Genomic DNA, 55945 nt, shown 5'->3' on the forward strand with positions numbered 1-55945 from the left:
CAGATGTATCTCGTTGGGGGGGCCGTCAGGGACGCGCTCCTGGGGCTGCCCGTGCAGGACCGTGATTGGGTCATGGTCGGAGCGACGCCCAAGTCCTTGATCGACAAGGGATTTCTGCCGGTCGGCAAGGATTTCCCGGTGTTCCTGGATCCCGTGACCCATGAAGAGGTGGCATTGGCCCGGACGGAGCGCAAGACGGCTGCCGGGTACCACGGCTTCCAGTTCCACACGTCCCCGGATGTCACTCTTGAAGAGGACCTCGTCCGCCGGGATCTGACGATCAATGCGATGGCCCAGGCGGCCGACGGGACGATCGTGGACCCGTACGGCGGCCGGCGCGACCTGGAAGCCCGGGTGCTGCGTCATGTCTCGGACGCCTTCGCGGAGGACCCGGTGCGCATCCTCCGCCTGGCGCGTTTCGCGGCGCGCTTCGGCGACTTCACGGTGGCGCCGGAGACGATGGCGCTGATGCACCACATGGTGGCCGCCGGCGAGGCCGATGCGCTGGTCGCCGAGCGCGTCTGGCAGGAGGTCTCGCGCGGCCTGATGGAAGGTCACCCGGCGCGGATGATCGAGATCCTGCGCGAGAGCGGCGCGCTGGCACGCATCGCCCCGGAGCTGGCACGCCTGTTCGGCGTGCCGCAGCCCGAGGCGCACCACCCGGAGATCGACACCGGCGTCCATGTCCTGCTGGTGCTCGAGGAATGCGCGCGCGTCGAGGCGCCGCTGCCGGTGCGTTACGCCTCGCTGTGCCACGACCTCGGCAAGGGCACGACCCCCGAGGAGGAATGGCCGCGCCACCTGAAGCACGAGTCACGAGGCGTCGAGCTGGCGGCGGCGCTGTCGCAGCGCTGGCGCGTGCCGTCGGACTGCAAGGAGCTGGCGGAGCTGGTCGCACGCGAGCACACGCATGTGCATCAGAGCCTGGACTTCAGCGCCGAGGCGCGCCTGCGCCTGATCGAGCGTTGCGACGCGCCGCGCCGGCCGGAGCGCTTCGCGCAACTGCTGCTGGCCTGCGAGTGCGACGCCCGCGGTCGCACGGGCTTGCGCGATCGCCCCTATCCGCAGCGCCAGGCCTTGCTGCACGACCTGCGCGCGGTGCAGTCGGTCGATCAGGCGGCGATCTCCGCGGCCGCGCTGGCAGCCGGCAAGAAGGGCCCGGCCATCGGCCAGGCGATCCACGAGGCCCGCAAGGCCGCGCTCAGAGCGTGTGAGAGCGATCGCCCGCGCTGAACCCCTGCGGCAGGCAAGGCTTCAGATGTCATGGCCGCCACCTGAGACAGGGGCGGACATCGTGTCGACCTCTGGCTCCACGGCATGGGTGTCGAGGACGCCCTCGAGATAGCTCGCGTAGCGCTCCTGCAGATGCTTCAGCGCTGCGCCCTTGTCGGCGTGGTATGCCAGCCGCTCCTGAAAGAATTGCATGCGGGCCCGGTTGTCGTCGAGCACCTGACCCCACGTCTTGATGTGGATGGACACGTTGTCGTTCTGATGAACAAGTCCGGTCGACGTATTTCGGCCAATCTTGAATTTCCCCATGGGACCGATGTCGTCGCTGATCACCCAGAACACCCAATTCACGTCGACGTTGCGGAAGCGTTCGTCAGCGGTAACGGAGGCGGCATAGCCCTCGATCTGAGAAATCTCCTTGCGGTCGATCCTGACGGCGGGCGCCTTGAGTTCCACAACGAGGTGCGTCAAGTCGTTGGCGCGATAGCGGCGAGTCTGCCTTGACAGCATCAGATCGACGATGCCACGCGTCTGAGAGACATGCTTGACTGGTGCGCCGATGACGATGTCCTCTCCCAATAGCGCCTTGTGCTTGCGAAGCACTTCGGTCAGCGACATGTCGTCGACGGAAAGATGGAACTCTTCACCGAAGATCCACGGGTTCTCGGCGAGGATCCGATGCAGTTGGGCCCGCTCCTTCAGCCGCTGCTTCGGTCCCTTGTCGAAGAGGATCGCTTCAAGGCCGTTCAGGAACTTGAGCCGTTCGGAGACGACCTTCGCCCCGTTGATGATTGAGGACAACGAGCCCTCACGCAACAGTTCGGCAAGTTCCTCCTGCTGGCGCACGGGGAGATTCAGGACCTCGGTCAAGATCAATTGAAGATCCTCGGGACCCTTCTCGATGGCCTGACGGAGCATCCGAAGGTGGAGGGCCTTGCTCCTCAGCGCTGCACCGTCGAAGTCCGGAAGATGGCGTGCGACATTGAGGGCGACGATGTCGAAGACCTGCCGCTCGATCAACTCGATCGGGGTCACGGGTCCGTCGTCCGGGAACGGATAGATCTTCTCCGCCTTCCATTCGGCGACGAAGCTGCGAGCTTCCTGCGCCGCGATCAAACGGGCGTGGTGCTTGTTCAAATCGATCGACTTTCGCCCGGCGATCCTCGACTGCACCTCGATTCGAAACTCTTCTGCCTGCATCACAACCCCTCGCTCCATCCGCTGCTTCGCGCCGATGCGGCGCCTTCGAATGGAGAGGTGATTGAACAGCACGCGCCAGGACTCGAACGCCTTCGAGACTCGCGGCTAACTGATGTCGGTCAGGCTCGCTTGAATTCCCATCAGCATGAGTCACTCTCGTTGTCGCGCCGCGCTCACAACGTATGCGACCGGTCCCCTGCGCTGAACCCCAGCGCATCGAATCCCTCACCCGGCGCGAAGCCGACGACCTTGAACAGCTCGCCCATCTCGTGCTCGGCGATCAGCCGGTGGGCCATGCCGCGCTGCGCGAGGTCGGCACCGCTCATCAGGTCGACCAGCCCGCAATTGATCAGGAAGTTGGCCTGGCTGGTGTAGCCCAGCACCATCAGCCCCGCGTCCTGCCCCGTCACCGCGATGCCGGTGAAGTTCACGTGCGCGGTGATGTCCTTCTGCCCCGGCAGGGCCAGCGGGTCGGGGTCCGAGCGGTGCAGGTGGTGGCACATCAAGGTGCCGCCGGTGCGCTGCGGATGGTAGTACTCCGACTCCGGGAATCCGTAGTCGATGAAGAACGCCGCGCCACGCTTCAGCCGTTCCGCCAGCGTGCGCACGAAGGCCTCGGCCTGCGGATGGATCTCCGTGACCGTGCCGGGCACGAAGCCCACGTCGTGCTCCGGCGGCGTCGGCGGCCGCGCCTCGCCCGGGCGGTCGACGAAGTGCAGCGCGCCCTGACCGTCCAGGCCCACGCCGCGCTGCAGCCAGTGCTGCCCGTCCCAACGCAGCAGCTCGACCGGGATCGCGTCCAGCAGCTCGTTGGCGACCAGCACGCCGTGGATCTCGTCGGGCCATCGGTCCAGCCACTCGACGCGCGGCGCGAATCGCGCCAGCCGCTCGGCCTGCCGCTCGCGCAAGGTGCCGGACAGGTCGACGATGAAATACCTGGCCACCGGCGTCCCGGCCGCGTCCAGCGTCTCCAGCAGCTGCGCCGCCAGCGCGCCGCTGCCGGCGCCGAACTCGATCACCGTGTCGGTGCCGCTGACGGCGAGCGCCTGCGCCACCTGCTTCGCCAGGGCGCGCCCGAACAGCGGCGACAGTTCCGGCGCCGTCACGAAGTCCGAGCCCTGCTGCGGCATCGTGCCGAACTTGCGCCGGGCGTTGGCGTAGTAGCCCACGCCCGGCGCGTACAGCGCCAGACTCATGTAGCGGTCGAAGGGCAACCAGCCGCCGGCGGCGGCGATCTCGTCACGCAGCAGCGCGGCCATGGCGGGATCCGTCGCATGGACCGGCGCACCCGGGGCCCCCGGCGCACCCTGACGGGAAGCGCCATGCGGCGCGGACGCCGCGCCGTTCAGGCGGGCGGAATCTGGTGTCTTTGAAGTCATGTGTCGATTCCGGGAAGCGTCGGCTTGCCACGCGCGGCCAGCCAGGCTTCGAATTCTTCGGCGGGCATCGCCGGTGCGACCACCTCGCCCTGCAGTTCGTCGCAGCCCCACTCGGCCAGCAGGTGCCATTGCCGCGCGTTGCGCACACCTTCGGCACCGACGCGCATGCCCAGGCCCTTGGCCATCTGCACCATGGCGCGCGTGATCGCGGCCGCGCCGCGATCGTCCGGCAGCACCGCGACGAAACTCTGGTCGATCTTGAGCTTGTCCAGCGGCAGCCGGATCAGCTGGTTCAGCGCCGTGTAGCCGGTGCCGAAGTCGTCGATCGAGATCGCCAGCCCCTGCGAGCGCAGCGTCTGCAGCAGCTCGGGCAGGCGGTCGATCTCCTCGGTGAGCATGCGTTCGGTCAGCTCGAGCTCCAGCCACTCGCCGGGCACGCCGGCCGTCTTCAGCACATGGGCCACCGACTTCGAGAAACTCGCCAGCCGGAACTGCATGCTGGACAGGTTCACCGCGATCGGGATCGCGGCGACACCGCGCTCGTGCCAGGCGCGCGTCTGCCGCGCGGCCTCGTACATCACCCACTCGCCCAGCGGCAGCATCAGCCGGTGGCGCTCGGCCACGACGATGAAGGCGTCCGGCGTCAGCAGGCCGCGCTCCGGGTGCCGCCAACGCAGCAGCGCCTCCGCGCCGACCAGCTCGCCGGTGCGCGCGTCCACCTGCGGTTGATAGAAGAGCACGAATTCGTCCGCCGTCAGCGCCTGCGCCAGCTCGGTCTCCAGCACCAGGTCCGCGTAGGCGTTCTCGGCCATCGCATGCTCGAAGAAGCGATAGGTCGCGCGGCCAGCGGTCTTCGCCAGGTACATCGCGGTATCGGCGTGCTGCAGCAGTTCCTCGGGCGATTCGCCGTGCTCCGGATACATCGCCACGCCGATCGACGGCGTCACCGACAGGTCGCGGCCGTCCGCCTGCACCGGCACCTCGACGACGCTCAGCAACGCGTTGAGCACCGTCTGCACGTCCTTGCGCTGGTGCACGTCCTCGAGCAGCACGACGAATTCGTCGCCGCCGAAACGCGCCACCAGGTCGCTGCCGCGCAGACCGCCGCGCAGCCGCTCTGAGACGGTCCGCAGCACGCGGTCGCCCTCGAGGTGGCCCAGCGAATCGTTGACCCGCTTGAAGTTGTCGAGGTCGATGAACAGCAGCGCGGCACGGCGCGCATTGCCCTGCGAGAGCCGCTCGCGCAGCCGTTCCATGAAGGTCGCGCGGTTCAGCAGGCCGGTCAGCGGATCGTGCTGCGCGAGGTGCTGGATGCGCGCCAGCGCCTCCAGGTGCGGACGCAGGTCGCGCACGATGGTCATGCGCAGCCGCTCGCCGTGGCGCCACAGCGTCCGCACGATGAATTCGACATCGATGCGTTCACCGCTGCGATGCAGGATCGCCGTCGGGTAGCGGGTCTCCTGCCCGGACATCATCACGTCGCGCACGGTGTCGACCTGGTCGGGGGCGATCATCGACAGGGCGGACCGTCCCACCAGCTCCTCGAGCGCGTAGCCCACCAGCTCGCACAGCGGCGGGTTCACGTCGGTCATGACGCCGTCGCGGTGGAAGACGATGCCCTCCATCGACGCCTGCATGAACTTGCCCAGCCGTTCCTCGGAGTCGCGCACCGCCAGCTCCGCTTCGCGGAAGCGGGTGATGTCGGAGATCAGCACGAAGCTCGACTGCACCTCGTCCATGCCGGGCGGCACGTAGGGGATCAGGTTGACCTCGATCCAGCGGGGGCTGCCGTCGCGACGCTCCAGGCGGCGCTCGTAGCTGACGCTGACGCGCTCGCGGAGCACGCGCTGCACGTGCGGCTCGATCTCCTGCGAGGCCTCCTCGCCGATGATCTGCGCGAAGGTGCGGCCCAGCACGCTGACCTCGTCCAGGCCGAAGCTGCGCGCGTACTGGCGGTTGGCGAAGCGGCAGGTGCGCGTGGCCGCGTCGAAGACGGCGATCAGCACCGGCACGTTGTCGGCGAGCAGCCGGAACTGCGCGGCCTGATCTTCGGCCGAGGGTGCCGGCGTGGCCGGCGGAGGCGGCACCGGCGCGTTCATTCAGTCCGTCCCGGCCGTCGTGGGCAGGACGGGCATGGCGCCCGCGATGCCGGTGGGCGTGGCCCCGTCGTCGCGCGGCGGCGACTCCTCCAGCGTCTTCAGCGCCAGACACAGGTCCTCCCACGCGCGGGCCTTGTCCGGCAGGTTGCGCAGCAGGTACGCCGGGTGGTACGTGACGACCAGAGGCACACCCTGGTAGCGGTGGACGCGGCCTCGCAGCCGGCCGATCGGCTCCTGGCTGCGCAGCAGCTGCTGCACCGCGAAGCGGCCCATCGCCAGGATGATGCGGGGCCGGATGAGGTCGATCTGGCGCTGCAGGAAGGGCTCGCACTGCGCGAGTTCCGACGGGTCCGGGTTGCGGTTGCGCGGCGGACGGCACTTCAGCGTGTTGGCGATGTAGACCTGGCGTTCGGGCGGGCCTTCGCCGCGACCCAGGCCGACCGCGCGCAGCATGCTGTCCAGCAGCTTGCCGGCCGCGCCGACGAACGGTTCGCCTTGCAGGTCCTCCTGCTCGCCCGGCGCTTCGCCAACGACCATCCAGTGCGCGCGCTCGTTGCCGACGCCGAACACCGTGTTCTTGCGCGATTCGCAGAGCCCGCAGGCACGGCAGGAGGCGACCTCGTCGCGCAGGCCGGGCCAGTCCAGACGGGCGATGGCCTCGCGCGCCAGGCCACGGGCCTGGACGAGCGCGGCATCGGCGGCGGCCGCCGCGGTCACGGGCGCCGCGACCGGCGCGGCAATGCGTGCGGCCGGCGCGGCGGACGGCGCCTTCGCCGCCGGCTCCGGCGCGCGGCGCGGTGCCGCGGGCTCGGCGATCGCGACGTCCGCATCGGCCATCGGCGCGCGCATCGCCGGCGCTGCAGGAGGCTCGACGGATCGTCCGGGCGTGACCGCGCGCGGTGCCGGGGCAGCGACGGGCGCTGTCTCGGTATCGGGCGATCCGGACGGCGGCGTCCACAGCTTGAGGCCCATCGCCTCCAGCATCGCGCGTTGACGATCGTTCCAGCTCATGCGGCGGGCTCCATCAGGCGCAGCGTCATCAGGATCGCGTCCTCCCGGCCATCCGTACCGGGGTAGTAGCCGCGCCGAAGGCCGCTCTGCACGAAGCCGTAGCGCTCATAGAGCCGGCGTGCGCGGACGTTGCTCTCGCGCACCTCCAGCCACACCTGGTGGCAGCCGCGCGCGCGCGACAGCAGGCCCAGCGCGTCGAGCATGCGGCGCGCCAGTCCCTGCCCCTGCCGCTCCGGCGTGACGGTGATGTTGAGCAGGTGCATCTCGTCGATCACCTGCATCGCCAGGAAGTAGCCGCAGAGCCTGGCCTGCTCGTCGCGCAGGACGAAGCCGGCATAGCCGGCGGCCATCGAATCGATGAAATTGCCGCGCGTCCACGGATGGGTGTAGGAGACGGCCTCGATGGCCATCACCTCGTCGAGGTCCAGCGCACGCAGCGGCTGCAGGGCCTGCAGCGACGGCGGCCACGTCAGGTCGCGGGGTTGGGCGCTCATCTCGTGATCGCTCCCTTGGCGGCTTCGCGCTCGGCCGTCGTGAGGGCGACCTTGTCGCGCACGTACAGCGGCAACGCATTCGCGGCATCTTCCGCGAGACCCGCATCGAAGGCCTGCCGCGCGAGCGCGCCCAGCGCGCGCGCGCAGAAGCGGTGACGGGGAAGCGCCGGGCCGTGCCGGTGTCGAGCGCAAAGGCGCTCAAGGCCGAGCCGGCGACGATCGTCGGCGGTGCTTCGCGCCACAGCGCCTGCAACGGGTCGAGGTCGGTCAGCAGCGGCTCGACGATCGCGGACCAGCGCGTGCCGTTCCAACGATAGCGGCCCAGGTAGATCTGGTTCATGCGGGCGTCCATGGCGACCCACACCTCGAGCGATGAGGCCGCGTCGCCCGCGGCGGCGAGTTGCTGTCGCGCGTCCTCCGCGACCAGCATCAGGCTGTCCAGCGCCAGCACCGGCTTGCCGGCGCCGAACGCCAGGCCCTGCGCCACCGAGCAGGCGGTCCGCAGACCCGTGAAGGCGCCAGGTCCACGGCCGAAACCGACGGCCTCCACGGCGGCCAGCGTCACGCCGGCCTGCTTCAGCAGCGCCATCACGTCGGGGACCAGCCGCTGCGAGGCCAACGCCCCGCCATCGGCGTCCACAAAAGCAGCATGGCCCTGGCCAACGAGGGCCAGAGCCATGTGTTCGGTCGAGCTATCGAGGGCCAGCAACACGCTCATGCGACAAGTGTAGTGGCCCGGGACATCGCGGGGCGGGGAGATCCCCCGCCGCCGCGGCGCCCGTGTCCGGTCAGCCGTTCGAGCGGAAGTCCGATCAGAACGAGTAACCCAGCGACAGCGTGTACACCACCGGACGGAAGTTGATGTCCGTGTGCAGCTCTTCCACGCCGTCCTTGGTCGTCGTGAACGAACGCATCTTGCTGCGCACGTCCGCGTAGGCGACCGTCGCGTTCAGCGACCACTGCTTCGTGTAGGCCACGGTGAAGCCCGCGTGGGCCGCGAGGCCCCACGAGTTCTCCAGCGTGATGCGGGTCGGGCCGCCGCTGATCGCGTCGCCGGTGGGCGTGCTGCGCTTCTTCTCGAAGTAGGTGTAGTTCACGCCCGCGCCGACGAAGGGATGGACCTTCGGGATCCATTCGCCGAGGTGGTAGTTCACGAACACCGTCGGCGGCATCTGGCGCACGACCGCGATCTGTCCGGCGTTGCGGAGCACGCCGTTGCCGTAGATCTTGTGCGACGGCGGGATGCCCAGCGCGACCTCGCCGCTCCAGCTCGGCAGGAAGCGGTAGGTGTAGCCGAAGCCCGTGGTGGTCGCGTCACCGACGCGGATCTGCGCGCCCGGCGCCGGGAACTGGCGGCTGCCGCCTTCCAGCGGCGCGGCCTTGCTGTTCACGTCGATGTGCGCCAGGCCCAGGTAGACCGTGTGCGTGCCGACCGCCGGCTCCTCGGCGCGGGCGGCGCCCGCCAGTGCCATCAGCGAGGCGGCCAGGATGAGGGTGATGTTCTTCTTCATGAATGATGTCTCCGTTCTGGTCGTCGGCGATTACGGCTGAGCAGCCAGGACCGATTGGAAGAAGCCGCGTGCCAGCGCATTGCAGAACGGCGGGACCAGCGTGCCGTGATAGGCGCCCTGCACCGCAGCCGCGCCGGCCGCACCGCCACCCGCCGCTTGGGACGTGGCCGCCTTGGCCTGCGCGAAACCGCCCGCGATGGTCGCGGCCGTGGTCGAACCCGCCCAGGCCATCGAGGCCGAGCTTTCCAGGTTGGACGCCGGGTACAGCTTGCCGCGCGAGCCGAAGTCGGCCTGCGCCTGGAGCGTGTTGGTGAAGTAGACGGTCGGGTCACCCGAACCGCCGCACAGCGCGACCGGCGCCTTCGGCGTCCAGCCCAGCAGCGTGTTGGTCTGCAGCGCCTTGCGGAAGTTGGAGTTCGGGTACGCGGTCTTGAAGGCCGGGTTCAGCAGGCCGCCGGTGCCGAACAGGTTGGTGAAGGTCGGGTCGGCGGGCAGCTTGCCGGCGGCGATCAGGTCGCTGATCGACTGCTTCGACGGGAACAGCGTTTCCGCGGTCGCGGCGAACTGCGACGCGTACACGTCCGTCGGGGCCGAGTAGATGTTGCCGTAGGCCTTCTGGTAGCTGGTCAGCATCAGCGGCAGGAACAGCGTCGCGCCGGCGTTGACCGGGCCGGTGTTGACGATCGTGTCGCTGAAGCCCACCAGGTTGTACGGACCGGACATCGGCGCGGCGGCGGTGACGGTGAACTCGGACGCGTAGTCGCGCTCGATGACCTTCTGCGTCGCCATCGCCACGTGACCGCCCTGCGAGTAGCCCGCCACCAGCAGCCTGGCCGACGGCTTCACGGCGCTGTCGCCGTTCAGGTAGGTCTTGGCGGCGCGCAGCGCGTCGACCATCTCGATGGCCGACTGCTCGGCGTTCAGGTAGGTCGTGTACTGCAGGCCCGAACGGTCGTAGCCGAGGTAGTTCGGCGCCACGACGATGAAGCCTTGCGCGGCGTAGAACGCCATCACCAGCGAACCTTCGGGGTTCTTGTCGACCTGGGCCATGTTGAAGCCCTGCTCGGTCGTCGTGCCGTGGGCGTACAGCACCACGGGACGGTTGCCGCTGCACGCCGCGCCGGAGCCGCTGGGCACGAAGACCGCGGACGACGCCATGGCGACGGAACCCTGGGGATCACGCGTCGCGTAGTAGACGTAGCGGATCTCGACGTCGCACTGCGCCGCGCCGGCGAGCGCGCCGATGCCCTTGGCGGCGGTGCCCGCGTCGATCAGCGCCTTGGTCACGGGCGTGGTCGAGGCGACGATGCCCAGTTGCAGCGACCCACGCGCCGGCGGGGGATCGTCGCTCGCGGGACTGCTGCCGCCGCCGCAGGCGCTCAGCATGGCCACGGCGGCCAGGGTCAGGCTGGCCAGTTTGAATTGGCTGTTCATTCGGACTTCTCCAGGGGTTGTCTCCGTCGTCTGCACCGTCCCGGCGATGGCGGTCGGCGCTAAATCGAACGGTCGTTCGTTTTTCTCAGGGATCACTTTAAGCGCACGTCCGGCGGCGCTTACAAAGGAAAACCCTGACAAGCCACAGCATGCCAGGGTCGGGGGGACGACGGACGCACAACCTGACCCCTGCGAGGCGCGGCTGCAACACTCCTGTCATCGACGCGCGCGCGATGCGCGCGGAAAGATCGTCTTCAGAACGGGTTGTTCGACGCCCGGTTGATGGCCTGGTTGGCCATGTTGGTGTGCATCACCGGCGAGACCAGCAGGTCGCTGGCCCACATGTGCGTGCCCGAGGTGGCGTTGGCCACCAGCGTCTTGTCGGTGCAGACCGGCGGCAGCGAGGTCGCCAGGCAGGCGCCCTCGGTCGAGTTGGTCGCGCCGTACAGCGTCGGGTAACGGCTCATCGTGCCCATCAGTTCATCGGTCAGGATGAGGCCGATGTAATGGCCGTCGTTGCGGATCTTCAGGCGCATGCCGGCGTTGAAGCGGCGCGACAGTTCCGACAGCAGCGCGACACGGTCGGTGTCGGCGTGGGCGGCCTTCTCCTTGATCGCGAACGGCGACAGGCCCAGGTCCTGCACGGTGGACAGGATGATGCGGCCGTTGGCGTCGACGATGCGGTTGACCTGCGCGCCCAGCGCCTCGCCGCGCGCCTGCGCCGCGTTGCCCAGCGTGGCGGCGTCCTGCGCGGGGAACTGCGCGTACAGCTCGAGCACGTCGTTGGCGCCGGCCAGGATGGTGACCAGGTCCTTCGGATTGAAGCCGTCGAGCGCGAACTGGCGGTCGATCTGCGCGGCCACGTCGGCGACCTTGGCCCCGGCGGCGGCATACATGCGCGCGGTCGGCGTGGCCAGCTTGTCCGGGTTGCACTCGCCGAACACGAGGCCGAAGTGCCCCGCGAGCTGCTGCGTCCAGACCGGATTCAGGCCGCAGGTCACGGCCGAGGTGGTCGAGTCGACGCCGTTGATCGTGTACTTGGTGCCATCGCTGCGGATGACGCTCGACTCGTCGCCGAAGGCGAGGGCGCGCGTCGGACGGAACGGGTCGATCTGCTCGCCGCCGCCGCCACAGGCGGCCAGCAACGCGGTCGCACCCAGCAGCACGGCCAGGTGGCGCTTCACACTCTTCATGAACTCTCCAAATCTCGAAAACTCAGCGGGGCGCAAAGGCCGCCGCCGCGCGGGACAAGCGGTCCCGCACCCCATCCCAGGCGGCCTCTTGCGGGGGCGCCTCGATCCAGATCTCCGTCGCGCCGGCCGCGTCCAGCTCGCGCAGGACGGCAAACAGCTGCCGCGCCGCCGCGCGCGCCTGGGCCGGCATGGCCCGGTGCAGCGCGGGAGCGCCCGTCCCGTCGAAGGACGTGCGGGAATATACCGCCAGCCCCGCCGGAAGGTCGCCCGCCAGCGCGGCGCGTAACGCTTCCGGGGCCATCAGCCGGACCGTGGCCCGCGGCGCGTAATGCGCCGCCAGTGTGCCCGACGCGCGCGGCGCCCGGGCATCGGGCGCTTGTAAAGCGAGGCCCGCCGCGGCTTCCAGCTGTTCCGGCGTCAGGACGCCGGGTCGCAGCAGCACCAGGCCGCCGCGGCTGACGTCGACGATCGTCGACTCGATGCCGACATCGCAGGGACCGCCGTCCAGCACGGTCAGGCCGGGGTCGAACTCGTCGGCGACATGCGCGGCGGTGGTCGGGCTGACGCGGCCGAAGCGGTTGGCGCTCGGTGCGGCCAGGCCCTCGACGCCGAGGGCGCGGCACTCGGCCATCAGCGCGCGGAAGACCGGATGCGACGGGCAGCGCAGGCCCACCGTGTCCTGGCCGCCGGCGGCGGCGGCGGCGATGCCCGGCACGCGCCGGACGATCAGCGTCAGCGGGCCGGGCCAGAAGGCCTCGATCAGCCGGTGGGCGACGGGAGACAGGTCTTGCCCGAAGACGCGGGCGCCCTGCTCGTCGAGCACGTGCACGATGAGCGGGTGGTCGCTCGGCCGCCCCTTGGCGGCGAAGATCTTCGCGACGGCCCCGTCCCGGTCGGCGCGCGCCGCCAGGCCGTAGACCGTCTCGGTCGGCACGCCGGCCAGGTCCCCTGCGGCCAGCACGCGCGCGGTGGCGCGCACCGCGTCGGGCGAGGCGTCGGGGGAAAGGCCGTCGAGCACCATGGCGCCGGACCCCGTCACCACGGCGTCACCACGCGTCCGGCAGGCCGAGGAGCACGCAGGCGCGGCGAGCGCTGGCGCGGGCGTCCTCGGCGGTGGCGCCGATCACGTTCAGGTGACCCATCTTGCGCCCATGGCGCGCCTGCGCCTTGCCGTACAGGTGCAGCTCGGCGCCCGGCAGCGCCAGCACGCCCGCCCAGTCGGGCGTCCGTTCCCGGCCGTCCGCGTCGAACCACAGGTCGCCCAGCAGGTTCAGCATCACCACCGGCGAATGCAGGCGCGGCTCGCGCAAGGGCAGGCCGGCCATCGCGCGGACCTGCATCTCGAACTGCGAGACGTCGCAGGCGTTCATCGTGTAGTGGCCCGAGTTGTGCGGACGCGGCGCCATCTCGTTGACGACCAGGCGGCCGTCCTTCAGCACGAAGAACTCGACGCACAGCACGCCGACGTAGCCCATGCCGGTCGCGATCGCGGCGGCCGAGCGGCGCGCCTGCGCCTGCAGCGCCTCGTCGACGTCCGGCGCGGGCACCTCGGTGACGGCCAGGATGCCGTCGCGGTGCAGGTTCTGCTGGACCGGGAAGGTCACGACCTCGCCGTCGGCACCGCGCACGACCAGCACGCTCAGCTCCAGCGCCAGCGGCAGCATCTGCTCGAGCACGCAGTCGACGCGCCCCAGCTCATCGAAGGCCGCGACGAGCTGCGCGCGATCGGCGACGCGACGCTGGCCCTTGCCGTCGTAACCGAGGCGGGCGGTCTTGAGGATGCCGGGCAGCAGCGCGTCGGGCACGGCAGCCAGGTCGGCGGCCGCATCGGCGCCATGGCGCAGCACCGCGTACGGCGCGCACGGCACGCCGCTGGCGTCGAAGTGGGCCTTCTCGCGGGCGCGGTCCTGGCAGACCGCCACGGCGGACGCGCCGGGCGCGACGACGCGCACCCGCGCCAGATGCTCCAGCGCCCGGGCGGGCACGTTCTCGAATTCGGTGGTGACGGCGTCGCAGCGGCGGGCGAGGTCGTCGAGCGCCGCCGGGTCCAGGTAATCGGCCTTCAGGTGCTCCTGGGCGACCGCGCCGGCAGGACTGGACGCATCCGGGTCCAGCACCACGCAGCGATAGCCCAGCGCCTGCGCGGCATGGACGAACATGCGGCCGAGCTGGCCGCCTCCCAGCACGCCCAGCGTCGCGTCACCCGGCAGCAGCGGCATCAGCGCAGCTCCTCGGTCATCGCGGTGGCGGCGGCGGTCTGGCGCTTGCGGAAGGCGTCGAGCTTCGCGCGCAGGTCCGGGTTGTCGCGGGCCAGCACGGCCACGGCGAACAGCGCGGCGTTGCCCGCGCCGGCGGTGCCGATCGCGAAGGTCGCCACGGGGATGCCCTTGGGCATCTGCACGATCGAGTGCAGCGAATCGACGCCCTGCAGATGGCGGCTGGCGACCGGCACGCCGAGCACCGGCACGAGGGTCTTGGCGGCCAGCATGCCGGGCAGGTGGGCGGCGCCGCCGGCGCCGGCGATGATCGCCCGCAGCCCGCGACCTTCGGCCTGCTCGGCGTAGGCGAACATCTCGTCGGGCATGCGGTGGGCCGAAACGACCCGTGCCTCGAACGGCACGCCGAACTCGGTGAGAATGTCGGCGGCGTGCTTCATGGTCTCCCAGTCACTGCTGGAGCCCATCACCACGCCGATGACGGGGGAGATGTCGGGAGTGGTGGCGCTGCTCACGGGTCGGTCCTCGATTGTCAAATCGTGAAACCTTGAATTGTAGGCGGGGAGCCTCAGGTGCAGTTCTTGCCGTCCGGCTCGACTGCGCCCCGGCTTCCGACCGCTCCCCACCATGACCGACATCACCCTCCAAAACTTCGAAGCGGACCTCCTGCAGGCCTCCATGCAGCAGCCGGTGCTGCTGGACATCTGGGCGCCCTGGTGCGGTCCCTGCCGCACGCTGGGGCCGATGCTGGAGAAGCTGGAGGTGGCCTATGCGGGCCGCTGGAAGCTGACCAAGCTCAACAGCGACGACCAGCCGGAGATCGCCACGCAGCTGAGCCAGGCCTTCGGCGTGCGCTCGATCCCGTTCTGCGTGATGTTCGTCGGCGGGCAGCCGGTCGACGGTTTCGTCGGCGCGATCCCGGAGGCGCAGATCCGCGAGTTCCTGGACCGTCACGTGCCGACCGGCGAGGCGCTCGAGGCCGAGGAGGACCTGGCCGAGGCGCAGGCGCTGCTTGAGGAAGGCGATGCCGACGGCGCGCTGCAGAAGCTGCAGGCGGCGGTGCAGGCCGATCCGAACAACGAGGTGGCGCGCTTCGACCTGATCCGCGCGCTGCTGGAGGACGACCAGCTGGAACATGCCAAGGCGGCCTTCGCGCCGGTGGCGCACCAGGCGGCGGACACGATCACGCCGCATGCGCGGTTCCAGGCGCTGGCCGCGTGGATCGCCGCCGCGGACCGTGCCGAGCAAGGACTGGACCCGGCCGCGCTGCAGGCGGCGATCGCCGCCAACAAGCGCGACTTCGATGCGCGCTACGCGCTGGCGCAGGGGCTCTTCGCGGGCCGCGACTTCACCGGCGCGATGGAGGAGCTCCTCGAGATCATCATGCGTGACAAGACCTGGAACGACCAGCTCGCGCGCAAGACCTACGTCGCGATCCTCGAGATCATGACGAAACCCGTCCAGCCGGCGCATGGCCACGGCGCGGGCGCGCCGCAGGCCGGCGGCCTGCAGCTGTCCGGCCACAGCACCGTGGCCCCGGCCGACCCGCTGGTCGACCAGTACCGCCGCAAGCTGAGCATGGCGCTGTTCTGATCAGAACATCACCTGCGCCACCCCGGCGCGGGTGAGCCGATCCAGTTCCTGCGGATCGGCTTCGTTGTCGGTGACCAGCACGTCGATGTCGGCGCAATCGCAGACCTGCATCCGGCTGCCCTGCCCCAGCTTGCTCGAATCCGCGAGCAGCACGCGCTGCCGCGCCCTTGCCAGCATGGCCTGCGCCACCGCCACCTCCGCCCACAGGTAGCTTGACGCGCCCTGCCGCGCATCGAGCGCGGTCGGCGAAATCAGCGCGACGTCGACGCGATGCCGCGAGATCTCCGCGACGGTGAATTCGCCGAAGGTGCCCGAGGTCTCCGGTACATAAGCCCCGCCGAGCATCAGCAGCTCGTGCCCCTGGCGCCCCGCCATCGCGTCGCACACCGCGACCGAGTTCGTGATCACCCGCAGTTCCTGCGCCTGGGCCAAGGCCTGCGCCAGCGCATGCGTCGTCGACCCCGCATCGATGAACAGGCTCATCCCCGGCCTGACCAGGGTGAGCGCCTGGCGCGCGATCGCCTGCTTCTGCCGCCGCCGCGACTGCGCGCGCTCCGCATAACTCGCCTCGGCCGGCACCTCCGACTGCACCGCGCCGCCGTGCACGCGGGCGAGCTTGCCGCCCTGCTCCAGCTCGATCAGGTCGCGCCGCACCGTCTCGCGCGACACGCCGAGCTCGCGCGCCGCCTCGTCGGTCGTGAGGCGATGCCGCTCCCGCAGCAGCAAGAGGATTTTGTCGTGTCGTTCCTGGGACCACATGGATCGCTTGTTCTCCCTGCATGGACCTCGCATTCACCCAAACCCGCGCAGCGTCTTCATGACAGTTTGAGGATTTATTTGTGATGTTGTGGATATCCAGCATCCCGCGCGAAGCCGGCTGTGGTTTTTCGTGTTTGTCGTTGTCTTGTCGTGGACGGTTGTGACAGTGCGGTCCGTTCGTTAGTCAAACCGACTGTCTTCCGACGTCTCCCCGACACCTCAACGCACCGAGTCCCCACCATGAAGCACCCGATGCCCACCGCCCTGGTCCTGGCCCTGAGCCTGGCCTACGTCTTCCCCGCCGCCGCGCAATCCACCGACGCGGCCAGGTCCGCCGACACCGGCGCCGCCACCTCGTCGTCATCCTCGTCGGAGCGCTCGGAGCGCTCGGAGCTCGAGCGCGTCACCGTTTCCGTCGGCCGCGGCCAGCTGCGCTCGGTGCAGAGCCTGAGCCAGACCGAGTTCGACAACGCCCTGGCCGGCAGCAGCCCGCTGGCGACCGTCGCCCGCCTGCCCGGCGTGAACTTCCAGTCCGCCGACGGCCTGGGCAACTACGAGTGGTCGACCCGCTTCACCGTGCGCGGCTTCTCGCAGAACCAGCTCGGCTTCACGCTCGACGACGTGCCGCTGGGCGACATGTCCTACGGCAACTTCAACGGCCTGCACATCAGCCGCGCGATCTCGAGCGAGAACGTCGGCCGCGCGTCGCTGTCGCAGGGCGCCGGCGCGCTGGAAGCGGCCTCGTCGAGCAACCTCGGCGGCACGCTGCAGTTCTATTCGAGCGATCCGCTGGACAAGTTCGGTTTCCGCGTCTCGCAGACCCTGGGCAGCGATTCCGCCACCCGCACTTTCCTGCGCGTGGACAGCGGTCGCACGGTGCTGGGCGACTTCTACGTCAGCTACACCAACCAGGATGCCGACAAGTGGAAGGGCGACGGCAAGCAGAAGCAGGAGCAATGGAACCTGAAGTGGACCAAGGCGATCGGTGACAGCCGCCTGTCGGCCTTCGTCAACACCTCGCGCCGCAAGGAAGTGGACTACCAGGATCTGTCGCTGGACCTGATCAAGCGCAAGGGCGACAAGCTCGACAACTTCTACCCCGACTGGAACGCCGCGGTGAACGCCGCCAACACCCTGTGCGGCAACAAGGGCACGACCTACGTCGCCGCCTGCGATGACCAGTACTACGCCGGTGCCGGCCTGCGCAACGACGAACTGGCCGGCGTTTCCGCCGACCTGCGGCTGGCCCCCGGCGTCACCTGGAAGACCACGGCCTACTACCACCACAACAAGGGCATCGGCCTGTGGTTCACGCCGTATGTGGCCTCGCCGGACGCCACGCCGATCTCGGTGCGGTCGACCGAGTACGACCTCCACCGCGGCGGCGTGGTCTCCAACGCCGAGTTCGAGCTGGGCGATCACCTGATCAAGGCCGGCGTCTGGTTCGAGGACAACGACTTCGACCAGGCTCGCCGCTACTACGCCGCCTCGTCCAGCTTCGACGTCTACCGCTTCCCCAGCAACCCCTTCCGCACGGACTGGCAGATGGCCTTCAACACGAAGACCACGCAGCTCTCGGTGTCGGACACCTGGTCGGTGACCAAGGACCTGACCGTGGGCGCCGGGTTCAAGTCGCTGAACGTCAAGCTCGACGCCGAGCGCACGGCCGGCGGCACCTTGCCCTCCGGATCGATCAAGGCGGACAAGGGCTTCCTGCCGCAGCTGGGCATCAACTACCGCCTGTCGGCCAACAACGAGCTCTACGGCACGGTCGCGCGCAACATGCGCGCCTACCAGGGCTCGGCCACCGGCATCGCCCCGTTCGCGACGGACGTCGCCGGCTTCGCCGAGATCAAGGGCAAGCTCAAGCCCGAGACCTCGGACACCTTCGAGGCCGGCTGGCGGACCAGCGGCCGCGGCTATGAGGGCTCGGTCAGCGCCTACCTCGTCAACTTCAAGGACCGCCTGCTGGGCGTGCAGCCGGGGTCCGGCATCCAGGGCGCGGCCCTGATCCTGGCCAACGTCGGCGACGTGCGCGCCACCGGCCTGGAAGCGGCGCTGTCCTTCCGCCTGGCCCCGACGCTCTCCTGGTACAACAGCGTGAGCCTGTCCAAGTCGACCTACCGCGACGACGTCGTCATCAACGGCGCGCTGACGGCGACCCGCGGCAAGCGCGTCGCCGACGCCCCCGACACGATGGTCAAGTCGCAGCTGACCTATGACGACGGCGCGCTGTTCGGCACCCTCGGCGTGGACTACATGTCCAAGCGCTACTACTCGTACACCAACGACGCCTCGGTCCCGGACCGCACGCTGGTGAACCTCAGCGCCGGCTACAAGCTGAAGAACGTGTCGATGCTGCGCGAAGTGAGCCTGCAGGGCAGCGTGAACAACCTGTTCGACAAGCACTACATCTCGACGATCGGCTCGAACGGCTTCGTGAACAGCGATCCGACCGGCTCCGCCGCGACGCTGCTGCCGGGCGCGCCCCGTCAGTTCTACGTGACGCTGACCGGGAAGTTCTGAGGCCATGGCCGGGGACGTCGATGACGTGAAGGGCCCCGCAGAGGGAACCGTGCAGACGGGCGCCCGGCTGACGCGCCGTCAGCTGCTGGCGGGTTCGCTGGCGGGGCCGATCGCGGGATCCTTGGCGACGCCGCTGGCAGGCTGCGCCACGTCGGATCCGGCAGCCGCGGAGGTCGAGGCAGCGGCGCCCCGGCGCTTCCGCGTCGCCTTCGGCTCCTGCGCGAAGCAGTCCAAGCCGCAGCCGATCTGGCGCGCGATCGGGGCGGCGAAGCCGGACCTGTTCGTCTTCCTCGGCGACAACCTGTACGCCGACGCCCGCGACGAGGCCACGCTGCGCCAGCGCTATGCCGAGTTCATGGCGGTCGAGCCGCTGCAGGCGTTCCGGCGCTCGACCCGTCACGTCGCGATCTGGGACGACCACGATTTCGGCGACGACGACGAAGGCGCGGACTACCCGCTGAAGCAGCTCTCGCAGCAGCTGTTCTGCGACGCGTGGAACGAGCCGGCGGACTCGCCGCGCCGGAGCGCGGACGGCATCTACCAGAGCTATGTCTTCGAAGCGCTGGGCAAGCGCATCCAGGTGATCCTGCCGGACCTGCGCTTCAACCGCACGATGCTGACGGCGGATCCGTCGCTGAAGTCGAGCTATGCGGCGATGGTGCTGCGGGCCAAGCTCAGCGGCCAGCCGATGACGGGCTGGTACGTGCCCGACGCGCGGCCCGAGGCGACGCTGCTCGGCGAGGCGCAATGGACCTGGCTCGAGGCGCAGCTGCGCGTGCCGGCGGACGTGCGGCTGATCGGCTCCAGCGTGCAGTTCGCGGCGGACGGCAGCGGCTGGGAAGGCTGGGCCAACTTCCCGCGGGAACGCGATCGGCTGGTCGAGCTGATCCGCACGACGCGCGCGGAAGGCGTCGTCTTCCTGAGCGGCGACATGCATTACGCGGAGCTCTCCAGCGTGGACGTCGCCGGCGGCTATCCGCTGTGGGACGCGACCGCCAGCGGCCTGACCGAGGTCTGGGACATCCCGACGCCCAACCGCCACCGGCGCTCGGCGGTGATGGCGGAATTGAACTTCGGCCTGCTCGATGTCGAGCCTGTCACCGAAGGGGAGGATGATCTCCGCCTGCGCTTCGCGCTGTGCGACGTGAATGGAAAGGCCAAGGTGACGAAGGAACTGACGCTGTCGGACCTGCGCTTCCCGGCCAAGGAGAAGACCGCATGACCTTGTCTCGACGCAGCCTGCTGCGGACCCTGCCCGCTTCGCTGCCGGCCCTGGTGCCCGCCACCCTGCCCACCCTCCTGCCCGCCTCGTTCGGGCTTTTTGCGTTTGGCGCCCATGCACAAGGGGGTCAGCCGGCCTCCGCCGCGCTGGACGCGCTGATGACGGCCGCGCGCAAGGAGGGCCGCGTGAACAGCCTGGGCATGCCCGACGACTGGGCCAACTGGCGCGCGACCTGGGCCGACCTGCAGCGGCTCTACGGCCTGGCGCATGTCGACACCGACATGAGCAGCGCCGAGGAGATCGCCAAGATCGAGGCCGAGAAATCCAACGCGAGCGCGGACCTCGGCGACGTCGGCTTCGAGTTCGGCGCGATCGCGAAGGCGCGCGGCATCACGCAGCCGTACAAGCCGACGACCTGGGCGCAGGTGCCGGACTGGGCCAAGGACGCCGAGGGCCACTGGGCGCTCGCCTACACCGGCACGATCGCGTTCGCGGTCAACCGCAAGCGGCTCAAGGACGTGCCGCGGAGCTGGCAGGCGCTGTTCGCGTCCAAGGCGCGCGTGATGATCGGCGAGGTCGGCCGCGCGGCGCAGTCCAACGCGGCGGTGCTCGCGGCGGCGGTGGCGCTGGGCGGCGACGAGACCAGGCTGCAGCCGGCGCTGGCCGCGTTCGCGCAGATCGCCAGGGACAAGCGGCTGATCGGCACCAACGCGACGCCCGCGCTGATGGAGCGCGCCGAGGCCGACGTCTTCCTGCTGTGGGACTTCAACGCGCTGTCCTATCGCGCGAAGCTGCCGAACGCGGCGGACTACGAGGTCCTGATCCCGTCCGACGGCTCGATCACCAGCGGCTACACGACCATCCTCAACCGCTGGTCGCAGCGTCCGAACGCGGCGATGCTGGCGCGGGAGTACATCTTCAGCGACGCCGGCCAGATGAACCTGGCGCGCGGCCACGCGCGGCCGATCCGCATCGCGCAGCTGCCGCTGCCGGCGGACCTGAAGGCGCTGCTGGTGCCCGAGGCGCAGTACGCGAAGGCACGTGCGCTGAAGCCGGCCGTCTGGACCGAAGAGGTCAAGAAGCTGCCGCGCGCGTGGCAGCGCGAGGTGCTGGGGGCCGCGCGATGAACCCGGGCACCGGTCCTCTGCCTCCGCCGTTTCCCGGCGCCCCGACGAGCGGCACGACGCCTCCTGCCGCGGCGGCGACCCCATCGATCGCCACGGCGCCGCCGGCCTCCCTGCCGGTCCCGTCGTCATCGATCGATGCCGCCGCCGAAGCAGCGGCCGCGATCGCGCAGGCGGCGGATCCCGCGCGCAAGCTCGTCGTGCTGCTGGCCGACGGCCTGCGCGCCGACACCGCGCGCGACTACATGGGCTACCTGCAGGCGTTGAACGAAGCGGGCCGCGCGCAATGGCGCTCGCTGCGCTGCGAGCTGCCAAGCCTGTCGCGCCCGCTGTACGCGACGGTGATCAACGGCGAGCCGCCCTTGGCGCACGGCATCCTCGGCAATGACCAGGCCGGTCAGCCGCTCTCGCACCACCTGTTCCAGCAGCTGGACGCGCAAGGCGTCCCGGCCGCGATCGCCGCGTATCACTGGTTCTACGAGCTGCTGGCCGGCGAGGTCTTCGATCCGCTGCGCCATCGCGACGCGGTGCCGGCGGGCTGCGGGATCCAGGCGGCGCGCTGGTACTGGGAGGACGACTACCCCGACAGCCACCTGCTCGCCGACGCCGAAGCGCTGCGCCGTGCGCACCTGCCCGTGCCCGGACCGTCGCTGCTGTTCATCCATCCGATGGGACCGGACCTGGCGGGCCATGTGCACGGCGGTGAATCGACCCAGTACGCGATGAGCGCGCGCAAGCTCGACATGCTGCTCGCGCAGCTGCTGCCGCGCTGGCACGCCGACGGCTTCGACCTGCTGCTGACCAGCGACCACGGCATGAACGCCGACCGCATGCACGGCGGCCCGCTGCCGGTGGAGCGCGAAGTCCCGCTGGTCTGGGTGCCGCACGATGGCGCGGTGGGTCTGGCGCTGCCGGAGCGGCAGACGGACATCGCGGGTTGGATCCTCACTCGACTGGGTGTCGAAGGCACGGGAGATGCCGCCGCATGCCGTTGAACGCGAGCAATGCCTGGAGGCAATCGCGGCCGCTGCTCGTGCTCACGGGCGTGGCGCTCGTCCTGCCCTTCGGCTGGCGCGCAGTGTCGGTGCTTGGCGCCTGCATCGGGCACGGCGGCGACTGCGCGCTGGGCGAGCTGACTGCGGATGGCTACTACCTCGAAGCCGCCTGGAACACGCTGTGGTTGAGCGCCTTGTCGGCGCTCATCGGTCTGGCGATCGGCCTCGGCGCGGCGATCGCGCTGCGGCGCCTGCCCAGACTGGCGCAGCCGGTGACGCTGCTGGCGAGCCTGGGGGCGAACTTCTCGGGCGTGCCGCTGGCCGTGGCGCTGCTGCTGCTCTTCGGCGCGCAGGGCGTGGTGTCCGTGTCGATGCAGTCGATGGGCCTGCCGCCATGGGTGGACCTGCAGGGTCTGGGCGGTCTGCTGCTCGCGTACGTGTGCTTCCAGGCGCCGCTCGCGGCCCTGCTGCTCATGGCGCCCGTGACGATGCTGGATGCCTCGCTCCAGGACGCCGCGGCCACGCTGGGCGCCGGTCCGCTGCTGTACTGGCGCCGCGTCGGCCTGCCACTGATGCTGCCCAGCCTGGTGGAGGTCTTCGGCCTGCTCTTCGCCAACGCGGCCGCGGCGTTCGCGACGCCGTTCGCGCTGAGCGGGACGGCGGCGCACGTGCTGGCCGTCCGCATCGCCGCACTGGTCAGCGGTGACATCTTTGCGCAGCCCGAGCTGTCGGCGCTGCTGGCCCTGGTGCTCTTCGCGATGCTGGCGACGGTCATCGGCCTGACGCGCTGGTTCGCCGCACGGCTTCGCCAGGGGAAGGCATGAACGGCGCCAGGACTGCCACCGCCCCGTCGCGGTCGATCGCCAGCCGGCCGACGCTCTCCGTGCTCGCGCTGGCGGCGCTGCTGAGCGTCGTGCTGGTCCCGATGCTGGCGCTGCTGCTGTACGGCCTGACCGAGCGTTGGGATCGCCACTGGTGGCCGGAGGGTCCGACCTTGCGCTGGATGGCCGAGGCGGTGCTCGATCCACGCGTCCAGGCGGCGGTGCTGCGCACGACGCTGCTAGCGCTGGCGAGCGCCTGTCTGGCGCTGGTCTGCGGTGCGATGGCGACGATCCCCGCTGCCATCGCGTCGCAGCTCGACAGGCACTATCTGGCGCCGATGCTCCAGCGCACCTTGGACCTGATGGCGCTGCTGCCCTTTGCGATCGCACCGGTGGTGATCGCGATCAGCGCGCTGGAGCTCTTCGTCGGGCGCTGGGGTCGCTGGTTGCCGCTGCCGCTGGTCTACGTCGCGGTGGTCGCGCCGACGCTGTTCCCGCTGATCCACAAGACGCTCCAATCGGCACTCGCGCAGCTGAACGCGGCCTCGCTGATCGAGGCGGGCCGCACGCTCGGCGCCAGCGACGGCCACACGGTGCGCCGGGTGCTGCTGCCGATGCTCGCATCGGCGCTGCTCGCCGCGTTCCTGCTCGCGTGGGTCACGGCGGCCATGGAATTCGCGATCGCCAACCTGCTGCTGGGCGGACAGCTGGAGCTGCTGCAACCGCTGATGAACAGCCTGCGCAACGCCAACGGCCACCAGGCGGCGGCGCTGATGGTGCTGGCCTTCGCCGGCGTCGGCGCGGTGGTCGCGGCGGTCGCCGCGCTCACCCGCCGCTGGACGTCAGGAGCGCAGGGCCGATGAGCACACGCATCGCGACGACCTCGCGCTCCCGCCTCACTTCAAAGACTTCCGTGCGATGACCTCGACCGCTCCTTCGCTCTCCATCGATGCCGACCTGCCGGCGCAACTCGCGGTCCGCGGCGCGGAGCTCGCGCTCGGCGGGCGCCCGGTCCTGCGCGGCGTCGACCTGGCACTGGCGCGCGGCGAGGTCGTCGCACTGCTGGGCGCCTCGGGCTGCGGCAAGACGACGCTGCTGCGCTCGATCGCCGGGTTGCAGCGACTGGACCGCGGGTCCATCGCGATGGCGGGCCAGTACGTGCAGTCGTTGCCGCCGCAGCAGCGCGACATCGGCATGGTGTTCCAGCACTACGCCCTGTTCCCCAACCTGTCGGTGCGCGAGAACATCCGCTTCGGCCCGCTCGCGCGGGGTGAGGAAGCGGCACTCGCCGACACGCGGGCAGACGAGTTGCTGGATCTGATCGACCTGCGCGCGCTGGCGGACCGGCTGCCCCAGGCACTGTCGGGCGGTCAGCGGCAGCGCGTGGCGCTCGCACGCGCGCTGGCCACGCGGCCGATGCTGCTGCTGATGGACGAGCCGTTCTCCGCGCTCGACGAGCACTTCCGGCTGCCGCTGCGACGGCAGTTCCGGCAGCTCCAGCGCGAGCTCGGCCAGAGCTGTGTGATCGTCACGCACGACCGCGAGGAAGCCTTCGAGATCGCCGACCGCGTGGCGGTCATGTTCGACGGCGTCATCGCGCAATGCGCGTCGCCGCGGGAGCTGCGACGGGCGCCGGCGAACCGCCGGGTGGCGGACTTCCTCGGCATCTTCAACCGGCTGGAGGCGAAGACGCTGGAAGGCGCGTGGCATCGGGAGAGCGGGCACTGGATCGCGCCGGTGGAGGCCCTGGTGCTGGACGACAGCCGCAGCCCAGAGGCCGCCTGCGAGGGCCTCCGCTTCACCGCGAGGCTGCGGGCGAGTTACCCGGGACAGCAGCGCGTGGCCTGCGAGCTGGCAGGGCCGGGAGGCCAGACCTTGACGCTGTGGCGTCGGCACGAGGACGAGGAACTCGCACCCGGCAGCGCGGTGCAGGTGGCGATCGCGGAGCCGGCATTGCGGTGGATCGAAGACTGACGATCAGTCCACACGAGTCACACGAGGATCCCTCGTGATTCAGTCCGCAGGGGCGTATTCCGCCGGCAACACTTCCCGATACGGATAGAACTTGAAGAACGGCCTCGCCTCGTCGAGCGTGCGTACGACCGAAGGGCGTTGCATCAACCGCGCGTAGTACGCCGCGAGCCGCTGCTGCGACTCCCCGAACGGTACCAGCGTCGCCGCATAGAACAGCGACGGCGCCGCCGCGCAATCGGCCATGCTGAAGTGCTCGCCCGCGGCCCACTCGCGATCGGCGAGACGCTTGTCGAGCATCCCATAGGCCATCGCCAGCGTCTCGCGCGCCTTGTCCACCGCGATCGGATCGCGGTCCGCCTCGGCGCGCAGCCGGTCCCCGACGATCGCCTGCATCGGCAGCATCACGTAGAGATCGAGCAGCCGGTCCATCAGCCTCACCTCCAGCGCCGCGTCCTCGTCCGTCGGCACCAACTGCTGATCCGGCCGCCCGTACCGCTTCGCGAGGTACTCGATGATCACGCTGGTCTCCGGCACCACGCGGTCGCCGTCGACCAGCAACGGCATCTTCCCGGTCGGCCAGAGGGCGAGGAACGCCTCCCGCTGCGCCGGATCGCCGAGGTTGAGGAAACGTCGCTCGACGTCGATGTCCAGCTCGTTCAACGCGATCAGCGCCTTGTGGCAGAACGAGGAGAGCGGATGGAAGTGCAGGCTCAGCGCCATGTCATTCACCTGGATGAGGTTGCCGTGAAAGACAGGTTAACCGGTGCGTACGTTGCGACGCGAAGGGCCGAGCTTGGAGATCCGCGACATCGGCAGCTCGATGCTGCCGCAACAGGTCCCGGTCAAGACGCTGGCTTGAACACCGGCTTCCACGCCTGGTCCTTGTTCTCCGCGTACCAGGTCCGCGTGTCGTATTGGCTGAAGATCTGCGTCCACTCGCCGTCGCGTCGGAACGCGGCGCCGTACGGGCTGCCCATCAGCATCACGCCGTCGCGCACGGCGAGGTGATGTCCGTAGATCTGATTGGGAACCTCGTCAGCCTTCCTCAGCGTATCGCCGTCAAGAACGAACAGGCCGACGTGCGTCGCGGCCCACAGCCGGTCCTCGTACCAGACGAGGTCCTGGATCGGCAGCGCGATCGTGCCGCGCGTGCGCAGCCGCTCCCAGCGATCCCCCGGCCCCGGAAGATCGTGTGCCCTGCGGCGATGTAGACATTCCCGTCCCCGCCGCAGCACACCGCGCTCAAGCCCCAATCGTTGGGGAAGCGGCATCGACGCCAGACGGCGCCGTTGAAGTGCCAGACGTCGCCGGGCGCGCCGACCGCATACACGTCATCGGCGGCGAAGCGATCGAAGTCCTCGAAGCTCATCGCGCGATCGCCGGGATCCGGGATCGGATCACCGAGGCACTGCCAGTCCCCGGCCCCTGCGCACCAGCATCTGCCGCGATCTGGTGCACGCGATCAGTTCGGCGCCGAAGCTGCGCACCCGCGAGATGCCACCCGTCAGGACGCCACCCTCGGACTTGAACGGCAGGCGCGGCTGGAACGGACTGCCCTCGGTGCTCTGCATCCACACCTTCGAGTCCGAGTCCACGATCGCGACCTTCCCCTCCGGCGCGAAGGCCATCGCGCAACGACTGGTGCCCAACCCGGCGACGTGAGCCACGCCGACCGGCCGCTCCGGCTCGTCGAGCCGCAGTCCGATCAGCCGCTTCGCCATCTTCCCCTCGGGCGGACCACCGCGCCCGCGACGGTGGATTTCCATCTGGTCGACGTCCTCGCGCATCAGCAGGTACAGGACGCCGCGATCCTTGATCTCGCAGTCGATCACTTCATAGCCGCCGAGGCGGGGTTCAACTGGTCGGGGTGGAAGCTCATCGGAGGACAGGTCGACAGGTTCGGACCCTGCGTTTATCCCGTCACCGGACCTCCCGGACAAGTGACCGAAGGCATCGGCCCGGTCCCCCCACATTCTGTTGCCATCACACACCGCCCACGAGACCGTCGACGCTCCTGTCACGGGAACGGTCCTTGCCCGCTGGCCAGCTTCCGTCCGTGCACATCGCAAGAACGACGAACAAGGAGGAACGATGGAAGCCGCCTCTCTGAAACTGGGCCTCGTCGGCAACTGCGCCGTCAGCGCATTGATCGACGACCGCGCCCGCGTCGTCTGGTGCTGCGCCCCGCGCTTCGACGGCGATCCCGTCTTCCACGCCCTCATCGACTCCCCGGAAGGCATCGGTCCTGACGGCACCTTCCAGGTGGAACTGGAAGATTTTTCCCGCAGCGAGCAGTCCTACGACCACGGCACCGCCGTGCTGCGCACCCGCCTCTACGACACGCACGGCAACGCGATCGAGGTCACCGACTTCATGCCTCGCTTCTTCCTCAACGACCGGCCCTACCGGCCCATGATGCTGGTGCGCCGCATGCGCCCGATCCAGGGCCATCCCCGCATCCGCGTGATCCTGCGGCCGGTCATCCAGTGGGGCTCCGCCCAGCCGGCCCGCACCCGGGGCAGCAACCACCTGCGCTTCGTCAGCCCGGACGGCACCATCCGGCTGACCACCAACGCGCCGCTGACCTATGTCCAGGAAGAGACGCCCTTCGCGCTCGACATGCCGATGAGCTTCATCTTCGGCCCCGACGAGACGCTGGACCGCGCCGTCGAGGACACCGCGCGGCTGCTCGAGGAGAAGACCATCAGCTACTGGCGCGACTGGACGCGCCGGCTCGCCATCCCGCTGGAGTGGCAGGAGGCAGTGATCCGCGCCGCGATCACGCTGAAGATGTGCCTGTTCGAGGAGACCGGCGCCATCGTCGCCGCGATGACCACCAGCGTGCCGGAGGCGCCGCACACGCAGCGCAACTGGGACTACCGCTACTGCTGGCTGCGCGACGCGTTCTTCGTGGTGCGCGCGCTCAACAGCCTGTCCGAGACCGGCACGATGGAGGACTACCTGCGCTGGATGCGCAACATCATCGGCCAGTCCAAGGACGGCCACGTGCAGCCGCTCTACGGCATCGGGCTGGAGGCCAAGCTCACCGAGTACATGGTCCCGCACCTGCGCGGCTACCGCGGCATGGGTCCGGTGCGCGCGGGCAACCAGGCCTACGAGCACTTCCAGCACGACGTCTACGGCAACATCGTGCTGGGCTCGGCGCAGTCCTTCTTCGACCACCGACTGCACCAGCGTGCCGGCATCGACGAGTTCGCGCTGCTGGAACGCGCCGGCGAGCAGGCCTTCGCCATCCACGACAAGCCCGACGCCGGCATGTGGGAGCTGCGCACGCGGGCGCGCGTGCACACCTCGTCGGTGCTGATGAACTGGGCGGCCTGCGACCGCCTGGCCAGGATCGCGAACGTGCTCTCGCTCCCGGAGCGCGCGGCCCTCTGGGCCGAACGCGCCGACCTCATCAAGCAGAAGATCCTCGACAACGCCTGGAGCGAGCAGCGCCAGGCCTTCGTCGAGAGCTTCGGCGGCAAGGACCTCGACGCCAGCGTGCTGCTGATGACCGAGGTCGGCTTCATCGATCCGATGGATCCCCGCTTCGTGAAGACCGTCGACGCGCTGGAGGCTTCGCTCTGCGACGGCCCCTACATGCGCCGCTACGAGGCGCCCGACGACTTCGGCAAGCCCGAGACCTCGTTCAACATCTGCGCGTTCTGGCGCATCGACGCGCTCGCGCGCATCGGCCGCGTCGAGCAGGCGCGAGAGCTGTTCGAATCGCTGCTCGCCTCGCGCAACCACGTGGGCCTGCTGTCCGAGGACACCCACCCGGTCACCGGCGAGCTGTGGGGCAACTTCCCGCAGACCTACTCGATGGTGGGCATCATCAACTGCGCGATGCGGCTGTCCAAGCCGTGGGACTCGGAGATCTGAACGGGCACCGCGCCCGCGGCCCTGCTCGCTCAGGCCTGCACCATGCCGCCGTCGACGAACAGCTCGATGCCGGTGACGAAGGACGAGGCGTCCGAAGCCAGGTAGACCGCCGCCTTCGCGATGTCCTCCGGCTGGCCGATGCGGCCGATCGGCAGCTGCGAGGTCAGGTAGTCCAGCAGGCCCTGCTGGTTGACCGGGTCGGGGCCGGCCAGTTCCACCAGGCCCGGCGTGTGGATCGGGCCGGGCGACAGCGTGTTGATGCGGATCGCGCGGCCCTTCAGGTCGAGGATCCAGCTGCGCGCCAGGTTGCGCACCGCCGCCTTCGTCGCGCTGTAGATGCTGAAGTTGGCCGTGCCCATCGCGCTCGTCGTCGATCCGGCGAGGATCACGGAAGCGCCGCTGACGGCCTTGTCCAGCAGCGGCAGCGCCTTCTGCACGGTGAAGATCACGCCTTTGACGTTGCGCTCGAAGGTCTCGTCGACGTGCTGCTCGGTCAGCTCGCCGAGCGGCGCCATCGTGCCGCCGCCGGCATTGGCGTAGAGCACGTCCAGGCGGCCATGGCGCTCGCCGACCTCGGCGTACAGCCGGTCGAGATCGGCCAGCTTCGTCGAATCCGCCTGCACGCCGATTGCGTTCGGGCCGATCGCGGCGACGGCCGCATCGAGTTCCGGCTTGCGCCGGCCGGTGATGTAGACGACCGCGCCTTCCGACGCGAAAGCCTTCGCCGCCGCCAGGCCGATGCCGGTGGTGCCACCGGTGACGACGGCGACCTTGCCTTCAAGTTGCTTGCTCATGATTCGCTCCATTCAGGATGTGGTGAAGAGGTGAGCGAAGCTTAAGAATTCGTCCCGTTCGAATAAAGCTGCTGATCCCGACTTCTTTTTTCCCATTCATGAATAATCGCCGCGTGGTCGCGAGGGCGGCGTCGTCCTGATGCGGCGGTGCCTGGCGACGTTGGGGAGAGATCGATGGATCAATTGCTGGCCCTGCGCGTCTTCGTGCGCATCGCCGAGTCGGGTGCGTTCTCGAAGGCCGCGGACGCGATGAACATTCCGCGTCCGACGGTGACGAAACTGGTGCAGGACCTGGAGCGCCATCTCGGCACACGGCTGCTGCAGCGCACGACGCGGCGCGTCAGCGTGACGCCCGAAGGTGCCGCGTACTACGAGCGCGCCCGGCGCCTGATCGAGGATCTCGCGGAGATGGATGAGCTGGCCGCGCAGACACGTGCGCAGGCGCGGGGGCGGCTGCGCGTGGACATCGGCTCGGTGCTGGCGAACATGATCCTGATCCCCGCCCTGCCCGACTTCCGCGCGCGCCACCCCGAGCTGCACGTGGACCTCGGCGTCAGCGACCGTCCCGTCGACCTCATCGGCGAAGGCGTCGACTGCGTGATCCGCGGCGGCGAGCTCGCGGACAACACGCTGGTGGCGCGCCGCATCGCCGACCTCGACTGGGTCACCTGCGCGAGTCCGGTCTACCTGAAGGCCCGCGGTGTCCCGAAGCATCCTTCCGAGCTGATCGCGCGTGCCCACGGGCCCGAGGACCGCACCCGCGTGCCGGGCCATGCGATCGCGGGCTACTTCTCCTCGTTGACGGGCCGGGCGTTTCCGCTGGAGTTCCATCGCGGCGAGGAGCACCTGCAGGTCGCCGGCGAGGCGGTGATGGCCGTCAACGAGAGCACCGCGCACCTGAGCGCGCTGCTCTCCGGCGCGGGCCTGGGCCAGACCTTCCGCTTCGCAGCCGCGCCGCATCTGGAGACCGGCGCGCTGCGCACGGTGCTCGACGACTGGAGCCGCCCGCGCCATCCGCTGCACGTGGTCTACCCGGCGTCGCGGCACCTGAGCGCGAAGCTGCGGCTGTTCGTCGACTGGGTGGCGGAGGTGTTCGCGCCGTTCGACGACCGGCGCTGAGTCGCAGGACCGTCGCGACGCTGCCGGGGCTCAGCGCATCGGCGCGCGGTCCGTCGGCGCTGCCGGCGCCGTTGCCGCGCTTGCCGGTGCCGGTGCCGATGCTGACGCCGGCTTCGCTCGCAACACCCACAGCACCGACGCGACCGACAGGCCGGCGATGACCACGTTGCTCATGACGAAGAGCGCCGGCGCGAGCGTCGTGAAGACCGGATCGTCGCCGCGTTCGGCGAAGCGCATCGTGCCGGTGGAGATCGCGGTCGCGCCGAAGGTGAAGGCCCAGTACGACAGCGTGAACGGCTGCCGGATCCACGGCATCAGCCGCAGCACCATCAGCGCCTGCACGATCGCATAGCCCAGCAGCATGCGGGCGACGAGGTCCGGCGGGCCGGTGGTGACCGCCGCGTAGGCGAGCAGCGAGACCGCCGGCGGCGCCATCTGGATGCCGACCGTCGGCCGCAACGTCAGGGGCAGCGGCTCGACGGTCAGCAGGCGGCCCAGGATGATGGACTCCTGCACGATCCAGGCCAGCACGCCGGCACCGAAGAACAGCTGGCCCCAGGTCGGCCAGCCGAGCGCCGACATCGCGATCGCGGACACCAGGTTGGCGCCCACCGTCGGCAGGTAGAGCACCGTCGTCGTGGTCTTCTCGTCGCGGCCGCCGCGCCACTGGCCGCCATGGCGCCACAACCCGAAGAGCAGCGACGCCGCCGCGCCCGCAAGGATGATCCCCGTCCCCACGCCGTGCGCATGCGGCAGCACGCCGATGCCGGCCAGCATCGTCGCCACCGGCACCAGGGCGATGAAGCAGCACAGGATCGGATGGGCGGCCTCGGCCTTCGCGGCCTCGCGCGCCGCGATCCACTTGATCGCGAATCGGAGGAGCAGCACCGCCCAGACGGTCACGGCGACCGCCATGACGGTCTCGCCGATCCATGCGGGGAAGCCCCACAGGCGCGCCGCCACGCGCCAGCCGTTGCCCAGGCCGGTCAGGCCCAGCACCATGCTGAAGTAGGAGGCGGGGACCGCCCATCGGGATGCGTTCATCGGGGTGCTCCTGCACACGACGACCGGGGAGGCGGTCGGACGAGCGGACTGTAGAGTGAGAATCGCTGCCGCTTTGAAATGGCCGCTGTGAAATGGCATTTGCCGGATCGGACAACACATGGACAAGCTCGATGCCATGGCCATCTTCGTGGCCGTCGTTCAAGACGGCGGCTTCTCCGCGGCGGCGCGGCGGCTCGGCGTGTCCGCGCCGGTCGTGACGCGCGCGGTGAGCGAGCTCGAGGCCGCGATGAACGTGCGGCTGCTGGTGCGCACGACCCGCGTGGTCAAGGTGACCGAGGTCGGCGAGCGCTACGCGCAGGACTGCCGGCGCGTGCTCGGCGAGCTGCAGGACATCGATCAGGCCGCGAACGGCTCGCACGGCGCGGTGAAAGGGAAGCTGGTCGTCAGCGCATCGGTGATGTTCGGGCGGCTGCGGCTCAACGCGGTCGTGCTCGACTACCTGACGCGGTATCCCGAGACCGAAGTCGAATGCCGCTTCATCGATCGCAACGTGAATCTGCTCAACGAGGACATCGACGTGGCGATCCGCATCGGCGACCTGCCCGATGCCTCCTTCCATGCGACGCCGCTGACCACGGTGCGGCGTGTGACGGTCGCGTCTCCGGCCTATCTGACGCTGGCCGGAACGCCGAGGCAGCCGAAGGACCTCACGCAGCACACGTTGATCGCCGCGACGGGCGTGGAGCCCGGCGCGGAATGGAAGTTCCGCGCGGGGTCAGGCGTTGACGCCCCAACGGTCGCGGTGCCCGTCCGGGCACGACTCGCGACCAACAGCAACGACCACGCCATCGCCGCCGCGAGCGAAGGCCTCGGGATCACGCGCGTGCTGTCTTACATGGTCGAGGAACAGCTCGCGGCGGGTGAGCTCGTGGAGGTGCTCGCGAAACATGCGCCGCCGCCGGTGCCCGTGCAGGCATTGCAGCATCAGGGACTGCGCGCGTCGCGCAAGGTGCGGGCGTTCATCGATCTGGCGGTGGAGCGGCTGCGAGGCTGAGTCCCGGGAACGACTGCGTGAGGCCCGGCGCGGGCGCTCCACGGAGACCGATGCACGCGGGCCTCGGCGTTGCGTCAGGTCAGCAGCACGCGGCGGCCCAGTGCGGCGAGGGGACGCTCCACGACACGCTGCACGCCTGGGCGCAGCAGCAGTGGCTTCAGCGTCATGCGGACGGCGAGCCCCATCGGGATGTTCGAGCTGACGAGCCGGATCGCCTCCTCCGTCAGCCGCTCAGCGTCGGCGATGGGGGCCGGACCACCGTCGATGCCGCCGGTGCGCAAGCGGCCGTTCACCGCGTGCCTCAGCGCGATCGACGCATCCTCCTTGCGCAGTTCCAGCGCGCGACGCACCAGCGCCGTGAGCACCTGGCCGCGGTGCAGGCCCTCGATCTCGCGATACTTGCGGAAGAAGGCGAAGAAGTTCTTGTAATGCTGCACCTCGTCGCAACGGATGCGCCAGAAGAGGTCGCGCAGCACCGGCTCGTCGCAGGCCTCGTGCAAGGCCTGGTAGTAGGTCGTCGTGCCCATCTCGACGATGCAGCGCGCCACCATCTCCTGGCCGCGCGTGGGCTCGAGTTCGTCCATCGTGCACAGCCGCGCATATTCCTCGAAGAAGCCGGCGTAGGCCGATTCCCAGTCGAAACCGGGCCACACGTGCCGCACGTAGGCCTTCAAGGCGGCGCCATGCTGGAGCTCCTCCGGCTCCCAGTGGTCGCGGAGCCACGCGGCGACCTCGGGATCATCGGCGAAATGCTCGATCAGGTTGCGCGTGTACATGTCGCTGCCGCTCTCGATGAACGAGGCGCTGCAGACGAGGAGGAAGAGCGCATCGTGCCCGCGCACGCGCTCAGGCTCGATTCGGGAGAGGTCCAGGTCTTGCAAGGACCAACGTAAAGGGGTCGAGGGAACAACGGTCATGTCGCAGGGTCCGGCAATCCGTGTGCGTGTCATTCCAACAGGATCCGGATCCATGCGGCGTTAAGGTCCCGCATGGCCCCGCATCGTTGTGTCAAAGGGTAGGGATCGCCGCACCGACACGGACTGGCCTCAGAATGGGGCGGTCCAACGACGTTCACCATGGCCAGACGCTCCTCCTCCGCCGCCCTGCGCAAGGCCTGGAACAAGGGCCTGCGCGCCGTGACGGGTCAGGTCATGCGCGCGGCGACGAAGGCCGCCCGGAGCGCGACGCAGGACGTCGTGCCAGGGGTGGCGAAGACGCCGCCGCATCCGTCGCCCGGCCTCGGCGACTGGCTGGCCGGCCTGGCGACCGGGCGTGCGGGCATGCGCCGCTTCCGGCTCTTCCGGCCCACGGGGCTGACGGCAGGCGAGCGCCCGCCGCTGATCGTGATGCTGCACGGCTGCGGGCAGGATCCGGCAGGATTCGCACGCAGCACGCGGATGAACCGGATCGCCGCGCGCGAGCGCTGCCTGGTGCTGTATCCGGAGCAGAGCCGGCTCGCCAATCCGCAACGCTGCTGGAACTGGTTCGACACCGAGTCCGGCCGCGCGCAGGGCGAGGCGGCGCTGGTTCTCGCCGCGATCGATCAGGTCTGCCTGCTCCACGGCGCCGATCGCGAGCGTGTGGCGATCGTGGGGCTGTCCGCCGGCGCGGGCCTGGCCGCGCTGCTGGCGACGATGCATCCCGAACGCTTCCAGGCCGTCGCGATGCATTCGGGGGTGCCGCCCGGGCTGTCCGGTTCAGCGACGACGGCGTTGCGCGCGATGCGCGGGAAGGCCCCGGCCGCCGCCATCGAAGGCGGCGCGGCGTGGCCGCCGCTGCTCGTGATCCAGGGCAACAAGGATTCCGTCGTGGCGGCGTCCAACGCCTTCGAGGCCGCGCGCCAGTGGGCGCTCGCCGCGGGCGCGGCCACCGTGCGCGACCGCCGGCTGCAACGCGGCAAGCGGCTGCCGATGACCGTGGTCGAGTTCAAGCGCGGGAGCACCGTCGCTGCGACCCTCGTCGAGATCGACGGTCTCGGGCATGCGTGGAGCGGCGGTCCCGCGAAGGAGGCGTTCAGCGATCCGACCGGGCCGGACGCGACGGCGATGATCTGGCGCTTCGTCGCCAAGCGCTTCGCGTCGAGGCGCTGACGTCTTCTGCCTGCCGAGGTAGCTGGCCCTCAGGCCTGGAGCGCGCTTCCCGCGAGCAGATCGCGCCATTGCTGCTGCTGCTCGACGAACTCCCGCCAGGCCTCGTCGGCCAGCGCCTGATGCCGATCCGCGTCGGCCGCCTCGCCCAGCAGGCGGAAGGTCTGTGCGAGCCGGCTGTGCGTGATCGCGCGGTCGTCGAGCTCGCAGTCCGGATCGAGTTCGATCTCGGCCTCGCGCGCCTGGTGCAGCGCGTGCTCGTGCTGGCCGAGGTTGGCCCGGCACCAGGCCAGGTCCGACAGCAGGCTGCTGCCCAGACGCTCCAGCCCCAGCGACATCGCCTGCGGCAGGTGCTCTTCATAGAGCCGTCTGGCCTCGTCGAATCCACCCTGCATCGTCAGCACCTGCGCGCGCAGCACCGGCGTCAGCTCCGTCATCATCTGCGCGCCGACGGCCTCGTCGAAATGGTGGACCGAGTCCACCGAGAGCATCAGCTCGGACCCGCGCGACGACTGGCTCGCCAGGCTCTCGCGCCGCAGCTGCGAAGCGCGCATGCCGGCCATGTTGAACATCAGCGCGGACAGCGACGCATCATCGCCCTCCACCGACGCATGGCGACGCGAGCGGATGTACCAGCGCTGCGCGGACGCGGTATCCCCGGCGTAATGCCAGCCCAGGCCCATCGTCATCGCGACGCGCGCCAGCGCCACGTTGTGCTCGGGCAGCGCCTCGTCGAGGCAACGCTTCGCGTGCTCCACCAGCGCCGCGGGGTCGTGACGGATGAAGGCCAGCTGCGACAGCCAGGCCGACGCGAGCACACGCACCTCGATGTGCGCCGGGGCGGTGCCCGCGATCGCATGCGCGCGCTGGATGCGGTCCCAGGCCTGTTGCGCGACGAAGCCGTTGTAGTAGCTCATCAGGCCTTCGGCCATGTGCAGCCACGCGCCGATCTCCGGATGCGGGTGCTGGAAGGAGAGCTGATGCAGCGCGGTCAGCGCCTCGCGCGCCTCGCCCACCGCGCCGTGACGCGCCAGCAGCATCGCGCGCTTGGCCCGTGCCGCGGCAGAAGCCATCGGCGAGGCCGCGGCGGCGATGTCCTTGTCCAGCTGCTTCAGCAGCCGGGACTTGATGACCATGGGCGCCGCAGCGGCGGACGGCGGGGCTGAGGCGTCGTGCATGCCGGCCTCAGCGTGTCAGCCGGTCGAGCGCTTCCTGGTACTTCGCGGACGTGTTGGCGATCACGTCCCCGGGCAGCGCCGGCGGCGGCGCGACCTTGCCCCAGGGCTGGCCGTCCACCGTCGCCTGCTCCAGCCAGTCGCGCAGGAACTGCTTGTCGTAGCTCGGCGGGTTGCTGCCGACGGCGTAGCTCTCCGCCGGCCAGTAGCGCGAGGAATCGGGCGTCAGCACCTCGTCCATCAGCGTCAGGGTGCCGTCGGCATCGAGACCGAATTCGAACTTCGTGTCCGCGATGATGATGCCCTTCGTCAGCGCGATGTCCGCGGCGCGCTGGTAGAGCCGGATCGCGATGTCGCGCACCCGTTCGGCCATGTCGCGGCCGATGATCGCGGCGCAGCGCTCGAAATCGATGTTCTCGTCGTGGTCGCCCATCTCCGCCTTGGTCGCGGGCGTGAAGATCGGCTGCGGCAGCTTGCTGGCGTTCTGCAGGCCGGCGGGCAGCTCGACGCCGCAGACCTTGCCGCTGGCCTTGTATTCGGACCAGCCGCTGCCGGCCAGATAGCCGCGCACCACCGCCTCGATCGGCAGCGGCTTCAGGCGCTTGACCAGCATCGCGCGGTCGCGGACCTGCGCCTTCTCCGCCTCCGTCACCACCGACAGCGGATCGTCGCCGGTCAGGTGGTTGGGGACGATGCCGTCCAGCTTGTCGAACCAGAACAGCGCCATCTTCGTCAGCAGCGCGCCCTTGCCCGGGATGGGCTCGCCCATGATGACGTCGAAGGCCGAGATGCGGTCCGACGCGATCATCAGGATGCGGTCGTCGCCGACCGCATAGTTCTCGCGCACCTTGCCGCGTGCGATGAGGGAAGGGAGGTGATCGACGAGGTGTGCAGGGCGGCGGTCATGGGTGTGCGGTCGGACGGAACGGCAAAGCCGGGATTCTAGAGGCGGCACAGGAAACCCCGCCGTCCCCCGGCGACCCGTCCATCCGCTTCAGGACGCTTCAGGACACGTCAGATCGACGTGAAGCCGACGTAGCGAGACACGAAGCGCGCCTTGCCCTCGCGTTCGAAACGCGCCTCGTCCCAATCGCCGTCATCGAGCCGCGGCACGGCGCCCGGCTTGAACAGGTAGGTCCAGGCCCGCTGCCAGCTGCCGTCGGCCAGCGTCACCAGCACCTCGTGACGCTCGTAGTCCTCGCCCTCGAAGCGGTCCAGGCGAGTCCACGCCGCCTCCGGCACGTCGAGGTAGAGCCGGCCGACGACGTGCTGCCCGGTCGCCGGAATCATCCCGGGATAGTCGTGGCCGCGCACCGGATGGCGCGCGTGGTCGGCCAGCGTGGCCGACACCGGCGGCGCGGACGGCTCGGCGTCGGGACCGCAGACGCGGGCCATGATGTCCGGCCACATCAGCGTGCCGTAGGTGAACGCATGGGCCATGAGCAGATCCCCAAAGACGAGTGCGGAGGTGGGCGTGCAGAAGTGAAAAGACCGGCGCAAGGCCGGTCCGTTCCCAGAAGCCGGAGGCGTCCGGAGCTTACTGGACGACCTGCGCCAGCTCGCCGCGCTCGTAGGCGGCGGCCACGTCGACCAGGCTGCGCGGCTTGATCTTCGGGGCCTGGCCTTCGCAGCCGAACTCCAGGTAACGTGCCTTGCAGACCAGCTTGGCGGCCTCGCGGGCCGGCTTCAGCCATTCGCGGGCGTCGAACTTGTCCGGGTTCTCGAACAGGAACTTGCGCACCGCGCCGGTCATCGCCAGGCGGATGTCGGTGTCGATGTTGATCTTGCGCACGCCATGCTTGATCGCTTCCTGGATCTCCTCGACGGGCACGCCGAAGGTCTCCTTCATCTGGCCGCCATACTGGTTGATGATGGCCAGCAGTTCCTGCGGCACGCTCGACGAGCCGTGCATCACCAGGTGGGTGTTGGGGATGCGCTTGTGGATCTCCTTGACCCGCGAGATCGCCAGGATGTCGCCGGTGGGCTTGCGCGAGAACTTGTAGGCGCCATGGCTGGTGCCGATGGCGATGGCCAGCGCATCCAGCTGCGTCGCCTTGACGAACACGGCGGCCTCTTCCGGATCGGTCAGCATCTGGCTGTGGTCCAGCTTGACGTCGGCGCCGATGCCGTCTTCCTCGCCCGCGTCGCCGGTCTCGAGGTTGCCCAGGCAGCCCAGTTCGCCCTCGACGGTGACGCCGACCTTGTGCGCCATCTCGACGACGCGGCGGGTCACGTCCACGTTGTAGTCGAAGCTGGACGGGGTCTTGCCGTCGTCCTTCAGCGAGCCGTCCATCATCACCGAGCCGAAGCCGAGGTTGATCGCGCCCTCGCAGACCTTCGGGCTGGTGCCGTGGTCCTGGTGCATCACCAGCGGGATGTGCGGGTAGGCCTCGACGGCGGCCTGGATCAGGTGCTTGATGAAGGCTTCGCCGGCGTACTTCCGGGCGCCGGCGCTGGCCTGCAGGATCACCGGGGCGCCGACCTCGTCGGCGGCGGCCATCACGGCCTGGACCTGCTCCAGGTTGTTGACGTTGAACGCCGGAATGCCGTAGCCCTGTTCGGCCGCGTGATCCAGCAGCTGGCGCATCGAGACGAGTGCCATGAGAGTTCTCCGAGATAGTGAAAAATCCTGTGGCCGCGGGCGGGTGCCGAACCTCGTCGTCCACCCCGCCGTAACCGCGCCGTAACTGATCGGGATTCTAGCCAGCCCCCATGACGGGCCCTGTAACCAACCTGGGGCTCCCCCCGAACTGGTGCCATACCAGCCCCCTGCGGCCCCCGTCCCTCGGGGCCGCGCCTCCTGGCCGGCCCCTTGGTGACGGTGCGTGCACGGGCGCAGACCGCATCCCCGCGCCTGGGCTCCCCCGGACAGGGGTCTGTGCGCTTGCGCGGCGGCGGAAGCGGCCGGTAGGCTGTCGCCCGGGCGTCCCGGCCCGTCGGAGCAAGCGCCGTGCCTTGCCCCGCCGCCGATGGCGAGGACCGCCCGCGCGACCGCCGCTTCCAGGAATTTCATGACCCGCCTCGCGATCGATCAGCTGACGCTCTGGATCACCGCCGCCGCCAACGAGCACTCGCTCGACCTGCCCGCCTTCGTCGAGGAACGCACCGGGGCCAGCCACCGCGCCACGCTGAACGCGCTGCGCCGCCTGGTCGACGCCGGCTGGCTGACGCGCGCCGGCAGCGCCCGCCGGCCGGTCTTCGGGCCGGGCGCGCTGCGGCAGGTGGCGCGCAGCTACACGCTGCACGGGTTGATGGAGGACGTGGTCTGGCAGCGCGACTACGCGCCCCACTTCGCCCTGCCGCGCCACGTCGCGCGGATGATCCAGCACGGCTTCACCGAGCTGGTGAACAACGCCATCGACCACAGCGGCGGCACCAGCGTCACCGTGTCGCTGCGGCAGACGCCGACGCACGCGCAGCTGCTGGTGTCGGACGACGGCTGCGGCGTCTTCGAGAAGATCCGCGACACCTACGAACTGACCGACGCGCGCCACGCGATGCTGGAGCTCAGCAAGGGCCGGTTGACGACGCAGCCGCAGGCGCACACCGGCCGCGGGCTGTTCTTCAGCTCGCAGCTGGCGGACGTCTTCGACATCCACGCCAACGGCAAGGCGTTCCAGCGCCGCGCCTGGGAAGGCAACGCGTGGAAGGACGGCAAGGGCCTGCCGCGCCAGGGCAGCTCGATCTACATGGCGATGTCGCTGGAAAGCAAGCGCACGCTGGAGCAGGTGCTGGAGCAGTGGAGCGTCGACGGCACCGGCATCGCCTTCGACCAGACGCGGGTGATGCTGAACCTGGTGGTCGTCGCGGGGCAGATGCTGGACTCCCGCGCGCAGGCGCGTCGCGTCGCGGCGCGGCTGCCGCAGTTCAAGCGCGCGGAGGTGGACTTCGACGGCGTCACCGACGTCGGGCACGCCTTCGCGGATGAACTCTTCCGCGTCTTCGCGCGCGCGCACCAGGAAGTGGAGCTCGTGCCCCTGAACATGACACCGCGCATCGCCGCGCTGGTGCAGGCCGCGCGCAACGGCTGAGGCCGTCGCCGCGCTCAGAGATTGCTGTCGACCAGCGCCTGGATCGCGGCGCGGCTGCGGGCGATCGCCTCGTCCAGCCGCGGCAGCAGCGCGGCGGCTTCGCTGCCCCTGGCGGCGGCGAACAGGATGCCCTCCTCCACCACGGGCTTGGGCAGCACCTGCAATTGCGCGCCGGTGCGCAACGCGCGCAGTCGCCGTTCCAGCGCGGCGGCACTGCCACGGTGGGTCGCGAGCATCGCGTCGCAGCGCCCGATCGTCAGCATGCGCGCACGACCGCCGAGGTCATGGCCACCGCTCTCGACGCGGAACAGCTGCTGCCGTCGGGCCTCCTCGAAGGCGGCGCCGTAGGTCGAACCGCGCGGCACGCACAACGCACGGCCGCGCAGGTCCTCGAACCGGTCGAACCGGATCGGTTTCGCCTTCGGCACGACCAGCCAGCCACGGCTCACGAAGACCGGCTGGCTGTACGCGAACAGCTTGTCTCGCGCCGGGTTGCGCGACAGCCCGAAGACCAGATGCTCGCCGAGCTGGGCGCCCAGCAACGCGCGCGGCCACGGCAGCAACAGCAGCTCCCATTGCAGGCCGGCGGCCTCGGCGATCTGCTTGAGCAGCGGCAGCACGAAGGGCTTGTGGGTCTGCTCGCTGATCGCGAGCCGGACCGGCGTCTGGTCGTCCACGACGGACCAGGGCGCGGAATCGGCACCGGCGGCACCGCCGCCACCGCCCTGCGCGTGCACGGTCCCGAGCATCGCCGCGCCGGCGCCGCCGATCAGCAGATCGCGGCGACGCAGCGGAGTCACGCGCTCGCTCCGCAGGTCAGCCGACCCGGCAGACCTTCAGCATGTTGGTGCCGCCCGGGTAGCCCATGGGCTCGCCGCAGGTGATCGCGTAGGTGTCGCCCGGCATCAGCACGCCGCGTTCGATCAGCAGGTCCTCGGCGGCCTTGAGCGCCTCGTCGCGGTCGTTGAAGTTGGGCATCAGCAGCGGCGTCACGTTGCGGTACAGCGCCATCTTGCGATGCGTCAGCACCTGCGAGGTCAGCGCGTAGATCGGCACGTGGATGCGGTGGCGGCTCATCCACAGCGCGGTGGAGCCGGACTCCGTCAGCGCCACGATCGCCTTGCAGCCCAGGTGGTGCGCGGTGAACAGCGCGCCCATCGCGATCGACTGGTCGATGCGGCCGAACTGGCGGTTGGCGAAGTCGGTGTCCAGCGTCACGAACTCGGCGTTCTCCGCCTCCAGCGCGATGGCGGCCATCTGCTGGATGGTCTCGACCGGGAAGCGGCCGGCGGCCGTCTCGGCGCTCAGCATCACGGCGTCGGTGCCGTCGAGCACGGCGTTGGCGACGTCCGAGACCTCGGCGCGCGTCGGCACCGGGTTCACGATCATCGACTCCATCATCTGCGTCGCGGTGATGCAGACCTTGTCGAGCTCCAGCGCCATCTTGATCATGCGCTTCTGCAGCGCGGGCACGGCGGCGTTGCCGACTTCCACGGCCAGGTCGCCGCGGGCGACCATGATGCCGTCGGAGGCCTTGAGGATCGCCTCCAGGTGCGGGATCGCCTCGTAGCGCTCGATCTTGGCGATCATCCCCGGCTTGTGGCGGAAGGGCTCGCCGGCGACGTTGGCCAGCTGGCGGGCCATTTCCATGTCGGTGGCGTTCTTGGGGAAGCTCACCGCCAGGTATTCGCACTGGAAGGACATCGCGGTCTTGATGTCCTCCATGTCCTTGCCGGTCAGCGCGGGCGCGGTCAGGCCACCGCCCTGCTTGTTGATGCCCTTGTTGTTGGACAGCTCGCCGCCCTGCTTGACGATGGTGTGCACCTGCGAGCCGCGCACCGCCTCGACCGTCAGCACCAGCAGGCCGTCGTTGAGCAGCAGCGTGTCGCCGGGCTTCACGTCGCGGGGCAGTTCCTTGTAGTCCAGGCCCACGACCATCTCGTTGCCCGGCTCGGTGCGGTCCGCATCGAGCACGAACGGCGTACCGTTGATCAGCTCGATCTTGCCGTTCTCGAATTTGCCGACGCGGATCTTCGGTCCCTGCAGGTCGGCCATGATCGCGACCTGCCGGCCGGCACGCGCCGCCACCTCGCGGACCATGCGGGCCCGGTCGATGTGATCCTGCGCCTTGCCGTGCGAGAAGTTCAGCCGCACCACGTCGACGCCGGCCTGGATCATTTTCTCCAGCACCTCGGGGGACGACGAGGCGGGACCGAGAGTGGCGACGATCTTGGTGGCACGGGACATGTCTTGTCTCTGTCTGAAATTTAGTTACAGCGGTCGATTATGAGCCGCCAGAACGACATCGGAACAGTTTCCACGAGTTACGGCGGAGTTTCCAACGGCACGGAGGGTTCAGGTGGCCCTGCCACCTCCCAGCAAGGGTCAGCCCTTGGCGGCCTTCACGTCCGCCACGGCCAGCGCCGTCATGTTGACGATCCGGCGCACCGTCGCCGACGGGGTCAGGATGTGCACCGGACGCTTGGCACCCAGCAGGATCGGGCCCACGGTGACACCTTGACCGCCGACGACCTTCAGCACGTTGAACAGGATGTTCGCAGCGTCCAGTGTCGGCAGCACCAGCAGGTTGGCCGATCCGGACAAGGTCGACTCCGGCAGGAAGTTGTTGCGCACGTCCTCGGACAGCGCCGCGTCGCCGTGCATCTCGCCGTCGCATTCGATGGTCGGATATGCAGCGGCGAACAGGTCGCGCGCGCGGCGCATCTTCACCGCCGACGCGCGCTTGCTGCTGCCGAACATCGAGTGCGACAGGAACGCCACCTTCGGCGGCAGGCCGAAGCGCTGCAGCTCCTCGGCGGCCTGCCAGGCGATGTCGGCGAGCTGCTCGGCGGTCGGATCCTCGTTGACGAAGGTGTCGGCGATGAAGAGCGTGCGCTGCTCCAGCATCAGCGCGTTCATCGTCGCGAAGTTGGAGACCTCCGGCTTCAGGCCGATCAGGTTCTGGATGTGCTCCAGGTGCGAGTCGAAGCGACCCACCGTGCCGCAGATCATCGCGTCGGCGTCGCCGAGCTGGATCGCGAGCGCGCCGATCGTCGTGTTGGAGCGGCGCACGGCAGACTTGGACATCTCCGGGGTAAAGCCGTTGCGGCCCATGACCTGGTGGTAGGCCTCCCAGTACTGGCGGAAGCGGTGGTCGTTCTCGGGGTCGATGACGAGCGCGTCCTCGCCCAGCTTGATGCGCAGGCCGGCGCGCTTCAGGCGCATCGCGATGACCTCGGGGCGGCCGATCAGCGTCGGCTTGGCGAGACCTTCGTCGAGCGCCACCTGCACGGCGCGCAGCACGCGCTCATCCTCGCCCTCGGCGTAGATGACGCGGGCCGGATGGGCCTTCGCCTCGGCGAAGACCGGGCGCATGAACATGCCGGTCTGGTAGACGAAGCGCGACAGCTGCTCGCGGTAGGCGGCCATGTCCTGGATCGGGCGCGTGGCGACGCCGGACTCCTCGGCCGCCTTGGCCACCGCCGGCGCGATGCGCAGGATCAGGCGACTGTCGAAGGGCTTGGGGATGATGTAGTCGGGACCGAAGGCCAGGTCCTGCCCGGCGTAGGCGGCGGCGACTTCCGGCGGCGTCTCGGCCTTGGCCAGTTCGGCGATCTCGCGCACGCAGGCCAGCTTCATCGCCTCGGTGATCTTGGTCGCGCCGCAGTCCAGCGCGCCGCGGAAGATGTACGGGAAGCACAGGACGTTGTTGACCTGGTTCGGATAGTCCGAGCGGCCGGTCGCGACGATGCAGTCGGGGCGCGCTTCCTTCGCGAGCTCGGGACGGATCTCCGGCTCCGGGTTGGCCAGCGCCAGGATGATGGGCTGGCGCGCCATCGTCTTGACCATCTCGGCGGTCAGCACGCCGGCGGCCGAGCAGCCCAGGAACACGTCCGCGTCCTTGACGACGTCGGCCAGCGTGCGCGCCGAGGTGATCTGGCAGTAGCGGCGCTTGGACTCGTCGAGCTTGCCGGCATCGGCGCGCTCGCTCTGGATCACGCCCTTGGAGTCGACGGCGAAGACGTTCTCGCGCTTCACGCCCAGGCCCACCATCACGTCCAGGCAGGCGATGGCCGCGGCGCCGGCGCCCGACACCGCCACCTTCACCGTGCCGATGTCCTTGCCGACGAGCTCCAGGCCGTTCAGCAGCGCTGCACTGGAGATGATCGCGGTGCCGTGCTGGTCGTCGTGGAAGACGGGGATGTTCATGCGCGCGCTCAGCTGCTTCTCGATGTAGAAGCACTCGGGCGCCTTGATGTCCTCGAGGTTGACGCCGCCCAGCGTGGGCTCCATCGCCGCGATGATCTCGACGAGCTTGTCGGGATCGCGCTCGGCCAGCTCGATGTCGAAGACGTCGATGCCGGCGAATTTCTTGAACAGGCAGCCCTTGCCTTCCATCACCGGCTTGGCGGCCAGCGGGCCGATGTCGCCCAGGCCCAGCACCGCGGTGCCGTTGGTGATGACGCCGACCAGGTTGCCGCGCGAGGTGAAGTCGGCGGCCAGCGACGGGTCGCGCTCGATGTCCAGGCAGGGATAGGCGACGCCCGGCGAGTAGGCCAGCGACAGGTCGCGCTGGTTGGCGAGCGGCTTGGTCGGCGTGACGGCGATCTTGCCGCGCGTCGGGAAGCGGTGGTAGTCCCGCGCCGCCTCGCGCAGTGCGGCCTCGGCCGGGCTCAGGTCGAGGTCGTCGTTCTTGTCGGTCATGCAAATCTCCGTCGCGATGAATGGGGCCCGGCGCCCTGCGGGTGGCGGGCTTCGCGGCGCGACAACGCGCCGCCGTAACCGCGCGGTAATGGGGCCTGGGGGGCGCAAAGCTTAATCCTCCGGCTCCGGCGGCGCGATGAATTCAGCTTTAACTCCCATGCAAAGATGGCAATCGCCGATGCCCACGATGGAATCCGCATCGGGATTTGCCCGCAAGTTGGAGCAAGCTCCCTATATCCGTCCGCAAGTGCCGCCACCCGGACGTCCATCACGGCGTGCGAGGACCGCGCTCACTAGAATGCGCCCCGCTGTCGACTACCTCTTTCGAGCCCCAACGCCGTGCCTGCTTCCCTCCCCGCTTCGCAGCGCCGTGCGCTGCTTCGCCTGACCGCCACCCTCCCCGTCACCCTCGCCTTGGGCGCACCGCGCGCCCTGTTCGCGCAGACCGCCGCGCTGTCGGGTGCCGGCGCCTCGTTCCCGTCGCTGGTCTACGGGCGCTGGGCCTCGGCCTACGAGAAGACCAAGGGTCAGGCCGTGAGCTACAAGCCGACCGGATCCGGCGACGGCGTCAAGCAGATCACCGCGCGCGGCGTGGCCTTCGGCGGCAGCGACTCGCCGCTTCCCGCGGAGGAACTGGCCAAGCGCAAGCTCGTCCAGATCCCGATGCTGGTCGGCGGCATCGTGCCGGTGGTCAATCTGCCGGGCGTGCCGGAAGGCCGTCTGCAACTCACCGGCGACCTGCTCGCCGAACTGATGATGGGCCGCGTCGCGAAGTGGAACGACGGCCGCATCGCCGCGCTGAACCCCGGAGTCGCGCTGCCGGCCTTGCCGGTGAAGCGCATCGTGCGCGCGGACAAGTCCGGCACGACCGAGGGCTACACGAAATACCTGAGCGCGGTGTCGCCGTCCTTCGCGAAGGACGTGGGCGCGAACGCGCAGCCGAAGTGGCCCGGCGAAGTCGAGGCGGCCGAAGGCAACGACGGCATGGCCAAGGCGCTGAAGGCGGCGCCCGGCACGATCGCCTACGTGAGCTACGACCGCGTGCAGCGCGACAAGCTCAACGGTGTGCGCCTGCGCAATGCGGCGGGCCAGTGGGTCGCGGCGGGCGAGACGGGCTTCAAGTCCGCGATCGCCAACAGCGACCTCTCGCGCAAGGGCGACGACCTGGCCTCGCTGATGGACCGCGACGGCGCGGAGAGCTGGCCCATCACGATGACCAGCTTCATCCTGATCGACGCGACGCCCGCGACCAGCGTCGGCGCCGCACCGGTGATGAGCTTCCTGTACTGGTGCTTCATGCACGGCGACGACCTGACGCGCGGCACCGGCTTCGCGCCGCTGCCCGTCGCGCTGCAATCCAAGCTGGCCGCGCGCTTCGCGGCGGTCAAGCCGGCCGACGGAAAGCTGCCGGCCTATCTGGGGATCTGAAGTCGTCCGGCCTGCTCGGTGCATTCTCACTCCCTCGCCCGCTTGCGGGAGAGGGTGGGGGTGAGGGCCAGCGGCCGACGCAGTACGCCATTCAGCCCTTCAAGCGCGGCGTCGCATCGACGCGCGCCTGCAACTCAGGCGGCAGCCCCTCGGTCATGTAGCTGAAGCGCGGCATCCAGTCGCGTCCCGCCGGCAACACGAGTCTCATCGTCAACGCCAAGGTGGTCGCGACCTGCTCGAGGGTGAGCTTCATCGCGATCATCCGCTCCGGATCGATGCGCAGCACGACGGCCACGAATGAGCCTCCGAAGCGCGACTGAACCACGGAAGGAAGAGCTCCGCGAAGTTCGCGCCAAGGTCACCAGCGCCGCCGGCATCAGCAGCATCAGCTGGTGGAAGAACGAAGCCGCCAGCGCGGCCAGCGCCAGCCAGACGGGCGCGATGCCCGTCTCCGTGCCGCTCCTCGGTTTCAACCCTGCGCGCGCTTGGCCAGGATCTCGAACGCCGGCAGCGTCTTGCCTTCCAGCACTTCGAGGAAGGCGCCGCCGCCGGTGGAGATGTAGCCCACCTGGTCCTCGATGCCGTACTTGGCGATCGCCGCCAGCGTGTCGCCGCCGCCGGCGATCGAGAACGCGTCCGACGCCGCGATGGCGCGCGCGATGGTCTCGGTGCCGTGGGCGAAGGCGTCGAACTCGAACACGCCGACCGGACCGTTCCACACGATCGTGCCGGCCGCCTTCAGTTGCTCGGCCAGGAGCGCGGCCGTCTTCGGTCCGATGTCCAGGATCAGGTCGTCGTCGGCCACGTCGGTCGCGGCCTTCACCGTGGCCGGTGCATCGGCAGCAAAGGTCTTGGCCGTCACCACGTCCACCGGGATCGGCACCGCCGCGCCGCGCGCCTTCATGGCCTCGATCACCGCCTTGGCTTCACCGACGAGGTCGGGCTCGGCCAGCGACTTGCCGATCTTCAGACCGGCCGCCAGCAGGAAGGTGTTGGCAATGCCGCCGCCGACGATCAGGCCGTCGACGTTGGCCGAGAGCGACTTCAGGATCGTCAGCTTGGTCGAGACCTTGGAGCCCGCCACGATCGCCACCAGCGGGCGCTTCGGGTTGGCCAGGGCCTTGGTGATCGCGTCGATCTCGGCGGCCAGCAGCGGGCCGGCGCAGGCGATCTTGGCGAACTGCGCGATGCCGTAGGTCGAGGCCTCCGCGCGGTGCGCGGTGCCGAAGGCGTCGTGAACGAAGATGTCGCACAGCGCGGCCATCTTCTTCGACAGCTCCTCGCTGTTCTTCTTCTCGCCCTTGTTGACGCGGCAGTTCTCGAGCAGCACGACCTGGCCCGGCTTGACGTCGACGCCGTCGACCCAGTTCGCGACCAGCGGCACGTCACGGCCGAGCAGTTCGCCCAGGCGCCTGGCGACCGGCGCCAGCGAATCCTCGGGCTTGAACTCGCCTTCGGTCGGACGGCCCAGGTGCGAGGTGACCATCACCGCGGCGCCGGCCTTCAAGGCCATCTCGATCGCGGGGATCGAGGCGCGGACGCGGGTGTCCTCGGTGATCTGGCCGGCGTCGTTGAGCGGCACGTTCAGGTCGGCGCGGATGAAGACGCGCTGGTCGGCCACCTTGCCGGCGGCGATCAGATCGGCAAAACGCAGGACGTTCATGGGATGAGCTTCGAGTAGTTGGAAAGCGGTGCGCCGGGGCCCCCGCGCGCGGTGGAGACGCGGCGCGCCAAGCCCGGCAAATCGGGCCGCAGCTTAACAGCCGCGTGACGACGACCCGCGTCCGAGCGGGTTACGGAACGCCGCTGAAACCGGCGACCCGAGGCCCCGGCAGTCCGATCCCGGGCCGGGCGCGGCCCTGCTCACCAGCCCAGGCCGATCCTCAACGCGAGCATCACTGCGGTGCCGCTGACGATGGTCCCGAGGATGCCGCGCTTCCAGAAGAAGTAGGCCGTGCCGACGGCCGCGGCATAGAGCCGCGCGTCCTTCCAGGTGTGGATCAGCTCGCCCTGCGTCATGACGATCTCCGGGACGATCACCGCCGCGAGCGCCGCCAGCGGTGCGTAGCGCAGGCCGTCGCGGACCCACTGCGGCAGCGGGATCTCGCGGTCCGGGATCATGAAGAAGCTGCGCGTGACCATCGTGATCACCGCCATGCCGAGGATGCCCAGCACTGCCTCCCACACGCTCATGCGGACCTCCTGGAGGACGAGTCGGACGGGCCTGCCGGCGGCAGCCACTTCTCCATCAGCAGCCCGACGGCCACCGCGGCGGCGATGGCGACCAGGATGTTGAGCCGCAGCGGCAGCGCATACGCCGCCACCGCCGCGCAGCCGGCGACCACGCCCGAGATCCAGGTGTTGCGGTCCTTCAGCAGCGAGTAGCTCAGCCCCAGCAGCGCGAGCACGCCGGCGAAGCCCAGGCCCCAGTTCGTCGGGATGCGGTCGGCGAGCAGGATGCCGGTGATGGCCGGGATCTGCCACGCGAACCAGTTGGTCGCCACGCCGCCCCAGAAGTAGGGGAGCTGGTGGTCCGGATCCGGCTTCAGGTCGGGGAAGCGCTTGAGGAAGGCGACGTAGTTGAGGTCGGCCGCGAAGTAGCCGATGAGCAGGCGCTGCGTGCGCGGCAGCGGTCCGAAGTACAGGCGCCACTGGGCGCTGAAGATGACGAAGCGCAGGTTGACGCAGAAGGCCGTGGCCCACAGCACCCACAGCGGCGCGCCGCTGGCCAGCAGCGGCAGCGCGGCCAGCTGCGAGCTGCCGGCGAAGACCGCCAGGCTCATCAGCAGCGACAGGCCCACGCCCAGGCCGCTCTTGACCATGGCCACGCCGGTGACCAGTCCCCAGGCCGAGATGCCCAGCGTGATGCCCAGCATCTCCTTCGCGCCGCGCTTGAATTCCGGGTGGCGCACCAGCGCCGAGAGTCCTTCCGCCATGGGCGCGATTGTCGTCTGCGCGGTGCACAAACGAATCGCCCCTCGCCCGCCGTCGCGGCGAGGGGCGTCCACACAGCGCCCGGAGCGCGCTGAGTCGGGGTGTCAGACCGTCACGTCAGACCGTCACTTCAGCTTGCGCACCGAGCCGGAGCCTGCGTTGGACATGCTGATCTCCGGGCTGCCGACGTAACCGACATCGCCGGAGCCGGCGATGCGCACGTCCAGCTTGCGGATCGGCGCCACGGTGACGTCGCCGCTGCCGGAGATGCTCACCTTGGCCTCGTCGACGACCAGTTCGCGGGTCTTGACATCGCCACTGCCGGCCACCGTCACCGACAAGGCGTTGGCCTTGCCGTTGAACGACATGTCCCCGCTGCCGGCGACGCGCAAGGTCACGTGGTCGGCCTCCAGGCCCTGCACGCGCAGGTCGCCGCTGCCGGCGATGCTGGCGTCCAGGTTGCCGGTCTTCATCGCCTCGACGCGGATGTCGCCCGAGCCCGAGATCGACAGGCCGCGCAACTGGCGCATGTCCAGCGTGATCGTCGGCGTGCCGCGGGCATTCAGGCTGTAGCCGCGCTTGGGCGAGATCTCCAGCGTGCGGCCCTTGCTGCCGTCGATGACCTTGGTCTCGATGTAGGTGAACAGGTTGCGGTCGGTCCTGACCTCGACCTTGTCGGCCGAGCCCTGGCGCACCAGGACCTTGAAATCGCCGGACAGCGCCACAGCGTCGAACGCGCCGACATCACGGGCGTCGGCGGCGACGTCGCCGTTGCCTTCGATGCGCTGGGAGCTGCCGAAGCTCAGCGACCAGGCGTGCGCCGTGCCGACGGCGCCCACGGACGCCAGGCTCAGCGCGGTGATGGCAAACAGGCGGCGGGTGGCGCGGAAGGACGGGGTGGTCATGAGCGATCTCCTGATCTTTCGGATGATCGTATCTTCGCCGCGTCGACCGCGCCCGGCGACCGGGCGACGACGAACTGCACCATCCCCGGGATCAGCTGCGCGGCGGACCGACGCGCCGGACGCCCCGGCGACCGCCCGACGACGCTCAGTGGCCGCCCTTGCCCTTGTCCGACGTCTTGTCGGCGGGCTTGTCCGCGGCCTTCTCGCCGACCTGCCCCTTGGCGGAGCGCGGCGACTCTTCCTCGTCGTCGGACGCGGCGGCGGCCGGCCGGCTGGCCTGCGGGTTCGCCACCTGCGGACGGGTGCCTTCGAGCTTGTTCTCGCGCATGTACTCGTCCATCTCCCGCCAGCCGTCGTACACCGAGGCCTTCTGGGCCTTGGGATTGAGGGCGTAGCAGTCCTCGATGGCGCGCAGCGCGTTGCGGCAGGCGCCGCCGATGGCCTTGCCCTCGGCCTGCTTGGCCGCCGCGACCTTGGCGGGATCCTCGATGCCGAGCTGATCGCAGCCGGCCAGCAGCGCGGCGGCGCCGAGCAGCGCCGCCGGGACGGTCAGGGAACGGAAAGAGGCGGTCATGCTGTCCTTTTCGGCCGCCGGGGACAGGCGCTTGAATGGGGCGCACCGGCGGTATCGGGCCATTGTGCCGTCGACCCCGATACCCTCGATCCAATGAAAAACACCGCCCGGAGGCGGTGTTTCGTGCCGCCGGAGATCCCGGCGGGCAGGTCGATCCCCCTGCGGCCCCCCAGCTCGGCAGCCGTTCAACCGCGCGCCATCGCCATCAGGCGCTCGATGCGCTCCTCGGTCGACGGGTGGGTGCTGAACAGCCCCTTGAGGCCGCCGCCCGACAGCGGGTTCATGATCATCATCTGGGCCGTTTCCGGGTGACGCTCGGCGGTCTCCAGCGGGATGCCCTGGGCGTAGCGGTGGATCTTGTCCAGCGCGGTCGCCAGCGCCTGCGGGTCGCCGGAGATCTCCGCGCCGCCGCGGTCGGCTTCGAATTCACGGGCGCGGCTGATCGCCATCTGGATCAGCGAAGCCGCGATCGGCGCCAGGATCGCCACCAGGATGCCGACGATCGGATTGGCCGGACGGCCTTCGCTGTCGCGCGGGCTGAAGAACATCGCGAAGTTCGCCAGCATCGAGATCGCGCCGGCCATCGTCGCGCTGACCGTCGAGATCAGGATGTCGCGGTGCTTCACGTGCGCCAGCTCGTGCGCCATCACGCCGCGCAGCTCGCGCTCGGACAGCACGCGCACGATGCCGGTCGTCGCGGCGACGGCCGCGTGCTCAGGATTGCGGCCGGTGGCGAACGCGTTGGGCGCGTCCTCCTGGATCAGGTAGACCTTGGGCATCGGCAGCTGGGCGCGCTCGGCCAGCTCCTTGACCATGTTGTAGAACTGCGGCGCGCTGCGCTCGTCGACCTCCTGGGCGTTGTACATCTTCAGCACCAGCTTGTCGGAGAACCAGTAGCTGAAGAAATTCATGCCCACGGCGACGACCAGCGCGATCAGCATGCCCGTCTGGCCGCCCAGCAGGGAGCCGATCACCATGAACAGCGCGGTGATGGCGGCCATCAGGATGGCGGTCTTCATCAGGTTGAACATCGCAATCACTCCTCGAAAACAGCGGCCATGGCCGCGAACGGAAACCCAGGGGGACGGTACACCGTCCCGATGTCCCAGGTGACGGCAAGGTGGCCAGCTTCAAGCCGGCGCCGGGCCGGTTTGTCCGATGGTTCAGTCAGGGTTAAGCGAACCGGGCGCCGGCCTGCAGCGGCCGCGCCTGCAGGAAGGCCGCCGCCGGCAGGCGCTTGCCGCCGGCGCGCTGGAGCTCGGTCAGCCGGACGCTGCCGGCGCCGCAGGCGACGACCGGGCCTTCGGGCGACACCGTCAGCACCTGGCCCGGCTCGCCGAGCGAGCCTGCCGCCGCGACGACCTCGGCGCGCCAGATCTTCACCGCCTCGCCGTCGAGAGGCGCGACGCCGCCCGGGAAGGGATCGAAGGCGCGCAGCCGGCGCGCGATCTGCGCAGCGTCGTGGTGCCACGGGATCTGGCTCTCGGCCTTCTCGATCTTGTGGGCGTAGGTGACCCCCGCCTCGGGCTGCGTCACCGGATGGAAGCCGCCGCAGGCGGCCAGCTCGAGCGCCTCGACGATCAGCCGGCCGCCGAGCGTCGCCAGCTTGTCGTGCAAGGTCCCGGTCGTGTCTGCCGCGGCGATCGGCAGGCGCTCGACCAGCAGCATGTCGCCGGTGTCCAGGCCCTCGTCCATCTGCATGATGGTGATGCCGGTCTCGGCGTCGCCCGCCTCGATGGCGCGGTGGATCGGCGCGGCGCCGCGCCAGCGCGGCAGGATCGAGCCGTGGATGTTCAGGCAGCCCAATCGCGGCAGGTCCAGCACCCACTTCGGCAGGATCAGGCCGTAGGCGGCGACGATGAGCACGTCGGGGCGCGCATCGAGCAGCGCCTGACGGCCGGCTTCGGCCTCGTCGGGAAACTTGCCGTCGAGCCGCAGGCTGCGCGGCTGCGCGACCGCGATGCCGCGCGCCACGGCGAGCTGCTTCACCGGCGAGGCCTGCAGCTTCATGCCGCGGCCGGCGGGACGATCCGGCTGGCTCAGCACCAGCGGGACCTCGAAGCCTGCGTCCAGCAGCGCCTGCAGCGCCACCGCGGCGAATTCAGGCGTGCCGGCGAAGGCGACGCGCAGGCCGGCGTTCGAGCCAGCAGCCAGATCGGCGGCCATCAGTGCTTCGCGTCCTCGCGGGCCTTTTTCACCAGCTTGGTCTTGATGCGCTCGCGCTTGAGCGGGCTCAGGTATTCCACGAACACCTTGCCGGCGAGATGGTCCATCTCGTGCTGCACGCAGACGGCCAGCAGGCCCTCGGCATCGAACTGGAAGGTGTGGCCGTCGCGGTCCAGCGCCTGGACGGTGACCTTCTTGTGGCGCATGACCTTGTCGTAGATGGTCGGCACGGAGAGGCAGCCCTCCTCGCCTTCCATCATCTCGTCGCTGCGCGCGACGAGTTCCGGATTGATCAGCACCAGCGGCTGGTTGCGCTCCTCGGAGACGTCCATGACCAGCAGACGTTCATGCACGTCCACCTGCGTGGCCGCCAGGCCCACGCCGTCGGCGTCGTACATCGTCTCCAGCATGTCGTCGGCCAGCGCGCGCAGGCGGTCGTCGACGGCGGCGATGGGCTTGGCCACCGTGTGCAGGCGTGGATCGGGGTATCGAAGAATGGAAAGTTTCGCCATGGTGAGGACGCGAGGCGCGGTGCGCGGCTGTGGACAGCGCACAACGCCGGTTTGTAAGGGCTTGCAAGGGAGGGCGGGCCGGTTCATTGCCGGGCCCCCTGAACCGGGGCAGAATCGCCGCCAGCGAGACGGTTGATTTTCGCCGATTTGGCGGTCAGTCTGGCCCTCGTCACAAAAGCGCCACTGGCCACGAGGGGCCTTCGATCTCGGCGCGCGGAGAACAAGTAATGACGCAAAGGCGGCCGCTGGGCTTGACGATGATTTCTGCAGCCCTGCTGGCGGGCACCTTTGCCGCCGCACCGTCGTTCGCGGCGGGGGATTTCCCGATCACCCAAGGACAGCGCCAGACGGCGCAGCAGGTCGCACAGGCCGGCGTGCCGCTGTCGGAGCTGGCGCCCAACGCCCCCGACACGTACACCGTCAAGGCAGGCGACACGCTGTGGGCCATCTCCGGCCTCTTCCTGAAGAGCCCGTGGCGCTGGCCCGAGCTCTGGGGCATGAACACCGACCAGATCCGCAATCCCCACCTGATCTATCCCGGTCAGGTGCTGATGCTGATCAAGGCCGACGGCCGCGCCCGCCTCCAGCTGGGCCGCGACGTCGGTGCCGGCGGCCCGGGCGGCACGGTGAAGCTGTCGCCGCGCGTGCGCGCCGAGTCGCTGTACGACGGCTCCATCGCCGCCATCCCGCAGCATCTGATCGAACCCTTCCTCAACGAGGCGGTGGTGCTCACCGGCAATGAACTGGAAACCGCCCCCAGGCTCGTCTCGGCGCAGGAGAACCGGGTCTGGATGACCAAGGGCGACCGGGCCTACGCGCGCGGCAACCTGCCTGCCGACGCGAACAGCTTCCGCGTGTTCCGCGAACCCCGCCCGCTGCGCGATCCGGTGACCAAGGAAGTGCTGGGCTACGAAGCCGTCTACGTGGGCACCGCCGATCTGATCCGCGCCGGCAGCGGCGGTGGCACGAAGGACGAAGTCCCGGCCACGCTGACGCTGACGCTGAACCGTATCGAAGCCCAGCCGGGAGACCGACTGGCGCCGGTGCCGGAGCGCGGCTACACCAGCTACGTGCCCCATGCACCGCAAGGCGAGATCAGCGGCTCCATCATCTCGGTCTACGGCGATGCGATCACTGCCGGCCAGAACCAGATCGTGGCACTGAACAAGGGCAAGCAGGACGGACTCGAACGGGGCCACGTGCTGGCGCTGTGGCATGCCGGCCGTGTGGTGCGCGATCCCACGACCGCGCGCCGTGAAGAGATCCGGCTGCCGGACGAGCGTCACGGCCAGCTCTTCGTCTTCCAGGTGTTCGACCGCGTGTCGTACGCGCTGATCCTGACGGTCCAGGAGCCGGTCGTCGCAGGCGACCGCTTCACGCAGCCGTAAACGGCGGCGGCTCTCCGGTTCAGGTCGCTGTCAGGACCGCACGGATGAGCCCCGACGAACTGCGCGACTGGCTGCACCTGCTCTCCTGCGTCTCGCGCGGGGGTGCACGACGGCTGCTCGCGCGCCATGGCGCACCGGGGGCCGTCTTGCGGGCGGGCCGCGCCGGCTGGGGTGCCAGCCTTTCCCTTGAGGAAGCCGCGCTGCTGGCCAAGGGGCCCGACCAGTTGGACCGGCTGGTCCGCCGTACCGAAGATTGGCTGGCCAGCGGCGAACGTCGCTCGATCCTGCTGCTGGGCGCGCCCGACTACCCCTCCCCTGCTGCACACGGCGGATCCGCCGCTGATGCTCTATCTGGACGGCCGGCGCGAGCTGCTCGCCGAGCGCTGCGTGGCCGTCGTCGGCAGCCGGCAACCGAGCCCGCAAGGCGATGACAATGCGCGGCACTTCGCCGCCGGCCTCGGCGACGCAGGATTCTGCGTGGTTTCCGGGTTGGCCCAGGGCATCGACGGCGCCGCGCATGAGGCCGCGCTGAACACACGCGGCAGCACGATCGCCGTCCTCGGCACCGGGCCTGACAAGGTGTTCCCGCTGGACCACGCGGAGCTCTCCCGCCACGTGGCGCGACGTGGGCTGCTGGTGAGCGAGTACTTTGTCGGTACGCCCCCGATGGCGCCGAATTTCCCACAGCGCAACCGGATCATCGCGGGACTGTCGGAGGGCTGCCTGGTGGTCGAGGCCGCCATGAAGTCAGGGTCGTTGATCACCGCCCGGCAGGCTTCCGAAGCAGGACGGGAGGTGTTCGCGGTGCCTGGCCCCATCCATGCGCCGCAATCCAGGGGTTGCCACCACCTGCTCAAGCAGGGCGCCTGCCTGGTCCAGGAATTGGACGACCTGATCAATGAGCTGCCGGCGGGCGGCCTGCCTCGGACGGCATCACTCGATCTCGAACGCGACGGGGGCGCAGAGGCCGACGCCGACGCCGACGAGACACCCGACGCCAGGCGGCTTGAGGCGGATGACGATCATCCGCTCCTGCGCGCGATCGGCCGGGACACGGTGTCCCTGGAGCAGCTCTCGCAACGCAGCGGCTGGCCGCAAGACGAACTCAACGCGACCTTGCTGGACCTGGAACTGGATGGCCGCGTCGCCCGCCTGCCTGGCGCGCTCTTCCAGCGCCGTGGTTCGGCGTGAATCCCGATCCCTTCAACGACGCGTTGGGACGCTCGGGAAGGGGAAATTCCGAGGCCCGGACCGTTCATTTCGGCGGGAAGGGCTTTCGGGGCGTCGGTTATAGTCCCCGCCATGTTTGACGTCCTCGTCTACCTGTACGAAACCTATTGGCGGCCCGACGCCTGCCCGGATCACGCACAACTGACCCGGAAACTGTCGGCGGTCGGGTTCGA

The 55945-nt window shown here is 69.6% G+C and carries 52 protein-coding genes and 2 pseudogenes (2 of these 54 cut by a window edge); 18 read left to right on the forward strand and 36 right to left on the reverse strand.

Features of this window, described 5'->3' with window-relative positions:
• On the forward strand, positions 1–1233 hold the 3' portion of the coding sequence (locus ACQ86G_RS04155) for a multifunctional CCA addition/repair protein (protein ID WP_431261329.1). It extends 9 nt beyond the left edge of the window; only the last 1233 of its 1242 coding nucleotides appear in the window; its start codon lies beyond the left edge, outside the window; its stop codon occupies positions 1231–1233.
• 21 nt (positions 1234–1254) lie between these two features.
• On the opposite strand, the gene ACQ86G_RS04160 is transcribed toward ACQ86G_RS04155, so the two are convergent.
• The 13 genes and pseudogenes from ACQ86G_RS04160 to purE form a co-directional block, all read right to left on the reverse strand.
• Positions 1255–2502, reverse strand: a complete 1248-nt coding sequence (locus ACQ86G_RS04160) for a histidine kinase (protein WP_431259457.1) — start codon at positions 2500–2502, stop codon at positions 1255–1257.
• A 101-nt stretch (positions 2503–2603) separates the two neighbouring features.
• The gene (locus tag ACQ86G_RS04165; RefSeq protein WP_431259458.1) at positions 2604–3689 is read right to left on the reverse strand and encodes a class I SAM-dependent methyltransferase; all 1086 of its coding nucleotides are present in this window, start codon (positions 3687–3689) and stop codon (positions 2604–2606) included.
• A 116-nt stretch (positions 3690–3805) separates the two neighbouring features.
• On the reverse strand, positions 3806–5908 hold the full coding sequence (locus ACQ86G_RS04170) for a putative bifunctional diguanylate cyclase/phosphodiesterase (RefSeq protein ID WP_431259459.1): 2103 nt from the start codon (positions 5906–5908) through the stop codon (positions 3806–3808).
• Entirely contained in the window at positions 5909–6919 is a 1011-nt protein-coding gene (locus ACQ86G_RS04175; RefSeq protein WP_431259460.1) for a uracil-DNA glycosylase, read from the reverse strand.
• Entirely contained in the window at positions 6916–7413 is a 498-nt protein-coding gene (gene rimI, locus ACQ86G_RS04180) for a ribosomal protein S18-alanine N-acetyltransferase (RefSeq protein WP_431259461.1), read from the reverse strand. The genes ACQ86G_RS04175 and rimI overlap by 4 nt, the downstream gene beginning before the upstream one ends.
• The gene (locus ACQ86G_RS04185; protein ID WP_431259462.1) at positions 7410–7655 is read right to left on the reverse strand and encodes a hypothetical protein; all 246 of its coding nucleotides are present in this window, start codon (positions 7653–7655) and stop codon (positions 7410–7412) included. Before ACQ86G_RS04185 ends, rimI begins: the two co-directional genes overlap by 4 nt.
• Positions 7637–8131, reverse strand: a pseudogene (gene tsaB / locus ACQ86G_RS04190) (tRNA (adenosine(37)-N6)-threonylcarbamoyltransferase complex dimerization subunit type 1 TsaB); the annotation flags it as partial. The gene ACQ86G_RS04185 and the pseudogene tsaB, both read right to left, overlap by 19 nt.
• Positions 8132–8225: 94 nt before the next feature.
• Entirely contained in the window at positions 8226–8924 is a 699-nt protein-coding gene (locus ACQ86G_RS04195) for an OmpW/AlkL family protein (RefSeq protein WP_431259463.1), read from the reverse strand.
• Positions 8925–8954: 30 nt separating this feature from the next.
• Positions 8955–10358 (reverse strand): alpha/beta hydrolase family protein, encoded by a 1404-nt coding sequence (locus ACQ86G_RS04200; RefSeq protein WP_431259464.1) that lies wholly within the window; start codon positions 10356–10358, stop codon positions 8955–8957.
• A 254-nt stretch (positions 10359–10612) separates the two neighbouring features.
• Positions 10613–11551, reverse strand: a complete 939-nt coding sequence (locus ACQ86G_RS04205; protein ID WP_431259465.1) for an SGNH/GDSL hydrolase family protein — start codon at positions 11549–11551, stop codon at positions 10613–10615.
• A gap of 22 nt (positions 11552–11573) precedes the next feature.
• The gene (locus ACQ86G_RS04210) at positions 11574–12572 is read right to left on the reverse strand and encodes an L-threonylcarbamoyladenylate synthase (RefSeq protein ID WP_431261330.1); all 999 of its coding nucleotides are present in this window, start codon (positions 12570–12572) and stop codon (positions 11574–11576) included.
• A gap of 25 nt (positions 12573–12597) precedes the next feature.
• Positions 12598–13770: a 5-(carboxyamino)imidazole ribonucleotide synthase gene (locus ACQ86G_RS04215; RefSeq protein ID WP_431259466.1), complete on the reverse strand. Its 1173-nt coding sequence runs from the start codon at positions 13768–13770 to the stop codon at positions 12598–12600.
• Positions 13770–14234 (reverse strand): 5-(carboxyamino)imidazole ribonucleotide mutase, encoded by a 465-nt coding sequence (purE, locus tag ACQ86G_RS04220; protein ID WP_431261331.1) that lies wholly within the window; start codon positions 14232–14234, stop codon positions 13770–13772. The genes ACQ86G_RS04215 and purE overlap by 1 nt, the downstream gene beginning before the upstream one ends.
• A 160-nt stretch (positions 14235–14394) precedes the next feature.
• Here purE and ACQ86G_RS04225 point away from each other — a divergent pair, with 160 nt between their 5' ends.
• Entirely contained in the window at positions 14395–15360 is a 966-nt protein-coding gene (locus ACQ86G_RS04225; RefSeq protein WP_431259467.1) for a tetratricopeptide repeat protein, read from the forward strand.
• Here ACQ86G_RS04225 and ACQ86G_RS04230 read toward each other — a convergent pair whose 3' ends face one another.
• Positions 15361–16152 carry a DeoR/GlpR family DNA-binding transcription regulator gene (locus ACQ86G_RS04230; RefSeq protein WP_431259468.1) on the reverse strand — a complete coding sequence of 264 codons (792 nt, stop codon included), beginning with the start codon at positions 16150–16152 and terminating at the stop codon, positions 15361–15363.
• Positions 16153–16359: 207 nt separating this feature from the next.
• Between ACQ86G_RS04230 and ACQ86G_RS04235 the strand changes: the two genes are divergently transcribed.
• The 7 genes from ACQ86G_RS04235 to ACQ86G_RS04265 are packed head-to-tail and all read left to right on the forward strand — an operon-like array spanning position 16360 to position 24781.
• Positions 16360–18645, forward strand: coding sequence for a TonB-dependent receptor (locus ACQ86G_RS04235; protein WP_431259469.1), 2286 nt, complete (start codon positions 16360–16362; stop codon positions 18643–18645).
• Positions 18646–18694: 49 nt separating this feature from the next.
• Positions 18695–19867 carry an alkaline phosphatase D family protein gene (locus ACQ86G_RS04240; protein WP_431259470.1) on the forward strand — a complete coding sequence of 391 codons (1173 nt, stop codon included), beginning with the start codon at positions 18695–18697 and terminating at the stop codon, positions 19865–19867.
• The gene (locus ACQ86G_RS04245) at positions 19864–20994 is read left to right on the forward strand and encodes an ABC transporter substrate-binding protein (RefSeq protein ID WP_431259471.1); all 1131 of its coding nucleotides are present in this window, start codon (positions 19864–19866) and stop codon (positions 20992–20994) included. The genes ACQ86G_RS04240 and ACQ86G_RS04245 overlap by 4 nt, the downstream gene beginning before the upstream one ends.
• Positions 20991–21986, forward strand: coding sequence for an alkaline phosphatase family protein (locus tag ACQ86G_RS04250; protein ID WP_431259472.1), 996 nt, complete (start codon positions 20991–20993; stop codon positions 21984–21986). Before ACQ86G_RS04245 ends, ACQ86G_RS04250 begins: the two co-directional genes overlap by 4 nt.
• Positions 21977–22810 carry a hypothetical protein gene (locus ACQ86G_RS04255; protein ID WP_431259473.1) on the forward strand — a complete coding sequence of 278 codons (834 nt, stop codon included), beginning with the start codon at positions 21977–21979 and terminating at the stop codon, positions 22808–22810. Before ACQ86G_RS04250 ends, ACQ86G_RS04255 begins: the two co-directional genes overlap by 10 nt.
• On the forward strand, positions 22807–23670 hold the full coding sequence (locus ACQ86G_RS04260) for an ABC transporter permease subunit (protein ID WP_431259474.1): 864 nt from the start codon (positions 22807–22809) through the stop codon (positions 23668–23670). Before ACQ86G_RS04255 ends, ACQ86G_RS04260 begins: the two co-directional genes overlap by 4 nt.
• Positions 23671–23725: 55 nt before the next feature.
• Positions 23726–24781, forward strand: a complete 1056-nt coding sequence (locus ACQ86G_RS04265; protein WP_431259475.1) for an ABC transporter ATP-binding protein — start codon at positions 23726–23728, stop codon at positions 24779–24781.
• 39 nt (positions 24782–24820) lie between these two features.
• Here the strand turns inward: ACQ86G_RS04265 and ACQ86G_RS04270 are convergent, their stop codons facing one another.
• The 3 genes from ACQ86G_RS04270 to ACQ86G_RS04280 form a co-directional block, all read right to left on the reverse strand.
• On the reverse strand, positions 24821–25501 hold the full coding sequence (locus ACQ86G_RS04270) for a glutathione S-transferase family protein (protein WP_431259476.1): 681 nt from the start codon (positions 25499–25501) through the stop codon (positions 24821–24823).
• A gap of 122 nt (positions 25502–25623) precedes the next feature.
• Positions 25624–26052 (reverse strand): hypothetical protein, encoded by a 429-nt coding sequence (locus ACQ86G_RS04275; protein WP_431259477.1) that lies wholly within the window; start codon positions 26050–26052, stop codon positions 25624–25626.
• A 126-nt stretch (positions 26053–26178) separates the two neighbouring features.
• Positions 26179–26802: a hypothetical protein gene (locus tag ACQ86G_RS04280; RefSeq protein WP_431259478.1), complete on the reverse strand. Its 624-nt coding sequence runs from the start codon at positions 26800–26802 to the stop codon at positions 26179–26181.
• Between the two features lie 70 nt (positions 26803–26872).
• Between ACQ86G_RS04280 and ACQ86G_RS04285 the strand changes: the two genes are divergently transcribed.
• Entirely contained in the window at positions 26873–28666 is a 1794-nt protein-coding gene (locus ACQ86G_RS04285) for a glycoside hydrolase family 15 protein (protein ID WP_431259479.1), read from the forward strand.
• A gap of 29 nt (positions 28667–28695) precedes the next feature.
• Here the strand turns inward: ACQ86G_RS04285 and ACQ86G_RS04290 are convergent, their stop codons facing one another.
• Positions 28696–29460 (reverse strand): SDR family NAD(P)-dependent oxidoreductase, encoded by a 765-nt coding sequence (locus tag ACQ86G_RS04290; RefSeq protein ID WP_431259480.1) that lies wholly within the window; start codon positions 29458–29460, stop codon positions 28696–28698.
• A 174-nt stretch (positions 29461–29634) separates the two neighbouring features.
• Between ACQ86G_RS04290 and ACQ86G_RS04295 the strand changes: the two genes are divergently transcribed.
• A complete protein-coding gene (locus ACQ86G_RS04295) occupies positions 29635–30579 on the forward strand; it encodes a LysR substrate-binding domain-containing protein (RefSeq protein WP_431259481.1) in 945 nt (314 codons plus the stop codon).
• 30 nt (positions 30580–30609) lie between these two features.
• Here the strand turns inward: ACQ86G_RS04295 and tehA are convergent, their stop codons facing one another.
• On the reverse strand, positions 30610–31623 hold the full coding sequence (gene tehA, locus ACQ86G_RS04300; protein ID WP_431259482.1) for a dicarboxylate transporter/tellurite-resistance protein TehA: 1014 nt from the start codon (positions 31621–31623) through the stop codon (positions 30610–30612).
• 118 nt (positions 31624–31741) lie between these two features.
• Between tehA and ACQ86G_RS04305 the strand changes: the two genes are divergently transcribed.
• Positions 31742–32638, forward strand: a complete 897-nt coding sequence (locus tag ACQ86G_RS04305) for a LysR family transcriptional regulator (protein ID WP_431259483.1) — start codon at positions 31742–31744, stop codon at positions 32636–32638.
• A gap of 74 nt (positions 32639–32712) precedes the next feature.
• On the opposite strand, the gene ACQ86G_RS04310 is transcribed toward ACQ86G_RS04305, so the two are convergent.
• Complete coding sequence (locus tag ACQ86G_RS04310; protein ID WP_431259484.1) at positions 32713–33555, reverse strand: ferritin-like domain-containing protein; 843 nt, start codon at positions 33553–33555, stop codon at positions 32713–32715.
• Positions 33556–33714: 159 nt separating this feature from the next.
• Here ACQ86G_RS04310 and ACQ86G_RS04315 point away from each other — a divergent pair, with 159 nt between their 5' ends.
• Positions 33715–34728 carry an extracellular catalytic domain type 1 short-chain-length polyhydroxyalkanoate depolymerase gene (locus ACQ86G_RS04315; RefSeq protein ID WP_431259485.1) on the forward strand — a complete coding sequence of 338 codons (1014 nt, stop codon included), beginning with the start codon at positions 33715–33717 and terminating at the stop codon, positions 34726–34728.
• Between the two features lie 29 nt (positions 34729–34757).
• On the opposite strand, the gene ACQ86G_RS04320 is transcribed toward ACQ86G_RS04315, so the two are convergent.
• The 4 genes and pseudogenes from ACQ86G_RS04320 to fba form a co-directional block, all read right to left on the reverse strand.
• Entirely contained in the window at positions 34758–35861 is a 1104-nt protein-coding gene (locus ACQ86G_RS04320; protein WP_431259486.1) for a hypothetical protein, read from the reverse strand.
• Positions 35862–35910: 49 nt separating this feature from the next.
• Positions 35911–36806, reverse strand: a pseudogene (locus ACQ86G_RS04325) (phosphoribosylaminoimidazolesuccinocarboxamide synthase).
• A gap of 108 nt (positions 36807–36914) precedes the next feature.
• On the reverse strand, positions 36915–37340 hold the full coding sequence (locus tag ACQ86G_RS04330) for a gamma-glutamylcyclotransferase family protein (RefSeq protein ID WP_431259487.1): 426 nt from the start codon (positions 37338–37340) through the stop codon (positions 36915–36917).
• 97 nt (positions 37341–37437) lie between these two features.
• A complete protein-coding gene (gene fba / locus ACQ86G_RS04335; protein WP_431259488.1) occupies positions 37438–38502 on the reverse strand; it encodes a class II fructose-bisphosphate aldolase in 1065 nt (354 codons plus the stop codon).
• A gap of 409 nt (positions 38503–38911) precedes the next feature.
• Between fba and ACQ86G_RS04340 the strand changes: the two genes are divergently transcribed.
• Positions 38912–39931, forward strand: a complete 1020-nt coding sequence (locus tag ACQ86G_RS04340) for an STAS-like domain-containing protein (RefSeq protein WP_431259489.1) — start codon at positions 38912–38914, stop codon at positions 39929–39931.
• A 14-nt stretch (positions 39932–39945) separates the two neighbouring features.
• Here the strand turns inward: ACQ86G_RS04340 and ACQ86G_RS04345 are convergent, their stop codons facing one another.
• The 3 genes from ACQ86G_RS04345 to ACQ86G_RS04355 all read right to left on the reverse strand — a co-directional run bounded on the left by ACQ86G_RS04345 (position 39946) and on the right by ACQ86G_RS04355 (position 44635).
• The gene (locus tag ACQ86G_RS04345; protein ID WP_431259490.1) at positions 39946–40731 is read right to left on the reverse strand and encodes a substrate-binding periplasmic protein; all 786 of its coding nucleotides are present in this window, start codon (positions 40729–40731) and stop codon (positions 39946–39948) included.
• 16 nt (positions 40732–40747) lie between these two features.
• On the reverse strand, positions 40748–42178 hold the full coding sequence (pyk, locus tag ACQ86G_RS04350) for a pyruvate kinase (protein WP_431259491.1): 1431 nt from the start codon (positions 42176–42178) through the stop codon (positions 40748–40750).
• A gap of 138 nt (positions 42179–42316) precedes the next feature.
• On the reverse strand, positions 42317–44635 hold the full coding sequence (locus ACQ86G_RS04355; protein ID WP_431259492.1) for an NADP-dependent malic enzyme: 2319 nt from the start codon (positions 44633–44635) through the stop codon (positions 42317–42319).
• Positions 44636–44974: 339 nt separating this feature from the next.
• On the opposite strand from ACQ86G_RS04355, the gene pstS reads away from it, so the two are divergent.
• Entirely contained in the window at positions 44975–46063 is a 1089-nt protein-coding gene (gene pstS, locus ACQ86G_RS04360) for a phosphate ABC transporter substrate-binding protein PstS (protein WP_431259493.1), read from the forward strand.
• A gap of 91 nt (positions 46064–46154) precedes the next feature.
• Here the strand turns inward: pstS and ACQ86G_RS04365 are convergent, their stop codons facing one another.
• From ACQ86G_RS04365 to def, 9 genes are all read right to left on the reverse strand, one after another.
• Positions 46155–46358, reverse strand: coding sequence for a hypothetical protein (locus ACQ86G_RS04365; RefSeq protein ID WP_431259494.1), 204 nt, complete (start codon positions 46356–46358; stop codon positions 46155–46157).
• A 174-nt stretch (positions 46359–46532) separates the two neighbouring features.
• Positions 46533–47726 (reverse strand): phosphoglycerate kinase, encoded by a 1194-nt coding sequence (locus ACQ86G_RS04370; RefSeq protein WP_431259495.1) that lies wholly within the window; start codon positions 47724–47726, stop codon positions 46533–46535.
• 200 nt (positions 47727–47926) lie between these two features.
• A complete protein-coding gene (locus tag ACQ86G_RS04375) occupies positions 47927–48256 on the reverse strand; it encodes an AzlD domain-containing protein (RefSeq protein WP_088404647.1) in 330 nt (109 codons plus the stop codon).
• On the reverse strand, positions 48253–48999 hold the full coding sequence (locus ACQ86G_RS04380; RefSeq protein ID WP_431259496.1) for an AzlC family ABC transporter permease: 747 nt from the start codon (positions 48997–48999) through the stop codon (positions 48253–48255). Before ACQ86G_RS04380 ends, ACQ86G_RS04375 begins: the two co-directional genes overlap by 4 nt.
• Positions 49000–49122: 123 nt before the next feature.
• Positions 49123–49902 (reverse strand): head GIN domain-containing protein, encoded by a 780-nt coding sequence (locus ACQ86G_RS04385; protein WP_431259497.1) that lies wholly within the window; start codon positions 49900–49902, stop codon positions 49123–49125.
• A 145-nt stretch (positions 49903–50047) separates the two neighbouring features.
• A complete protein-coding gene (locus ACQ86G_RS04390; RefSeq protein ID WP_431259498.1) occupies positions 50048–50476 on the reverse strand; it encodes a hypothetical protein in 429 nt (142 codons plus the stop codon).
• A gap of 185 nt (positions 50477–50661) precedes the next feature.
• Positions 50662–51507, reverse strand: a complete 846-nt coding sequence (gene htpX, locus ACQ86G_RS04395; protein WP_431259499.1) for a zinc metalloprotease HtpX — start codon at positions 51505–51507, stop codon at positions 50662–50664.
• A gap of 142 nt (positions 51508–51649) precedes the next feature.
• A complete protein-coding gene (gene fmt / locus ACQ86G_RS04400; protein WP_431261332.1) occupies positions 51650–52606 on the reverse strand; it encodes a methionyl-tRNA formyltransferase in 957 nt (318 codons plus the stop codon).
• Positions 52607–52641: 35 nt separating this feature from the next.
• Positions 52642–53154, reverse strand: a complete 513-nt coding sequence (gene def / locus ACQ86G_RS04405; RefSeq protein WP_431259500.1) for a peptide deformylase — start codon at positions 53152–53154, stop codon at positions 52642–52644.
• Between the two features lie 227 nt (positions 53155–53381).
• Between def and ACQ86G_RS04410 the strand changes: the two genes are divergently transcribed.
• The 3 genes from ACQ86G_RS04410 to ACQ86G_RS04420 form a co-directional block, all read left to right on the forward strand.
• Entirely contained in the window at positions 53382–54542 is a 1161-nt protein-coding gene (locus ACQ86G_RS04410; protein ID WP_431259501.1) for a LysM peptidoglycan-binding domain-containing protein, read from the forward strand.
• 342 nt (positions 54543–54884) lie between these two features.
• Positions 54885–55733 (forward strand): DNA-processing protein DprA, encoded by an 849-nt coding sequence (gene dprA, locus ACQ86G_RS04415; RefSeq protein ID WP_431259502.1) that lies wholly within the window; start codon positions 54885–54887, stop codon positions 55731–55733.
• Positions 55734–55844: 111 nt separating this feature from the next.
• Positions 55845–55945: the 5' end (the start) of a DUF494 family protein gene (locus ACQ86G_RS04420; protein ID WP_431259503.1), read on the forward strand. It continues 352 nt past the right edge of the window; the window shows 101 of its 453 coding nt (coding positions 1–101); it begins with the start codon at positions 55845–55847; its stop codon lies beyond the right edge, outside the window.

Origin of the sequence: Roseateles chitinivorans (assembly GCF_050632145.1) — a bacterium.
GTDB lineage: Bacteria > Pseudomonadota > Gammaproteobacteria > Burkholderiales > Burkholderiaceae_C > Roseateles > Roseateles chitinivorans_B.

Excerpts from the sequence above, each read along its gene's own strand:
- ACQ86G_RS04165 (WP_431259458.1), bottom strand. The coding sequence starts at position 3,689 with ATGGCCGCGCTGCTGCGTGACGAGATCGCCGCCGCCGGCGGCTGGTTG.
- ACQ86G_RS04170 (WP_431259459.1), bottom strand. The coding sequence starts at position 5,908 with ATGAACGCGCCGGTGCCGCCTCCGCCGGCCACGCCGGCACCCTCGGCC.
- ACQ86G_RS04175 (WP_431259460.1), bottom strand. The coding sequence starts at position 6,919 with ATGAGCTGGAACGATCGTCAACGCGCGATGCTGGAGGCGATGGGCCTC.
- rimI (WP_431259461.1), bottom strand. The coding sequence starts at position 7,413 with ATGAGCGCCCAACCCCGCGACCTGACGTGGCCGCCGTCGCTGCAGGCC.
- ACQ86G_RS04195 (WP_431259463.1), bottom strand. The coding sequence starts at position 8,924 with ATGAAGAAGAACATCACCCTCATCCTGGCCGCCTCGCTGATGGCACTG.
- ACQ86G_RS04200 (WP_431259464.1), bottom strand. The coding sequence starts at position 10,358 with ATGAACAGCCAATTCAAACTGGCCAGCCTGACCCTGGCCGCCGTGGCC.
- ACQ86G_RS04205 (WP_431259465.1), bottom strand. The coding sequence starts at position 11,551 with ATGAAGAGTGTGAAGCGCCACCTGGCCGTGCTGCTGGGTGCGACCGCG.
- ACQ86G_RS04210 (WP_431261330.1), bottom strand. The coding sequence starts at position 12,572 with ATGGTGCTCGACGGCCTTTCCCCCGACGCCTCGCCCGACGCGGTGCGC.
- ACQ86G_RS04215 (WP_431259466.1), bottom strand. The coding sequence starts at position 13,770 with ATGCCGCTGCTGCCGGGTGACGCGACGCTGGGCGTGCTGGGAGGCGGC.
- purE (WP_431261331.1), bottom strand. The coding sequence starts at position 14,234 with ATGGGCTCCAGCAGTGACTGGGAGACCATGAAGCACGCCGCCGACATT.
- ACQ86G_RS04225 (WP_431259467.1), top strand. The coding sequence starts at position 14,395 with ATGACCGACATCACCCTCCAAAACTTCGAAGCGGACCTCCTGCAGGCC.
- ACQ86G_RS04230 (WP_431259468.1), bottom strand. The coding sequence starts at position 16,152 with ATGCGAGGTCCATGCAGGGAGAACAAGCGATCCATGTGGTCCCAGGAA.
- ACQ86G_RS04235 (WP_431259469.1), top strand. The coding sequence starts at position 16,360 with ATGAAGCACCCGATGCCCACCGCCCTGGTCCTGGCCCTGAGCCTGGCC.
- ACQ86G_RS04245 (WP_431259471.1), top strand. The coding sequence starts at position 19,864 with ATGACCTTGTCTCGACGCAGCCTGCTGCGGACCCTGCCCGCTTCGCTG.
- ACQ86G_RS04250 (WP_431259472.1), top strand. The coding sequence starts at position 20,991 with ATGAACCCGGGCACCGGTCCTCTGCCTCCGCCGTTTCCCGGCGCCCCG.
- ACQ86G_RS04255 (WP_431259473.1), top strand. The coding sequence starts at position 21,977 with ATGCCGTTGAACGCGAGCAATGCCTGGAGGCAATCGCGGCCGCTGCTC.
- ACQ86G_RS04260 (WP_431259474.1), top strand. The coding sequence starts at position 22,807 with ATGAACGGCGCCAGGACTGCCACCGCCCCGTCGCGGTCGATCGCCAGC.
- ACQ86G_RS04265 (WP_431259475.1), top strand. The coding sequence starts at position 23,726 with ATGACCTCGACCGCTCCTTCGCTCTCCATCGATGCCGACCTGCCGGCG.
- ACQ86G_RS04270 (WP_431259476.1), bottom strand. The coding sequence starts at position 25,501 with ATGGCGCTGAGCCTGCACTTCCATCCGCTCTCCTCGTTCTGCCACAAG.
- ACQ86G_RS04275 (WP_431259477.1), bottom strand. The coding sequence starts at position 26,052 with ATGCCGCTTCCCCAACGATTGGGGCTTGAGCGCGGTGTGCTGCGGCGG.
- ACQ86G_RS04285 (WP_431259479.1), top strand. The coding sequence starts at position 26,873 with ATGGAAGCCGCCTCTCTGAAACTGGGCCTCGTCGGCAACTGCGCCGTC.
- ACQ86G_RS04290 (WP_431259480.1), bottom strand. The coding sequence starts at position 29,460 with ATGAGCAAGCAACTTGAAGGCAAGGTCGCCGTCGTCACCGGTGGCACC.
- ACQ86G_RS04295 (WP_431259481.1), top strand. The coding sequence starts at position 29,635 with ATGGATCAATTGCTGGCCCTGCGCGTCTTCGTGCGCATCGCCGAGTCG.
- tehA (WP_431259482.1), bottom strand. The coding sequence starts at position 31,623 with ATGAACGCATCCCGATGGGCGGTCCCCGCCTCCTACTTCAGCATGGTG.
- ACQ86G_RS04305 (WP_431259483.1), top strand. The coding sequence starts at position 31,742 with ATGGACAAGCTCGATGCCATGGCCATCTTCGTGGCCGTCGTTCAAGAC.
- ACQ86G_RS04310 (WP_431259484.1), bottom strand. The coding sequence starts at position 33,555 with ATGACCGTTGTTCCCTCGACCCCTTTACGTTGGTCCTTGCAAGACCTG.
- ACQ86G_RS04315 (WP_431259485.1), top strand. The coding sequence starts at position 33,715 with ATGGCCAGACGCTCCTCCTCCGCCGCCCTGCGCAAGGCCTGGAACAAG.
- ACQ86G_RS04320 (WP_431259486.1), bottom strand. The coding sequence starts at position 35,861 with ATGGTCATCAAGTCCCGGCTGCTGAAGCAGCTGGACAAGGACATCGCC.
- ACQ86G_RS04330 (WP_431259487.1), bottom strand. The coding sequence starts at position 37,340 with ATGGCCCATGCGTTCACCTACGGCACGCTGATGTGGCCGGACATCATG.
- fba (WP_431259488.1), bottom strand. The coding sequence starts at position 38,502 with ATGGCACTCGTCTCGATGCGCCAGCTGCTGGATCACGCGGCCGAACAG.
- ACQ86G_RS04340 (WP_431259489.1), top strand. The coding sequence starts at position 38,912 with ATGACCCGCCTCGCGATCGATCAGCTGACGCTCTGGATCACCGCCGCC.
- pyk (WP_431259491.1), bottom strand. The coding sequence starts at position 42,178 with ATGTCCCGTGCCACCAAGATCGTCGCCACTCTCGGTCCCGCCTCGTCG.
- ACQ86G_RS04355 (WP_431259492.1), bottom strand. The coding sequence starts at position 44,635 with ATGACCGACAAGAACGACGACCTCGACCTGAGCCCGGCCGAGGCCGCA.
- ACQ86G_RS04370 (WP_431259495.1), bottom strand. The coding sequence starts at position 47,726 with ATGAACGTCCTGCGTTTTGCCGATCTGATCGCCGCCGGCAAGGTGGCC.
- ACQ86G_RS04375 (WP_088404647.1), bottom strand. The coding sequence starts at position 48,256 with ATGAGCGTGTGGGAGGCAGTGCTGGGCATCCTCGGCATGGCGGTGATC.
- ACQ86G_RS04380 (WP_431259496.1), bottom strand. The coding sequence starts at position 48,999 with ATGGCGGAAGGACTCTCGGCGCTGGTGCGCCACCCGGAATTCAAGCGC.
- ACQ86G_RS04385 (WP_431259497.1), bottom strand. The coding sequence starts at position 49,902 with ATGACCACCCCGTCCTTCCGCGCCACCCGCCGCCTGTTTGCCATCACC.
- ACQ86G_RS04390 (WP_431259498.1), bottom strand. The coding sequence starts at position 50,476 with ATGACCGCCTCTTTCCGTTCCCTGACCGTCCCGGCGGCGCTGCTCGGC.
- htpX (WP_431259499.1), bottom strand. The coding sequence starts at position 51,507 with ATGTTCAACCTGATGAAGACCGCCATCCTGATGGCCGCCATCACCGCG.
- def (WP_431259500.1), bottom strand. The coding sequence starts at position 53,154 with ATGGCGAAACTTTCCATTCTTCGATACCCCGATCCACGCCTGCACACG.
- ACQ86G_RS04410 (WP_431259501.1), top strand. The coding sequence starts at position 53,382 with ATGACGCAAAGGCGGCCGCTGGGCTTGACGATGATTTCTGCAGCCCTG.
- dprA (WP_431259502.1), top strand. The coding sequence starts at position 54,885 with ATGCTCTATCTGGACGGCCGGCGCGAGCTGCTCGCCGAGCGCTGCGTG.